This window comes from Pseudomonas putida W15Oct28 (assembly GCF_000708715.2).
GTDB lineage: Bacteria > Pseudomonadota > Gammaproteobacteria > Pseudomonadales > Pseudomonadaceae > Aquipseudomonas > Aquipseudomonas putida_R.
In genome coordinates, this window is record NZ_JENB01000047.1 from 1 (window position 1) to 41,054 (window position 41,054).

The 41,054-nt window shown below is 64.2% G+C and carries 37 protein-coding genes; 10 read left to right on the forward strand and 27 right to left on the reverse strand.

Annotated features, from left to right (window positions below):
* Positions 1-188: 188 nt before the first annotated feature.
* Positions 189-965 (reverse strand): type I methionyl aminopeptidase, encoded by a 777-nt coding sequence (gene map, locus AK81_RS23565; protein ID WP_043203036.1) that lies wholly within the window; start codon positions 963-965, stop codon positions 189-191.
* 339 nt (positions 966-1,304) lie between these two features.
* Between map and AK81_RS23570 the strand changes: the two genes are divergently transcribed.
* The 4 genes from AK81_RS23570 to pcaQ all read left to right on the forward strand — a co-directional run bounded on the left by AK81_RS23570 (position 1,305) and on the right by pcaQ (position 9,640).
* On the forward strand, positions 1,305-5,330 hold the full coding sequence (locus AK81_RS23570; RefSeq protein WP_043203038.1) for a bifunctional nitrate reductase/sulfite reductase flavoprotein subunit alpha: 4,026 nt from the start codon (positions 1,305-1,307) through the stop codon (positions 5,328-5,330).
* 304 nt (positions 5,331-5,634) lie between these two features.
* On the forward strand, positions 5,635-8,187 hold the full coding sequence (gene nirB / locus AK81_RS23575; protein WP_043203040.1) for a nitrite reductase large subunit NirB: 2,553 nt from the start codon (positions 5,635-5,637) through the stop codon (positions 8,185-8,187).
* Positions 8,187-8,549 carry a nitrite reductase small subunit NirD gene (gene nirD, locus AK81_RS23580; RefSeq protein WP_043203043.1) on the forward strand — a complete coding sequence of 121 codons (363 nt, stop codon included), beginning with the start codon at positions 8,187-8,189 and terminating at the stop codon, positions 8,547-8,549. Before nirB ends, nirD begins: the two co-directional genes overlap by 1 nt.
* Before the next feature lie 158 nt (positions 8,550-8,707).
* Positions 8,708-9,640: a pca operon transcription factor PcaQ gene (gene pcaQ, locus AK81_RS23585; protein WP_043203044.1), complete on the forward strand. Its 933-nt coding sequence runs from the start codon at positions 8,708-8,710 to the stop codon at positions 9,638-9,640.
* On the opposite strand, the gene AK81_RS23590 is transcribed toward pcaQ, so the two are convergent.
* From AK81_RS23590 to AK81_RS23640, 11 genes are all read right to left on the reverse strand, one after another.
* Positions 9,631-10,977 (reverse strand): TolC family outer membrane protein, encoded by a 1,347-nt coding sequence (locus tag AK81_RS23590; protein WP_043203047.1) that lies wholly within the window; start codon positions 10,975-10,977, stop codon positions 9,631-9,633. The two genes, pcaQ and AK81_RS23590, sit on opposite strands and share 10 nt — an antisense overlap.
* Entirely contained in the window at positions 10,947-12,518 is a 1,572-nt protein-coding gene (locus AK81_RS23595; protein ID WP_043203049.1) for a DHA2 family efflux MFS transporter permease subunit, read from the reverse strand. Before AK81_RS23595 ends, AK81_RS23590 begins: the two co-directional genes overlap by 31 nt.
* Positions 12,515-13,579: an HlyD family secretion protein gene (locus AK81_RS23600; protein WP_043203052.1), complete on the reverse strand. Its 1,065-nt coding sequence runs from the start codon at positions 13,577-13,579 to the stop codon at positions 12,515-12,517. The genes AK81_RS23595 and AK81_RS23600 overlap by 4 nt, the downstream gene beginning before the upstream one ends.
* 73 nt (positions 13,580-13,652) lie before the next feature.
* Positions 13,653-14,453, reverse strand: coding sequence for a DUF3050 domain-containing protein (locus AK81_RS23605; RefSeq protein ID WP_043203055.1), 801 nt, complete (start codon positions 14,451-14,453; stop codon positions 13,653-13,655).
* Between the two features lie 41 nt (positions 14,454-14,494).
* Positions 14,495-15,466, reverse strand: a complete 972-nt coding sequence (locus AK81_RS23610) for a fatty acid desaturase (RefSeq protein WP_043203058.1) — start codon at positions 15,464-15,466, stop codon at positions 14,495-14,497.
* Positions 15,467-15,476: 10 nt separating this feature from the next.
* Positions 15,477-16,304, reverse strand: coding sequence for an SDR family NAD(P)-dependent oxidoreductase (locus tag AK81_RS23615; protein ID WP_043203060.1), 828 nt, complete (start codon positions 16,302-16,304; stop codon positions 15,477-15,479).
* Entirely contained in the window at positions 16,301-17,446 is a 1,146-nt protein-coding gene (locus AK81_RS23620; protein ID WP_050491940.1) for an isobutylamine N-hydroxylase, read from the reverse strand. The genes AK81_RS23615 and AK81_RS23620 overlap by 4 nt, the downstream gene beginning before the upstream one ends.
* 4 nt (positions 17,447-17,450) lie before the next feature.
* Positions 17,451-17,894 (reverse strand): type II toxin-antitoxin system RatA family toxin, encoded by a 444-nt coding sequence (locus AK81_RS23625; RefSeq protein WP_043203062.1) that lies wholly within the window; start codon positions 17,892-17,894, stop codon positions 17,451-17,453.
* A gap of 9 nt (positions 17,895-17,903) precedes the next feature.
* Positions 17,904-19,163, reverse strand: coding sequence for an aspartate aminotransferase family protein (locus AK81_RS23630; protein WP_241496113.1), 1,260 nt, complete (start codon positions 19,161-19,163; stop codon positions 17,904-17,906).
* A 1-nt stretch (position 19,164) separates the two neighbouring features.
* Positions 19,165-20,238 carry an SDR family oxidoreductase gene (locus AK81_RS23635; RefSeq protein ID WP_043203063.1) on the reverse strand — a complete coding sequence of 358 codons (1,074 nt, stop codon included), beginning with the start codon at positions 20,236-20,238 and terminating at the stop codon, positions 19,165-19,167.
* A 201-nt stretch (positions 20,239-20,439) separates the two neighbouring features.
* Entirely contained in the window at positions 20,440-21,177 is a 738-nt protein-coding gene (locus AK81_RS23640; protein ID WP_043203065.1) for an AraC family transcriptional regulator, read from the reverse strand.
* Positions 21,178-21,446: 269 nt separating this feature from the next.
* Here AK81_RS23640 and AK81_RS23645 point away from each other — a divergent pair, with 269 nt between their 5' ends.
* The 4 genes from AK81_RS23645 to AK81_RS23660 all read left to right on the forward strand — a co-directional run bounded on the left by AK81_RS23645 (position 21,447) and on the right by AK81_RS23660 (position 23,754).
* The gene (locus tag AK81_RS23645) at positions 21,447-22,211 is read left to right on the forward strand and encodes an FKBP-type peptidyl-prolyl cis-trans isomerase (RefSeq protein ID WP_043203067.1); all 765 of its coding nucleotides are present in this window, start codon (positions 21,447-21,449) and stop codon (positions 22,209-22,211) included.
* 288 nt (positions 22,212-22,499) lie between these two features.
* Positions 22,500-22,940, forward strand: coding sequence for a YkvA family protein (locus AK81_RS23650; protein WP_043203068.1), 441 nt, complete (start codon positions 22,500-22,502; stop codon positions 22,938-22,940).
* Positions 22,941-23,050: 110 nt separating this feature from the next.
* Entirely contained in the window at positions 23,051-23,389 is a 339-nt protein-coding gene (locus AK81_RS23655) for a helix-turn-helix domain-containing protein (protein WP_016501065.1), read from the forward strand.
* The gene (locus AK81_RS23660) at positions 23,386-23,754 is read left to right on the forward strand and encodes a hypothetical protein (protein ID WP_016501064.1); all 369 of its coding nucleotides are present in this window, start codon (positions 23,386-23,388) and stop codon (positions 23,752-23,754) included. Before AK81_RS23655 ends, AK81_RS23660 begins: the two co-directional genes overlap by 4 nt.
* Before the next feature lie 135 nt (positions 23,755-23,889).
* On the opposite strand, the gene AK81_RS23665 is transcribed toward AK81_RS23660, so the two are convergent.
* Positions 23,890-24,828: an EAL domain-containing protein gene (locus tag AK81_RS23665; protein WP_043203069.1), complete on the reverse strand. Its 939-nt coding sequence runs from the start codon at positions 24,826-24,828 to the stop codon at positions 23,890-23,892.
* 118 nt (positions 24,829-24,946) lie between these two features.
* The gene (locus AK81_RS23670; protein ID WP_193393775.1) at positions 24,947-27,028 is read right to left on the reverse strand and encodes a carboxy terminal-processing peptidase; all 2,082 of its coding nucleotides are present in this window, start codon (positions 27,026-27,028) and stop codon (positions 24,947-24,949) included.
* A 140-nt stretch (positions 27,029-27,168) separates the two neighbouring features.
* Between AK81_RS23670 and AK81_RS23675 the strand changes: the two genes are divergently transcribed.
* Positions 27,169-28,131 carry an NAD(P)H-quinone oxidoreductase gene (locus AK81_RS23675; RefSeq protein WP_043203073.1) on the forward strand — a complete coding sequence of 321 codons (963 nt, stop codon included), beginning with the start codon at positions 27,169-27,171 and terminating at the stop codon, positions 28,129-28,131.
* Between the two features lie 113 nt (positions 28,132-28,244).
* Here the strand turns inward: AK81_RS23675 and AK81_RS23680 are convergent, their stop codons facing one another.
* From AK81_RS23680 to AK81_RS23705, 6 genes are all read right to left on the reverse strand, one after another.
* Positions 28,245-28,898, reverse strand: a complete 654-nt coding sequence (locus tag AK81_RS23680; RefSeq protein WP_043203075.1) for an HAD family hydrolase — start codon at positions 28,896-28,898, stop codon at positions 28,245-28,247.
* A gap of 14 nt (positions 28,899-28,912) precedes the next feature.
* Positions 28,913-29,902, reverse strand: a complete 990-nt coding sequence (locus AK81_RS23685; protein WP_043203077.1) for an ABC transporter ATP-binding protein — start codon at positions 29,900-29,902, stop codon at positions 28,913-28,915.
* 1 nt (position 29,903) lies between these two features.
* Positions 29,904-30,698, reverse strand: a complete 795-nt coding sequence (locus AK81_RS23690; protein ID WP_043203079.1) for an ABC transporter permease — start codon at positions 30,696-30,698, stop codon at positions 29,904-29,906.
* On the reverse strand, positions 30,688-31,539 hold the full coding sequence (locus tag AK81_RS23695; RefSeq protein WP_043203081.1) for an ABC transporter permease: 852 nt from the start codon (positions 31,537-31,539) through the stop codon (positions 30,688-30,690). The genes AK81_RS23690 and AK81_RS23695 overlap by 11 nt, the downstream gene beginning before the upstream one ends.
* A complete protein-coding gene (locus tag AK81_RS23700; RefSeq protein ID WP_043203083.1) occupies positions 31,536-32,342 on the reverse strand; it encodes an alkaline phosphatase family protein in 807 nt (268 codons plus the stop codon). The genes AK81_RS23695 and AK81_RS23700 overlap by 4 nt, the downstream gene beginning before the upstream one ends.
* Positions 32,343-32,471: 129 nt before the next feature.
* Positions 32,472-33,530, reverse strand: a complete 1,059-nt coding sequence (locus AK81_RS23705; protein WP_043203085.1) for an ABC transporter substrate-binding protein — start codon at positions 33,528-33,530, stop codon at positions 32,472-32,474.
* A 328-nt stretch (positions 33,531-33,858) separates the two neighbouring features.
* On the opposite strand from AK81_RS23705, the gene AK81_RS23710 reads away from it, so the two are divergent.
* Positions 33,859-34,572: a UTRA domain-containing protein gene (locus AK81_RS23710; protein ID WP_043203087.1), complete on the forward strand. Its 714-nt coding sequence runs from the start codon at positions 33,859-33,861 to the stop codon at positions 34,570-34,572.
* 146 nt (positions 34,573-34,718) lie between these two features.
* Here the strand turns inward: AK81_RS23710 and AK81_RS23715 are convergent, their stop codons facing one another.
* The 7 genes from AK81_RS23715 to minC form a co-directional block, all read right to left on the reverse strand.
* The gene (locus AK81_RS23715) at positions 34,719-36,872 is read right to left on the reverse strand and encodes a mechanosensitive ion channel family protein (RefSeq protein ID WP_043203100.1); all 2,154 of its coding nucleotides are present in this window, start codon (positions 36,870-36,872) and stop codon (positions 34,719-34,721) included.
* A gap of 44 nt (positions 36,873-36,916) precedes the next feature.
* Positions 36,917-37,084 carry a hypothetical protein gene (locus tag AK81_RS30290; RefSeq protein WP_016501052.1) on the reverse strand — a complete coding sequence of 56 codons (168 nt, stop codon included), beginning with the start codon at positions 37,082-37,084 and terminating at the stop codon, positions 36,917-36,919.
* Positions 37,085-37,272: 188 nt separating this feature from the next.
* Positions 37,273-38,562 (reverse strand): M18 family aminopeptidase, encoded by a 1,290-nt coding sequence (locus AK81_RS23720; protein WP_043203089.1) that lies wholly within the window; start codon positions 38,560-38,562, stop codon positions 37,273-37,275.
* A gap of 169 nt (positions 38,563-38,731) precedes the next feature.
* On the reverse strand, positions 38,732-39,367 hold the full coding sequence (locus AK81_RS23725; RefSeq protein WP_043203091.1) for an RluA family pseudouridine synthase: 636 nt from the start codon (positions 39,365-39,367) through the stop codon (positions 38,732-38,734).
* Between the two features lie 156 nt (positions 39,368-39,523).
* Positions 39,524-39,778 carry a cell division topological specificity factor MinE gene (minE, locus tag AK81_RS23730; protein WP_003252572.1) on the reverse strand — a complete coding sequence of 85 codons (255 nt, stop codon included), beginning with the start codon at positions 39,776-39,778 and terminating at the stop codon, positions 39,524-39,526.
* A gap of 3 nt (positions 39,779-39,781) precedes the next feature.
* A complete protein-coding gene (minD, locus tag AK81_RS23735) occupies positions 39,782-40,594 on the reverse strand; it encodes a septum site-determining protein MinD (RefSeq protein ID WP_043203092.1) in 813 nt (270 codons plus the stop codon).
* Between the two features lie 101 nt (positions 40,595-40,695).
* Positions 40,696-41,054 (reverse strand): septum site-determining protein MinC (gene minC / locus AK81_RS23740; RefSeq protein WP_043203103.1); only part of this gene is annotated, 359 nt, incomplete at its 5' end.

Here is a 41,054-nt window from a genome sequence, read left to right on the forward strand (position 1 = left end):
ATTGATAGTGCGGCTAAATGCGATGCTCAAGACCGGAACGCCCTGGAAGGAGCAAATAGCTCACTCGTAGGAGCAAGCCTTGCTGGCGTTGCCCGGCACAGCCGGGCCTAGGGCGCTACGCCCCCCATCGCCGGCGAGGCCAGCTTCCACAAGAAGACAGTTGCTCCCACACGGGATTTGCTGCAGCTTCAGCTTTGGCGCTCTTCTTCCCGCAACGTCAGCACCTCGAACCCGTCCTCGGTCACCGCCACGGTATGCTCCCATTGCGCCGACAGGCTGTGGTCGCGGGTAATCACCGTCCAGCCATCCTTCAACGTGCGCGTACCGCGCCCACCCTGGTTGATCATCGGCTCGATGGTAAACACCATTCCCGGTTTCAGCTTCATGCCCATGCCGCGCTGGCCGATGTGCAGTACTTCCGGCCCTTCATGCATCTGCTGGCCGATACCATGGCCGCAATACTCGCGCACCACGCTGTAGCCCGCCGCCTCGGCATGGGCCTGGACGGCATGGCCTATATCGCCCAGCGTGGCCCCGGGGCGCACCTGTTCGATGCCTTTCCACAGCGCGTCGTAGGTGGTGTCGACGAGGCGTCGGGCTTCATCGCTGATGTGCCCGATGCTGTACATCTTCGACGAGTCGGCAATGTAGCCGCCCTGTTCCAGGGTGATGTCGACGTTGATGATCGAGCCTTCCTTCAATACTTCATCGGCATTGGGCATGCCATGGCACACCACGTGGTCCACCGAGGTATTGAGCGAGTAGGGGAAGCCGTACTGGCCCTTGCTCGCTGGCCGCGCCTTGAGCGTATTGACGATGAACGCGTCGGCACGGTCGTTGATCTGCATCGTGGTCACGCCGGGGCGGATGAAACTATCAAGGTCGGCGAAAACCTGGGCCAGCAGTTGGCCGGCGCGGCGCATCAGGTCGAGTTGGGCGGGGGTCTTGAGGATCACCTGGGACATAAGGGGAGGGCAGTTGCTCGTGCTGAAATTTGCCCCAGCATAGCGCCAGGGGGCGGGAGGTTGCCACCGCATGGTGCGTCGCCTGTGCCGGCCTCTTCGCGGGCACGCCCGCTCCCACAGGTACGGCACCGGCCTCAGGCCTTGCGATAGCCCTGTGGGAGCGGGCATGCCCGCGAAAGGGTCGGTATAGCTGGCCCATAAATTGCTGTTCTACCCTCATCTCGGGCTATCAACGTCGACAGCCTACAAAACTTCACGACAAAGGCGCCGTGTTGCCCCGCTTGCTTCAGCAAGCCGGGGCAGCCGGCGCCTTTTTGCGTTTCCCACAGGAGCCCGCCCATGGCCAACAGCGAAGTACGCAGCGTCTGCCCCTACTGCGGCGTTGGCTGCGGCATCGTCATGAGCGTTGCCGATGGCAAGGTCGTCAAGGTCAGCGGCGACAAGCAGCACCCCAGCAACTTCGGCCGGCTGTGTACCAAAGGCCTCACCGCGCACGTGCCGCTGACGGCCGCCGGCCGCCTGGAAGACGCCTATGTGCGCCAGCAGCGCAACCAGCAACCGGCGCGCACCGGCATGGACCAGGCCATCGCCGACGCCGGCAAACGCCTGCGCGGCATCATCGACCAGCACGGCCCCGACGCCGTGGCGCTGTACGTATCGGGGCAGATGTCGCTGGAGGCCCAGTACCTGGCCAACAAGCTGGCCAAAGGCTTTATCCGCACCCGCCACATCGAGTCCAACTCGCGGCTGTGCATGGCCAGTGCCGGCAGCGGCTACAAGCTGTCGCTCGGTGCTGACGGCCCACCTGGCAGCTACCAGGACTTCGAGCACGCCGACGTGTTCCTGGTGATCGGCGCCAACATGGCCGACTGCCACCCGATCCTGTTCCTGCGCCTGCTCGACCGGGTCAAGGCCGGCGCCAGGCTGATCGTCGTCGACCCACGGCGCAGCGCCACCGCCGACAAGGCCGACCTGTTCCTGCAGGTGCGCCCCGGCAGTGACATGGCCCTGCTCAATGGCCTGTTGTATCTGCTACACCGCAATGGCCACACCAACCCCGATTTCATCGCCCGCCACACCGAAGGCTGGGACGAACTGCCAGCCTTCCTCGATGACTACACGCCCGAGCGCGTGGCCGCCATCACCGGGCTGGCCGAGGCCGACATCATCAAGGCCGCCGAATGGATCGGCAGCGCCAAAAACTGGATGAGCTGCTGGACCATGGGCCTGAACCAGAGCATTCACGGTACCTGGCACAGCAACGCCATCTGCAACTTGCACCTGGCCACGGGCGCCATCTGCCGCCCCGGCAGCGGGCCGTTTTCGCTGACCGGCCAGCCCAATGCCATGGGCGGCCGTGAGATGGGCTACATGGGCCCCGGCCTGCCAGGCCAGCGTTCGGCACTGGTGGAAGGCGACCGCGCGTTTGTCGAGCAGCAGTGGCAACTGCCACCCGGCAGCCTGCGCAGCGAAGGCGGCGAGGGTACGGTGGCGCTGTTCGAGCAGATGAAAGCGGGTGAAGTAAAAGCGTGCTGGATCATCTGCAGCAACCCGGTGGCCAGCGTCGCCAACCGCCAGCAAGTGATCGATGGCCTGCGCCAGGCCGAGTTGGTGATTAGCCAGGATGCCTTTCTCGACACCGAAACCAACCGCTACGCCGACATCCTGCTGCCGGCCGCGCTGTGGGCCGAAGGCGAGGGCGTGATGATCAACAGCGAACGCAACCTCACCCTGATGCCGCGCGCCGTCGAGCCGCCAGGGCAAAGCCTGCCCGACTGGCAGATCATCGCCCGGGTGGCCTGCGCCATGGGCTACGCCGAAGCCTTCGACTACCCCGATGCCGAAGCGGTGTACGAAGAAATCCGCCGCTTCCATAACCCCGCCACCGGCTACGACCTGCGCGGTATCGGTTACCCCGAGCTGCGCCAGCAACCGCACCAGTGGCCTTGTGCGCCAGGCCGTGACAGCGACCGCAGCCCATTGCGCTACCTGAACGACGGCAGCAGCCAGGCGCTGCTGCACGATGCCCAAGGCGATTGCCCGGCGCTGGCGTTCCCCACCTCCAGTGGCAAGGCCCGCTTCTTTGCCCGGCCCTGGCTGCCGGCGCCGGAGTTGCCGGATGACGACTACCCCATGGTGCTGAACACCGGCCGCGTGCAGCACCAGTGGCACACCCTGACCAAGACCGGCAAGGTGCCGGCGCTGAACAAGCTGGAGCCTGGCCCCTTTGTCGAAGTGCACCCAGACGACGCCGCACGCCTGGGCATCGCTGAAAAAGACCAGGTGGCCATCCGCTCACGGCGCGGTCAAGCCGTGCTGCCGGCGCGAATCAGCGACCGGGTGATGCCAGGCAATTGCTTTGCACCGTTCCACTGGAACGACCTGACCGGCGAGCAACTGGCAATCAATGCCGTCACCTGCGATGCCGTCGACCCGCTGTCGCTGCAACCCGCTTTCAAACACTGCGCCGTGGCCCTGCAACGGGTTGCAGGCGAGCGTATCGACGCCCTTGACCTGAACGCTGCCATTTCGGAGCCCGCCCGCATGCCCACTGCCACCCTGTCCCGTCTGCTTGGCCTGGACACCCTGCCAACCCCGGTGCTGGCAGAAGAAGAGCGCCATTACCTGCAAGGTTTCGTGCTGGGCCTGGACCAGGCCCGCGCCGAGGGCGTGCCTAGCCTGCCGGCCAGTGCGCCACTGGCGGCCAACCGCAGGCTGTTTATCGAAGGCTTGCTGGCCGGGCTGTTCGCCCAGCCTGAGGCACTGCCCGTTGCGGCGTTGGCAACGCCACGGCATCAGGTGCTGTGGGCCTCGCAGACCGGCAACGGCGAGCAGTTGGCCGAGCGCTGTGCCGCACGCCTGCGCGGTGCCGGCCTGGATGTGCAGCTCAGTTGCATGGAGGCGGTCAGCCCGGCGCAGCTGCAGGGCGCTGCCAGCGTGGTATTGATCGCCAGCACTTTCGGCGATGGCGACGCGCCCGACAGCGCGGCGAGGTTCTGGCAGGCCTTGCAGGGCGAGGAGGGCGCCTGTTGCGCCGAACTGCCCTATGCCGTGCTGGCCTTGGGCGACTCCAGTTACGACCAGTTCTGCGGCTTTGGCCGCAAGCTCGACCAGCGCCTGGCCGAGCTGGGCGGGCGGCGCCTGTTGCAACGGGTGGACTGCGAGCCAGACTTTGACGAAGCGTTCGCAGGCTGGCTCGACGCGTTGCTGCCCTCGCTGGGCAGGGCCGCTGCGCCACAACCGGCCAGCCAACCCGCCCCCATGCCGGCCTACAGCAAACAACAACCCTGGGCCGCCGCTTTGCTGGAAAACCACCTGCTTAACGGCCCCGGTGCCAGCAAGGAAACACGGCAACTGGTGTTCGACCTGAGCGGTAGCGGCTTCAGCTATGCCGCCGGTGATGCCCTGGGCGTGTGGCCGCGCAATTGCCCGGCCCTGGTCGACGAACTGCTGGCGCTGATGCAGCTCGATGGCCTGGCCATGGTCGAGCTGAAGGGCCAGCCTGCCATGCCGCTGGCCGAAGCCCTGCACGCGCACCTGGAAATCGCCAAGGTCACCACGCAGCAACTGCAGGCCTTCGCTGGCATTACCCCGGACCTGCAGCGTCTGCTGCAGCCTGAGTGCAAGGCCGAGCTGCAGGACTGGCTGTGGGGCCGGCAGCTGGTCGATGTGCTGCGCGCCTTTCCGCAGCAGCTACCACTGGCCGACTGGCTGGACCTGCTCAAACCCTTGCAGCCGCGCCTGTACTCGATCAGCTCCAGCCCGTTGGCGCATCCCGGCCAGGTCCACCTCACCGTTTCCACCGTGCGTTACGGCGAGCGCAAGGGCGTGTGCTCGGCCTTTCTCGCCGACCGTGCACAAGCGTTGAAGGTGGCAATTTTCCCGCAGATGTCGAAGCATTTCCGGCTGCCCGAGGACGACAGCGTGCCAGTGATCATGGTCGGGCCGGGTACCGGCATTGCGCCGTTCCGGGCGTTTCTCGAAGAGCGGGAGGCGCGGGGGGCGAAGGGGGGTAACTGGCTGTTCTTTGGTGAGCAGTACGCGGCGACCGATTTCTATTACCGGGAACAGTTGCAGGCCTGGGAGGCGTCAGGGCACTTACGGCTGGACACGGCGTTCTCGCGGGACCAGGCGCAGAAGATCTATGTGCAGCAGCGCATGCTAGAGCAGGGGGCGCAGCTGTGGCAGTGGCTGGAAGCGGGGGCTTACTTCTATGTGTGTGGGGATGCGCAGCGTATGGCCAAAGATGTGGATGCGGCGTTGCGCGCGATCGTGGCTGAGCATGGCGGGATGGATGCGGCGCAGGCGGCTGACTATGTCGAAGGGTTGAGCAAGGCCAAGCGTTATCGGCGGGATGTGTACTGAGTGCACCGGGATGGGAAGTGATGCACTTGGAATGTGCACTTGCTGTGCTGGCCCTATCGCCGGCAAGCCAGCTCCCACAGGTATTTCGCAAACCTCGAAACCTGTGGCGGCCCTTGTGGGAGCTGGCTTGCCGGCGATAGGGCCAGTACAGGAAAGAGGATTGGCACAGTCCCTGCTTTACCCCAGCTACAACAAAGCCCACTGATCAACGGCGATCAACCCGGGCCCCCTACCGTGATGAATACAGGCAAAGGCGCCTGGAGCTTCGGCTCCAGGCGCTTTTTTTTTGATCGAGGATCGGCTTATGAAGGCAACAGCGAGCAGCGGGCAACGAGAGCGACTGGTCATCGTCGGCAACGGCATGGTCGGGCACCATTGCGTCGAACAACTGGTCAGCCGCGGCGCCCTGCAGCGCTTCGAGGTTCGGGTGTTTGGCGAAGAGCGCCAACGCGCCTACGACCGCGTGCACCTGTCCGAATACTTCGGCGGCAGCTGTGCCGAGACGCTGGCCCTGTGCGAGCACGATTTCTACAACGCCAACGGTGTGCACCTGCACCTGGGCGAGGCCGTGCTGGAAATCGACCGTGAGCGCTGCGAGGTAGTCACCCCCGAGGGCCGCTACGGCTACGACCAATTGGTCCTGGCTACCGGGTCCTACCCTTTCGTGCCGCCTATCGAAGGCTCCAGCGGCAATGCCCGCCTGGTCTACCGCACCCTCGACGACCTCGATGGCATCCGCGCTGCCGCAACGGGTGCCCGCCGGGGCGTGGTGGTCGGTGGTGGCCTGCTCGGCCTGGAGGCGGCCAACGCCCTCAAGTCGCTGGGCCTGGAGGCCCACGTGGTGGAATTCGCCCCACGGCTGATGCCGGTTCAGCTGGACGGCGAGGGCGGTGCCGCGCTCAAGGCGCAGATCGAAGCGCTGGGCGTTGGCGTACACCTGTCCCGTGCCACTCAGTCGATCAGCACCGGTGAAGCCTACCGCTACCGCATGAACTTCGACGGTGGCGAGCACCTGGAAGCCGACCTGATCGTGTTCTCCGCCGGTATCCGCCCACAGGATGCCCTGGGCCGTGGCTGCGGCCTGGACATCGCCGCCCGTGGTGGCGTGGTGATCGACAACCACTGCCGCAGCAGTGACCCGCGCATCTTTGCCATCGGCGAGTGCGCGTCATGGAACGGTAGCGTGTTCGGCCTGGTCGCCCCGGGCTACAGCATGGCGCGCAACTTGGCGGCGTTGCTGATGGGGGAAGCGGCGGTGGCGTTCACCGGCGCCGATATGTCGACCAAGCTCAAACTGCTGGGTGTGGATGTCGGCTCGATTGGCGATGCCCATGGCGCCACCCCTGGTTCACGCAGCTACCGCTTCATCGACGAAGCCAACAGCGCTTACCGCCGGCTGGTGGTCGACGCCAGCGGCAAGCACGTGCTCGGCGCGGTGCTGGTCGGCGACAACAGCTATTACGACACCTTGTTGCAGTACGCCCAGAACGGCATCGCCCTGCCAGCCGACCCGGCAGCGCTGATCCTGCCGCAAGGCGGTGGCGCCCCGGCCTTGGGCGCCGATGCGCTGCCCGACAGCGCGACCATCTGCTCGTGCCACAACGTCAGCAAGGGCGCGGTGTGCGCAGCCATCGACAGTGGCTGCAGCGACCTTGCTGCGGTCAAGGGCTGCACCAAGGCCGCCAGCGGTTGCGGCGGTTGCGCGGCCTTGCTCAAGCAGGTGTTCGAGCACGAACTGACCGCCCGCGGCGTGGCGGTGGACAAGAGCCTGTGCGAGCACTTCGCCTACACCCGCCAGGAGCTCTACGGGCTGGTGCGGGTTGAGGGCATCCGCACCTACAGCGAGCTGCTTGAGCGCCACGGCAAGGGCCACGTTGGTTGTGACATCTGCAAGCCGGCGGTGGGCAACATCCTCGCCTCGTGCTGGAACCAGCCGATCATGGACCCGGCGCTGGTGCCGCTGCAGGACACCAACGACACCTTCATGGCCAACATGCAGAAGAACGGCACCTACTCGGTGGTGCCGCGTATCCCGGGTGGTGAAATTACCCCCGACAAACTCATCGTCATCGGCCAGGTGGCCAAGAAATACGACTTGTACACCAAGATCACCGGCGGCCAGCGCATCGACCTGTTCGGTGCCCAGTTGCACGAACTGCCGCTGATCTGGGGCGAACTGATCGAGGCCGGCTTCGAAACCGGCCACGCCTACGGCAAGTCGACCCGCACCGTGAAGTCGTGCGTGGGCAGCACCTGGTGCCGCTACGGTGTGCAGGACAGCGTCGGCATGGCGCTGCGCCTGGAAGACCGCTACAAGGGCCTGCGCAGCCCGCACAAACTCAAGTTTGCCGTATCGGGCTGTACCCGCGAATGCGCCGAGGCGCAGAGCAAGGACATCGGCGTGATCGCCACCGACAAAGGCTGGAACCTGTACGTGTGCGGCAACGGCGGCATGCGCCCGCGCCATGCCGAGCTGTTCGCCACCGACCTGGACGACGAAACCCTGGTACGCCTGATCGACCGCGTGCTGATGTTCTACATCCGCACGGCCGACAAGCTGCAGCGCACCTCGGTGTGGCGCGAAAACCTGGAAGGCGGGCTGGACTACCTGAAGCAGGTGATCCTCGATGACAGCCTGGGCCTGGCCAGCGAGCTGGAAGCGCAGATGCAGCATGTGGTCGACCAGTATGAATGCGAGTGGGCCAACGCCCTCAACGACCCGGAGAAGCTCAAGCGCTTCCGCACCTTCGTCAATGACCGGCGTGCCGACCCGGACGTGCACTTCGTGCGCGAACGCGAACAACGCCGGCCTGCTGCGCCACTGCATCTGATCCCAACTGTCGAGGAGGCTGTCTGATGAACCTGTCCAATGCTGCTGTGAAAACCTGTGAGAACTGGCAGGCGGTGTGCCAGGCGCACGACCTGGTGGCTGACTCTGGAGTAGTGGTGTGGCTCGACGGGGCCCAGGTGGCGCTCTTCTACCTGCCGGGGCAGGCGCAGCCGCTGTATGCGGTGGACAACCGCGACCCGCGCTCCGGTGCCAATATCATCGGCCGTGGGCTGGTGGGCAGTGTGCAGGGCGAACTGGTGGTTGCGGCGCCGTTGTACAAGCAGCACTTCAGCCTGCAGAGCGGGGCGTGCCTGGAAGATGCCGGGCAGCGCCTGCGGGTGTGGCCGGTGCGCCTGAACGGTGAGGCTGTGGAACTGGCAGTAGCCTGATATTCATATACCGCCCGTACCGGCCCTTTCGCGGGCGCGCCCGCTCCCACAGGTATTGCACAGGTCTTGAAGGCTGTGCCGATCCCTGTGGGAGCGGGCGTGCCCGCGAAAGGGCCGGCACAGGTTATCTGCATGCGGCAATGCGTTAAGCTTGCTGCATGAACCTCGATACCCGCATCAAATACCGCCACCTGCTGTGCTTCCTGGAGATTGCCCGGCAGGGCAGCCTGGCCAGGGCTGCCGATGTGCTCGCGATCAGCCAGCCGGCCATCTCCAAGACCCTCAAGGAACTCGAAGACCTGCTGGAAGCGCGCCTGTTCGTGCGCAGCCGCCAGGGCGTCGAGCTGACTCCGGCTGGCACGCGTTTCATGCGTTATGCCGGGCCCAGCGTGCAGGCCCTGCGCGATGGCGTCAGCAGCTTGCGCGGCGAAGCGCGGGCGCCTTCGCAGGTGCGTATTGGCGTGCTGTCGACGGTCGAGGGCCTGCTCATGCCCGAAGTGCTGTGCCGCCTGCACCAGCGCCATGAAGCGCTGGTCATCAGTGTGGCCACCGGGGTCAGTGCGCAGTTGCTCGGCCAACTGCGCCTGGGCGAACTGGAACTGGTGGTCGGGCGCATGACCGACAGCCCGCAGATCCAGGGCCTTTCGTTCGAGCACCTGTACAGCGAGTCGATGAGCCTGGTGGTACGCCCGGGCCACCCGCTGCTGGCCGCCATGCCGGTCGAGCGCGCCCAGGTAGGGCGTTACCCGTTGGTGTTGCCGCCGGCGGGCACCACTATCCGCCAGCATGCCGACAGCCTGTTTGTGCAATGCGGCATCCAGATGCCGGCGCAGCGCCTGGAAACCCTGTCGTTGGCCCTGAGCCGGCGCTACCTGCTGGGCAGCGATGGCCTGTGGGTGGCGCCGCGCGATGCTGTGTTGCTCGACCTGCGCCGTGGCGAACTGGTCGAGCTTGACCTGGGTGTGCGCGAGCCCGGCGGCTCGGTCGGCATCTGTCGCAATGCCGCCCTGCCGCAGAGCCTGCCGGGGCAGTGGGTGTGCGAGGTGCTGCGCGAGGTGGCAGGGCAATACCGCGAGGGCGCCTACCCTTGAACCCGCGCGGTCAGCAGGGCACTGAGGGCTTTGAGGTTGTCGTCGCTGAGGCTGCCGCTGGCCGCCATCAGGCGTAACTGAGCCTGCAGGATGGCGTAGCGCTGGCGGGCCAGTTGCAGGCGGGTGCGGGTCAGCTGCTGCTCGGCATCCAGCACGTCGTTGCTGATGCGTGCGCCCGCCTCGAAGGCATGCGTGGTGATACGCAAGTCACTCTGGCTAGAGCGCAAGGCCTGTTGCAAGGCCTGGTACTGGCTGATGCCGCCTGTCAGGTTGAGGTAGGCCTGGCGGGCCATGAAGTCGGCCTCGCGGCGGGCATCTTCCAGCTCATCCTCTGCGGCGCCCTGCAGGGCGCGGGCTTCGCGGGTGCGGCTCTGGGTGCCGCCGCCGGCATACAGGGGCACGCTGAGTTGTACGCCAACCACCGTCTGGGTGTACTTCTCCTCGGGCACGGTCACGTCGTACAGGCTGCCACCGACCGAGGCAAAACGGCCATGCGCGGCCACCAGATCAAGGGTGGGCAGGTGCCCGGCCTGTTGCTTGTCCACTTCCTGCTCGGCGATCAGTTGGCGTACTTCGGCGGCCTGCACCTTGAGGTTGTGCTGGCGGGCCTGGTCAGTCCAGGCATCCAGCCGGGCCGGCTGCGGACCGCTGAATGCCACCTGGTCATCAAGCCTGGCCAGCTCGCCGGCGGTGCTGCCGGTCAGCCGGGCCAATGCCTGCTGGTTGAGGCGCAAGGTATTGCCGGCGGCAATATGCTCGGCCTGCGCCAGGTCGTAGCGGGCCTGGATACGCTGCACCTCGTTTTCGGTACCCGAACCCTCGCGGCGGAAACGCTGCGCTTTGTCCAGTTGCTGACCAAGGGTGTTCACCTGCTGGCGGCTGGTGGCCAACTGGTCTTCGGCCAGCAACAGCTCGAAGTAGGCATCGGCCACGCGCAGCATCAGGTCCTGGCGGGCAGCGAGCAGGTCGATTTCGCCAGCCGTGGCCAGGGCCTTGCCCTGTTCGTGGCCGATGACGTTCTGCCAGCGCAGCAGCGGCTGGATCAACACCAGCGCGTAGGCATTGGAATTGTCACGGTTGCGGCTGGCAGCGCCGCTGTGCTCTCGGTCGACCCAGGCCGCGCCGCTTTCCAGGGACAGGTGTGGCAACAACGTGGCCAGGCCCTGCGGGGCCTTTTGCGCCGCTGCCAACTGGCGTTGCTGGGCAGCGGAGTAGGCCATGTCATGCCCCAGGGCCTGCTGGTAAGACTGGTACAGGTCGAGGGCCTGGACCGGGCTGGCGCAGAACAGTGTCAGCACCAGCAGCGCTAGGCGGATTCGTGTGCATTGTCCGAACACGTTACGGACTCCTTTGCAAGTGAGGGCTTGGGTTGGCGGGGGTTGCGCATCAGCAGCACCATGGGCACGCCAATCAGCATCACAGCACCGAGCAGGCCGAAGAGCATGCTGAAACCGAGCATCTGGGCCTGTTCTCGCGCCTGGATGAAGGCCAGCACGGCGTTGGCCTGGTCGGCGCCGAGCAGGTCGGTGGAGAGCCGGCGCGGGTCGAGGTTGGCCAGGTCCCAGCCGCTGATGAGCAGGCGGTTTTCGTCGACATGCTCGGCGAGCTGGCGGTAGCGTGCCCAGGAGAAACGCGTGAGCAAGGTGGCGGCGATGGCGATACCGACACTGCCACCCAGCTGGCGCATCAGGTTGAGCACGCCGGAGCCGACCGAGATCAGCTGGGCCGGCAGTTGGCGCATGGCCAGGTTGGTCAGTGGCACGAAGATCATGCCCAGGCCGAAGCCACGGATGATCAGCGGCCAGTACAGGGTGTCGGGGTTGCTTTGCAGGGTGAACTGGGTGTGCAGGTACATGGCGTAGCCGTAGACCAGGATGCCCACGCAAATGAAGTAGCGCTCATCGATGCGGTTGTCCTGCGAAAGCTTGCCGATCACCAGGGTACTGACCGCACTGGCCAGGGCCCCGGGGAAGATCACCAGGCCGCTCTGGTAGGCGCTTTGTTCCAGCAGCGTCTGCAGCAGCAGCGGTACCATGAACAGCGTGCTGTACAAGCCGAAACCAACGCAGAAGGCGCACACCGAACCGAGCAGGAACTCGCGGTTGTTGAACAGCGCCAGGTTGACGATGGGGTTGGCTACCCGCCGCTCCCAGTAGCAGAAACCCAGCAGGCCAAGCAGCGCCAGTGCCAGGCACAGCAGGCTCAGGTCCGACTCCAGCCAGTCCCAGTGCTCGCCACGTTCCAGCAGGATCTGCAAGCTGCCGACACCGACGGCGAGCAGCACGAAGCCCAGGTAATCGATGCTTTGCGGGCGCCGTTCGTTGGGCGAATCGTCCACGCATAGCCAGGCCAGCAGCAGGGCCAGCGCACCAATCGGCAGGTTGATCAGGAAGATCCAGTGCCAGGAAAACTCATCGATCAGGTAACCCCCCACCGACGGGCCAATGGTGGGCCCCATCATCACGCCGACGCCATACAAGGCCATGCCGGCACTGACCTTTTCCTTGGGGAACACGTCGTAGATGATCGCCTGCGAAATGCCCAGCAAACCACCCCCGGCCAGGCCTTGAATGACGCGCCAGAACACCATCTGCCACAGCTCCTGCGACAGCGCGCAACCAAGCGAGGCCAGCACGAACAGCGCCGACGACACCAGGTAGTAGCGGCGCCGGCCAAACCAGGCCGACAGCCAGCCACTGGCCGGCAGGATCACTACGTTGGCGACGATGTAGCCGGTGGAGACCCAGGAGATTTCGTCGACTGAAGCGCCAAAGCTGCCCATCAGGCTGGGGATGGCGACGTTGACGATGGTCACGTCCAGCAGTTCCATCATCGAGATCAGGGTGACCGTCACGGCCACCAGCCACGGCGACTTCATAGTGGCTGGCCGCTGTCGCGGGTATCAACCTCGACGAAAACGCTCATGCCCTGGCTAAGCGCCTGCTGCATGGCGGTGGGCAACTGGCGGAACTCGATGCGCGCCTGGACACGTTGCACCACCTTGGTGAAGTTGCCCGTGGCGTTTTCCTGCGGCAGCAGCGAAAACCGTGCGCCGGTGGCCGGCACCAGGCTGTGCACCACGCCGTCGAACTGCTTCCCGGGAAAGGCATCGACGCTGATGCGTGCCGGTTGGCCGACGCGCACACGGCCGATCTGGGTTTCCTTGAAGTTGGCCACCACCCACATGCGCTCGGTGGTGACCAGGCTCAGCAACTTTTGCCCGGCCACCACGAACTGCCCGGGTTGCACATCCTTGTGCACGATCACGCCGCCCTGGGGTGAACCCTGCCGGGTGTCCTGCAGTTCGAGGCGGGCCAGGGCCAAGGCCGATTCGGCTGCCTTGATCCGGTACTCCTCGACCTTCAGTGCCGCCTGGTTGGCCAAGGTGCCTTCACGGGCCGCCTTGGAGTTGTCGCGGGCCGCCTGCAACTGGTGGTTCAAGGCATTGAAGCGGGCACGCGCGGTTTCCAGGTCCTGGGTGCTGACTACCCCTTGTTCGGCCAGCCGCTGGGTGCGCTGGTAGTCGCTGCGGGCCTGCTCGACGTTGGCTACCAGCTGGCCGATGGTGGCCTGTGCCGCCTGGCTGCGCGCCGCAGCGCTGCGTACCTGGCTGTCCATCAGGCCGGGCATGCCGCCTTGCCCGGTGGCCACCAGCGCGCCCAGGTAATTGGCCCGGGCCTGTTCGACCCTTTGCTGGTATTCGTCCTCACGCACCTGGAACAGCAGGTCGCCCTTGTTCACCCGTGAGTTCTCGTTCACCGGCACTTGTACCACCACGCCGCTAAGCCGTGCCCGAATGGGAATGATCACGCCTTCCACTTCGGCGTTGTCGGTGCTGACGTACTGCCTCGCGTATTGCCAGCGTTGCAGCCCCAGCACTGCCAGGCCTGCAATGACCAGCGCCGATACTGCCAACTTGGCGTACTTGCCTTTCACCATGTCACACGCTCTCGTCCTTGTCGTTGTGGGCCATCAGCCCTTGCCTGCGGCGGGCGCAGGCAAGGGCTGATGCTCAGCTGGCTACCGCTTCGCAGGTGGCCTGCGCGGTCGCGGTAGCGCGCTGGTGCAACTGCTCCAGTACGCCATCCCACAGCACTGTGCGGGCTACCAGCGCGTCGCCGGCGCTTTTCGCCAGGGCCTGCTGTTGCGCCGGTTCGCTGACGATCTCGGCGATGATGCGTTTGGCCGCGGGGCCGTGATCGTCGCCGTCCATCTCGATGTGGCGCTTGAGGTAGTAGGTGAGCATCGGCACGCTGGCCTCGTCGATTGCCCAGCGCTGCAGCAGGCCGCCGAACATGTCCGGGATGATGTCTTCGCGGCCGAAGAAGAAGTACGCCAGCACCTGCTCGGTAGTGCCGTGCAAGGCAACGTCCAGGGTCTTGCTGACGAACACCTTGGCCGGCAACGGGATGTCGACATGGGTCAACGCCTGGGCCAGGGGCACGCCCGCTTGCAGCAGGCCCTGGAACTGGCGGAACGGACCGGTGTTGGCGCCAATCTCGTCCATGGCGCTGAGGTACAGGTCGAGGTGGCTGATGAAGCCGCCGCCAGGGTGTTCGTCGGTTTCTTCGCCGGTGACGATCTCGTTGATCAGCCGCGCGGCAATGATGTGCCGTGGCGGCAGCCAAGGCAGGCTGACGCAGGTCAGGTCGCGCTGGATGCGTTTGAGCAGGGTCATGAAATCCCACACGGCAAAGACGTGGTTCTCCATCAGCAGGCGCACGTCATCCAGGGTGCTGATACGGGCGAACAGCGGGTGTGCCAGCAGGGTGCGGCGCTCGTTTTCAATCAGTTCATCTACGTCAAAAGACATACTCGGTTCCTTGAGTGTGTAGGTTGCTCACCGGGCCTGAATCACTGCCCGGAGGGGCCGGGCGGTGGCATCGCTTGCCAGGCCCCGGCGTACGGGAAACGTGCCTTGCAGTAGCGCAAGGCGCCGAAGAAACGCGGTTCGAGCAGCGCCTGACGGCCTTCATACCAACCGCTGTCGAGCAGTTGGCGGTGCAGGCGCGGCAGGCGCCAGCACGGTACCCGCGGGTACAGGTGGTGCTCCAGGTGGTAGTTGGAGCCCAGGTGCAGCAGGGTGCTCATGCGGGCTGTGCGTGAGCGGGCCACCGGCAGCGCAACGCTGGCTTCGAAGGCATGCTCCTGATAAGCGTTGAGGGCAGAAATCAGCAACGCCAGCAGCAGGCAACCGGCCACGGCGGGCAGCAGCAGCGGCCACTTCGCCGCCAGCAGCAGCCACAGCGCCGGCCACAACAGCTGGCACACCAGGTTGGTTCTGGCCAGCAAGCGGATCTGCGGGTCCGGCAAAGGCAGCGCGCCGCTGACCTTGGCGCCGGGCAGTGCCAGGCGTACGGTTTGCAGCAGATACCAGGCGGTGGCATGCAGGCGCGATACCAGCAGCCGGCTCAGCGCCAGGCGGTAGCGCCGCAGCAGGCGCCAGTCCGGGTCCTTGGGGCCCCCGTTGTGGCGATGGTGCTGCCAGTGGTCGACAAAGTAGCCGGTGACGCAGAAGCCCGTGAGCATCGAGCTCAGCAGTACCGCCAGCAGGCAGCTGTACAGGCGGTTGTCGCTGAGGTTGAAGTGGAAACCTTCATGGCCGAGGATCCCCTGCAGGAACAGGCCATAGCCCGCCAGCAGTAGCAGCGGCAATACCAGCGGCCATGCCTGCGGTGCCTGTTCGAGGGTGGCCACCAGCAGCGCCAGCGGCGCGGCGAACAGCAGCAACGCATAGCCGACCACCAAGGTGGTTTCCAGCGCCGACGGCTTGAGCAGGCTGCGCTCCGGGCGTAGCGAAGGTTTGTCCAGTGCCAGTTGCGTCATCGGCCTGGCCTCAGTCGATCAGTTCGGGCTTGAGCGACAGCTGCCCGGCCTTGCTCAGGCTGCGCAGGCGCAAGCTGATAAAGGCATCGACCAGGCTCGGCAGCCAGCGTGCGGTGTACATTGCCACGCTGCCCAGGAAGGTCAGGCCGCGGTTGCGCAAGCCATGCTGGGTGCAGGCCCGTACCAGGCCATTGCTGGCGTCATCGAGTTTTTCCTCCAGCGACAGCAGCACGCGCTCGCCGCGCTTGAAGCTGACCAGGCGCTTGACCGACAGGCCGACCCGTTCAGCCGGGGCGTGAATGGCGGTGTCGATGAAGCCAGGGAACACCGTGACCACGTCCAGTTGCCCGGGATATTGCATGCGCAGCACATCCGAATAGGCGCTCATGGCCCGCTTGCTGGTGGCATAGGCGGCGACGTAGGGCGCGTTGACCAGGGCAAACAGCGAAGACACGTTGACCACCTTGCCGCGCTTGCGCAGCAGCGCCGGCAAGAACCGCGAAGTCAGCTGCCAGGGCGCCAGCAGGTTGACTTCCAGGGCGTGGCGCACGTCATCGTTGACCCCCGTTTCGCCCCGTTCAAGGGTCAGTACACCGGCATTGTTGACCAGGATATCGATGTCGCCGAAGCGTTCGAGAATAGAGGCGGCGGCTTCATCCAGGCGTTCCCGGTCGCACAGGTCGAGCAGGTAGTAGGCATCGAAGTTGAGTGCCGTGTCTGGTTCGAGCCGGTCGATGCCGATCACCGTTGCCCCTTGGCGCTTTAGCTTGCGCGCGGTTTCCAGGCCCAGGCCGCGTGCAGCGCCGGTAATGACGACGATCTTGTTGAGCAATTTCACAGGGTGACTCCATTGGCAATGCTGAAGGTGGCGCCTTGCAGGTAGCAGTCGAGGTTGGCCGTCATGCTGAAACGCCCGGGAGGGTGGAACTGCAGGCCACGGGTACTGGCCAGCCAGTCGCAGCCCAGGTTCGAGCGAATGAAGGCCAGGCCGCCGAGCATCTGGTGGGCCAGGTCGGAGGCGCTGGCCAAGTGCTGTTCGATGCCGTAGCGGGTCAGCAGCAGGCGCGCCAGCAAGTCATCGGCGTTGCCTTGCACCTGATCGACTTCGTGGGCCAGGCCCTCCAGCGCACTCAGGCACAGTTGCAGTTGGCAAGCCAGCTGCACGCGCTGCTGGTCGCTCCAGCGGCGCTCGTCGATCGCCCGTTCCACCAGGCCCATGCAGGCCCCCAGGTAGCTGGCGCTGATCAGTAGCTCGAACCAGATGAAACCGATGGTCTGCACGTCGCCCAGCTGCGATTTCAGCCCGGCGGAGAAGATCATCTTGTCGCTGACGTAGACATCGTCCAGGCGCAGTTCCAGGCTCTGTGTCGCGGCCAGGGCGCTGTTGCCCCAGAACGGGTGGTGGCTGATGCCGGGTGCCGTGGCGGGGATCAGCGCGATCATCAGTTCTTCACCGTGCTCGCTGGCGCGGCTGTAGCTGGCGGTCAGCAGGTCCATCGAACTGCTCAGGCTGCACGGTTGCTTGCTGCCGCTCAGGCGTACGCCGTCGGCCAGTTGCACAGCCTCCATGCCGGCATCAAGGATGCCGCCACCGGGCACGCCTTCGGCGAAGCCCGAGGCCAGCAGCAGGCGCTGCTGGGCGATGGCCGACAACAGCAGGCCTTCGGCGCCTGCGCCATTGCCGGCCACTGTTACCAGGCTGGCCACGGAAAACTGGTGCATGGTGCTGGCCACGGCCAGCGACGGCGACAAGGCACCGAGGGCGAGCTGCACGTGCAGCGCTTCGCGTGCGTTGGCGCCCAGGCCACCTCCGGCCTTGGGCACCAGCAGGGCTACCGGGCCGGTGTGCTTGAACCAGTCCACCACTGGGCTGCCTGCGGCTTCGCGCTCTTCGAATGGCAGTTCCGTCAGCAGCTTGGCAAAGTCCGGGGCGAAGCGTTGCAGGGTTTCCCTGGCGTTGTGCAGGAGTGACAAAGGCATGGCATCAATCCTTGATCTGGCTGTTCGGGAACAGGCCATGGATGATGGCGCTGATGTTGTCGCGGATCGCTTGACGGGCGACTGGGTCGAGCATGTCGGCCAGCATCGGCAGGCCCAGGTCGAAGCAGGAGCGGAAGGCAATGCTGGCGCCTTCGGCGGTGTCGCTGACTTGCCAGGAGCCTGAAAAGTGATCGATGTCGCCAGCGGTCTGGCGGAAATGGATCTGCAGGTTGGCCGGGTCGAACAGGTCTCGTTCCTGCCATTTGAGAATGCCGCTGTGGAAGTTCACCTCCCAGTTGCTCAGCACCTCGTGCTCATGGATCGATTCGATCTCGATGTTGCGCACCGACTCGCACAACTGCGGGTAAACGCTGAAGTTGCTGATGGCGGCGTAGACCTGTTCGGCACTCTGGCTGGGAACATGGGCGTTCAGGCTGACTTCTTTCATTTCGGTGTCCTATTCAAAGGTACGGGCAAGGGCGCGCGCGAAACCGCCGAGCAGCCATTCAACGTCGCTGTCGCTGTACAGGGCTGGCGGTGTCAGGCGGATTACCCGGTGATCGTTGAGCGAATGATTGATCACGATGCGTTGGTCGATCAGGTGCATGACCATGTTTGCCGCCAGCCCGGCATCGGCGAACTCCAGCCCCAGCAACAGGCCGGCGCTGCGTAGCTGTACCTCGGCACCACGCGGGTGTTGCCCTAGCACACTTTGCAGGCCCAGCTGCAGGCGTTGCCCCAGGTCGGCGGCACGCGTCACCAGCTGTTCGCGCTGCATCACCTGCAAGGTCGCCATCACTGCTGCCATGGCCAGCGGGTTGGCGCCGAAGGTGGAGGTGTGCATCAATGGATTGCGATTGAGCGGTGCCTGCAGGTCGGCCGTGCACACCATGGCGCTGACCGGCACGCAGCCACCGGACAGGCTTTTGCCGACCAGCAGGATGTCCGGTGCCACGCCCTCGTGGTCGCAGGCCCACCAGCGCCCGGTACGGCCCATGCCAGACTGGATTTCATCGGCAATCAGTACCGCGCCGTACTGGTCGCACAGTGTGCGCACCTGCTGCAGGTAGCCAGCCGCCGGCACGATTACTCCGGCTTCGGCCTGCACCGGCTCGAGGATCACGCAGGCCCGCTCGGGTTGCGCCTGCAACTGCCGGCGCAGCGCCTCGGCATCACCGAATGGCACGAAGTGGGTGTGCCCCAGGCGGTCGTCGAACGGCGAGCGATACAGTTCACGTCCGGTCACCGCCAGCGCACCAAGGGTCTTGCCGTGATAGCCACCCTGGGTCGAGATCACCTGCTGGCAGCCGTTCAGCCAGGCCAGCTTCAGTGCAGCCTCTGTGGCTTCGGTGCCCGAGTTGCAGAAGTACACGTACTGCAGCGGGGCGGGGCATAGCGCAGCCAGGGCTGCGGCGGCCCGGGCCTGGAACGGGTTCAGCATCAGCTTGCTGGCCATCGGGTGGCTGTGCAGCTGTCGGCTGACCTGTTCGACCACCTGCGGGTGCGAGTGACCGAGCAGAAATACGCCGTAACCACCGGCATCCAGATAGCGGTTGCCGTCCATGTCGAACAGGTAGACGCCTTCACCTGCCACCTCAATCGGCAGGTTCATCATCGAGGCCAGGCGTGCATAGCCGGCATTCACATGGTCACGGTATTGCGTCCGTACCCGCTCGGCGTCGAGTCCTTCGGGCAGGGGAGTGAAGCTGTTCATCATCTCAGGCCTCCATGGCCAGTTCGCCACGGCTTTCACCCGCTGCCGGAATCTTCAACATGCGTTGCATGGCCGAAAGCTTGGGTGACAGGCGCGCCAGGGTCAGGGCCAGTTCCTGGCGCGGGGAACGCATGGCCAGGTGCTGGGCCGGCAACAGTTGCTCCAGCGAACTGGGCAGCGGCTGCAGCAGACTGGCGTAGCGGCACAGTTGGGTGGCGCGGCCCAGGGCTGCGCGGATGTTCTCTTCAAGGGCCGGCAGGAACACCGGGCGCACCAGGCGTTCGTAGATGTCCGGGTTCATGCAGCGCGGACGCTGGAAAGGCTTGCCCTGATCGTGCATTTCGGCGCACATGAGGTCGAGCAGGGTACGGATATCCAGCGCCTGCGGGCCATTGCTGAGGAAGTAGTCGTCGCCGATCAGGCGCTGGTCCAGGGCGCTGGCAATGCCGGCCGCCGCCACGTCGCGAGCGATCACGTCGACCCGCCCGTCCTCCGGGCACGGGATGATCGGCAGGTAGCCCGACATCATCAGCCCCATGGTCAGGTGAAACCCTTGCAGCATGGGCATGTGGCCGCTGTGGCTGTCGCCGATGATGATCGACGGGCGGAAGATCGACACCGGTACGCCCGCATCACGCACCAGGCTTTCGGCCTGGCGCTTGACCACTTCGTACGGGGTAGAAGGCATCACCCCCGGGTGGTAGTCACACGGGTGGGTGAAGGCGGTACTGATGTGGTACAGCGGTACATCGGCGTCGCGGACAAACTCCAGCACCTGCTCGGTGCCTTGGTAATTGACCGAGAACACTGCTTCGGCATGGCCATCGAGGCGGGTGATGGCCGCGCAGTGGATGACCCAGTCGACCCGCTTGGTCAGCGCCAGGTAGTCCGCGCTGGACAGGCCCAGATGCGGTTGGCAGATATCACCGCGCACTGTCTCGACCCCAGGGTGGCGGATGCTGCTGCGACGGGTCAGGCAAACGAGGTGATAGCGGTCGGCCAGTTGGTCGATCAGGGTATCGCCCAGTACGCCGGCACCGCCGGTAAGGAAAACGGTCAGCCGCGAGGGTCCTGACATTGGCTAGCACTCCTTGCTCGCTAGGTTGATGAAGTGGCATCGGCCATGGCGCCCGTCTGCCTGGCAGCCGCAATGGGGCCAAGGACCGGAACGATTAAAAAAGCCGACCTGTGTGCCCTGGGTTCAGGGACGGCCGGCAAGCAGCCCTGCGCCTGGTGGTGGAGACCCCGGCTGGCGCGGGCTGGAGGGAATGATGGCGATTTAGAACTGTGGATTCTTGAACGAATCGCTTGTATTGCGCAGCACGATGGCGACGCGGCTGGGCGACATGCCGACCATGCGTCGCATCATGCGGGTGAGGTGGGCCTGGTCAGCGAAACCCCCGGCCATGGCGGCATCGCTGAGGCTGGCATCGTGGGCGAGGGCATGGCAGGCACGTTCGAGCTTGCGCCAGATGATCCACTGCGACAGTGGCACGCCCATCTGGTGCGTGGCGAAAAATCGCAGGCGCGGGCTGGACAGGCCCACTGCGTTGGCTGCGCGTGATACCGCGCCGATGCCGGCCCAGTCCTGGCGCAGCAGGTGCAGGGCGTTGGACAGGCGCGGGTCGAAGCTTTCGGGGGGCACCAGCTTGAGTTCCAGCGCCGCCACCACCTCGTGGAAGTCGGCGGCCTGGCGCACGCAATCGACAATATCCTGGCTGACTGCAGCCTTGCCGCTGTCGTCGAGCAAGGCCTTCAGCGCACGGCCCAGTGGCGCATCCGGATAGAAATAGAGAAAGGCAACGCGGTCAGGGTTGGGCAGCGAACGATGGTCGACGGAAGGCCCGATCAAAACCCCGGGCGCGGTGAGGACCTGCTTGCCGAACTCCACGGTAATGTCGTAGCGCAGGCCGATGCACAGTTGGATGGCGACGTGGGCATGGGCAGCAGTCTGGTCGGTATTGCCGGTGTAGCCCAGCCAGTAATCACCGAAGGTGACTGCTCCATCCCATCTCATCGTGCGTCCCTGAAGCCCGTTCTAGATAGCCTGGCCGCCCCGGCTCGGTATCCTGAAAGCGGCAGATGATAGCGTTATGGTATATCTTGGTCGATACAAAACGTAACGAATGATCTTTTGCACTTTTTAAGGCTTTCCCACCGCGGGCAAGGCTGTGGAACTAATCCCTGTTTGCTGGTTCTTATGCCGGTAGCCATGGGTTGGGGACGCCTGATAAGCTCGCGGCTTCTACCCTGATTGCCCTTATGGCGCATGAACAAGGAAAACACATGAAACAGCATCGTTTGGCGGCTGCGGTTGCCCTGGTAGGCCTGGTACTGGCTGGCTGTGATCAACAGGCCAGCAGCCCCGAGCTGAAGACTCCGGCGCAAAAAGCCTCCTACGGTATCGGCCTGAACATGGGCAAGAGCCTGGCTCAGGAAGGCATGGAAGACCTTGATTCGAAATCGGTCGCCCTCGGCATCGAAGACGCCGTTGGCAAGAAAGAACAACGCATCAAGGACGAAGAGCTGGTAGAGGCTTTCACCGCCCTGCAGAAACGCGCCGAGGAGCGCCTGGCCAAGGCCAGCGAAGAAGCCGCCTCCGCCGGCAAGAAGTTCCTCGAAGAAAACGCCAAGAAGCCAGGCGTGGTCACCACTGCCTCGGGCTTGCAGTACGAAGTGGTCAAGAAAGCTGATGGCCCGCAGCCCAAGCCGACCGACGTGGTCACTGTCCACTACGAAGGCAAGCTGACCGATGGCAAGGTGTTCGACAGCTCTGTCGAGCGTGGCAGCCCGATCGACCTGCCGGTAAGCGGTGTGATCCCGGGTTGGGTCGAAGGCTTGCAGCTGATGCACGTTGGCGAGAAGTACAAACTGTTCATCCCGGCTGAACTGGCCTACGGCGCACAAAGCCCAAGCCCGCTGATCCCGGCCAACTCGGTACTGGTGTTCGACCTGGAACTGATCGCCATCAAGGATCCGGCCCAGCTGCAAGGCGGCGAGCCGCAAGCCGAGGCTCCAGCTGAAGCGCCTGCTGAGGCACCTGCCAAGTAACACTGGCTGGTACTTGCAAAACGCCCCGTCCTGACGGGGCGTTTTCGTTTGTGGCGATTGGACGAACCTGCAACAACTGATACTGTCCGAGGAAATGCAGCTAGTAGATGTAGGATGTTTCTGGCGCAAATCGTTTGCGGCCAGGTACCCACGGCTTGAAACGGTTGTGTAAAAAACGCCCGATCTGACCGTGGCCCTTGCCTGGCAGGCACCTGGGCTCAGAAACGCGACCCTGTTCACAAGGTTATCCACAATAAATGTGGATAACCTGTTCCGTCTGGAGGCTCCATGAGCGCACCCTGGAATTTTGCCCGTTTCCTGCCCCTGGCTGAGCGCCTGCTCAGCCGTGGCCGGCTGCCGGCCCTGCTCTTTGCAGTGGCTCGCAAAGGCCCGCGCATCGGCCAGTTGCGTGAGGACGTGAAACTGCTTCAGTCGCTGTGCCTGGCGTGGTGGCGTGGCGAATACCGCGCCATCAGCCCCAAGGCCCTGGTCACCATCGTGGCCGGCCTGCTGTATTTCGTCAGCCCCATCGATGCCATCCCCGACTGGCTGCTGGGCGTGGGTTTTCTCGATGACATCGCCGTGCTGGGCTGGGTGCTGAAGACCGTGGCCGACGAACTGGCCCGCTTCAAGGCCTGGCGCGACAGCCAGGCACCCGAGCGGCTGCGGGTGGTCGAGCGCCTGCCGGCTACCCCACAAGCGCTGGGGCTGGAGCGCAATACGCCGTGAAAACAGCCTGAACTGCACTCAACCGGACAGACCCCGGAGTTGGTAATATAATTGGCATAAGGGTTATGCCTACGGATTACATGCTGTAATCCTTTTTTAAGGGGTTTGTAATGGGTATTCAGGTAATTAGCCGGGACGGTCAACCCGAGTACGCAGTCGTTCCCTGGGAGCAGTACCAGGCACTGCTCAAGGCGGCGGGGCAGGCGCCTGCCGAGGCAGTCGTCAGCGAAGAGCCCGGCTCAGCTGCCGTGGCGCCATTGCCGGCGTTCAGCGAAGTGGCGCAGATTCGCCAGGCCAAGGGCATTGCCCCTGAACAACTGGCGCGCAATGTCGGGGTGAGCCCGGCGTATCTGGCCATGATCGAATCGGGCGAACGCCAGCCGGATGCTGCCATCCGCCGCGCCTTGGCCTGGCACCTGGGGGTGGCTGGCTGGAGCGAGCCATCATGAGCCAGGTCAGGATCAGCCGTCAGCACTGGGATAACCTGCTGGGCGAGCTTGACCTGGCCCGTCGTCAACGTCACTTGCTGACCTACCGAGCGCTGATCGAGCGCTTGCAACTGCCCAGCCCTGCCATGCAAACGCTGACCGCTGCGCTGGAGTACCTGGCGGTGCTGGATGCCCGTGCCGAGCAGCCGTTGCGCAGCTCGCTGGTGATCAGCCAGGGCGCCAGCCGCTTGCCGCGCACCGGCTTCTTTGAATGTGTCGAACGGCTGGGGCGGTTTGCCGGGCCGGTCGATGGCATGGAGGCGGCATCGTGGCATGCCTCCGAGGTGGTCCGGGTGTTCGAGTACAGCTACCCCGAAACAGCCTGATTGTTAGCATCAACGCGGTCCTTTGTAGGAGCGGCCTTGTGTCGCGATAGGGCTGCGCAGCAGCCCCAGGGTTTCAGCGTCAACGCATGAATTGCCGGGGCCGCTGTGCGGCCCGATCGCGACACAAGGCCGCTCCTACAGGTACTGCACCGCCGTCAGGGGCAACGCATGCCGGTGGATCAGCCCACAACCCCTGCCATCAGCATCCACCACCTCCAATGCCTCCAGGTGCTGATGCCGCTCAAACAACTCCAGCAACTGCCCAAGCGTCGCATTGAGCCGCACCGTCGGCTGTTCAGCCAGCGGCAGGCTCATCAGCGCCGGTAACGGCCTGCTTTCCCGCACCCCAAGCTCCTGCGGCCGCCCCAACAGGTAACCCTGCACCAGGTCCACCCCCATCTCCCTCAGCACCGCCAGCTCCTCCGCCAGCTCGATGCCTTCGGCAATCACCTGTGCTTTCGACGCCCGGGCAATCTGCAAGATCGAGCCAACGAACTCGCGCTTGAGCGGGTCGCGGTGGATGCCGTCGATGAAGTGGCGGTCGATCTTCACGTATTCGGGGCGCAGCTCCGACCACAGGCGCAAACTCGAATAACCCGCCCCCAGGTCGTCGAGGGCAATCGAGAAACCCATGTCGCGGTAGTGGTGCAGGGCATTGGACAGCAGCTGGAAGTCGTCGGTGGGGGTGTGCTCGGTCAGCTCGATCACCACCCGGCTGGGCGGTAGGCCAACCTGCTCCAGCAGCTTCAGGGTAAGGCCGGACGGGTAGTGTGGCTCCAGCAACGATTCGGGCGAGATGTTGAGAAACAGCTTGCCCTGCAACTGCTGCTCGCTGAAGCGCCGACAGGCACTTTCGCGGCAGGCTGCTTCCAGCTCGGTCAGGCGGCCGGCCTGGCGGGCGATGCTGAACAGGTTCAGTGGTGCATGCAGCGGGCTGTTGGACGGCCCGCGGCTCAGCGCTTCATGGCCGAAAACCCGTTGTTCGCTCAGGCACATGATCGGCTGGAACAGACTGTGAATGCTGCGCTGAGCCAAAATGGCACTCAATGCACTGAGCTGTTCGGCGACGGTCATGACGTATTCCTGAAAATGAAAGGGCCGGGCATCTGCATGCCCGGCCCCCGTATTTCACGACAGCGCGATGACTGTTTGATGACAGCTCACATTATTCTGCCATCACTGCCGCTGCACCTTACTTCTTGGCCACCTTGGTGCTGGCGCTGAGGTAGTCGATCAGGATGCGACCGGTTTCGGACAGGTAGGCGTCGTCTTCCGGCTTGGTGTTTTCATCCTCGACCGGCAACGCGTCCTCGTCCTCTTTCTTCAGCTCTTTGAGCGGCTCTTCACCCTTGGCCTTGCGGCGGACGTTTTCCAGCGCCAGCTGCTTGGCCTCGATATCGTCGTGGCGTGCACGGCGATCCTGCTCGTTGAGGCTGACGGTTTTTTCGGTCATCAGCTTTTGCGTCAGGGCCAGGCGGTCGCGAATGTAGGTGAACTCGGCATCCTTGTCGCTGCGCGCTTCATGCTGTGCCTTGAGCTGGGCCAGGTACGGCTTGAACGGGTCGGCCGCCGGCTTGACCACCGGGCGGATGGTGTCCCACGGCATGGCCTCGGGCAGGGCGCTCTCGCCGATTTCCTTGGTGTCGATGATAGACGGGTAGTCGATATCCGGCAGCACGCCCTGGTGCTGGGTGCTCTGCCCGGAAACCCGGTAGAACTTGGCCAGGGTCAGCTTCAGCTCGCCATGGTTGAGCGGCTGGATGGTCTGTACGGTGCCTTTGCCGAAGGTCTGGCCACCGATGATCAGTGCGCGGTGGTAGTCCTGCATGGCGCCGGCGAAGATCTCCGATGCCGAGGCCGACAGGCGGTTGACCAGCAACGCCAGTGGGCCCTTGTAGAAGGCACCCGGGTTTTCGTCTTCCAGCACGTCGACGCGGCCGTCGCTGTTGCGCACCAGTACGGTCGGGCCTTTCTCGATGAACAGGCTGGTCAGCTCGGTGGCTTCCTGCAGCGAGCCGCCGCCGTTGTTACGCAGGTCGATGACCACGCCGTCGACTTTCTCTTTCTGCAGTTCGGTGAGCAGTTTCTTCACATCACGCGTGGTGCTCTTGTATTCCGGGTCACCAGCGCGGTAGGCCTTGAAGTCGAGGTAGAAGGCCGGGATCTCGATGATGCCCAGTTTGTAGTCACGCCCGTCCTGCTTGAGCTTGAGCACCGACTTTTTCGCCGCCTGCTCTTCAAGTTTCACCGCTTCACGGGTGATCGACACGATCTTGCTGGTCTGGTCGCTCGGTGCATTGCTGGCCGGGATGACTTCCAGGCGTACCACCGAGCCTTTCGGGCCACGGATCAGCTTGACCACTTCGTCCAGGCGCCAGCCGACCACGTCGACCATTTCCTTGTTGCCTTGCGCCACGCCGATGATCTTGTCGGCCGGGGCGACCTGCTTGGTCTTGGCCGCCGGGCCTGCCGGCACCAGGCGCACGATCTTGACCTGGTCGTTGTCGCTTTGCAGCACCGCGCCGATGCCTTCGAGCGACAGGCTCATGTTGATGTCGAAGTTCTCGGCGTTGTCCGGCGACAGGTAGTTGGTGTGCGGGTCGTAGGACTGGGCGAAGGTGTTGATGTAGGCCTGGAAGATGTCCTCGGCACGGGTCTGGTCCAGGCGCGCCAGCTGGTTCTTGTAGCGCTTGGTCAGGGTTTCCTGGATCTGCTTGGGTTCCTTGCCGGCGATCTTCTGGCGCAGCACTTCGTCCTTGACGCGTTTGCGCCACAAGTCGTCGAGCTCGGCCTGGTCCTTCATCCAGGGGGCGTCCTTGCGGTCGATCAGCAAGGTTTCCTTGGCGGTGAAGTCGATCTTGTCCACGCCTTTGTTCAGCTCGGCCAGGGCGAAGTCCAGGCGCTGCTTGACGCGGTCCAGGTAGCGTTTGTAGATGGTGAAGCCCGGGTCCAGGTTACCGCTCTTGAGGAAATCGTCGAATTGCGTTTTCCATTTGTCGAATTCGGCAATGTCGGCCGCGGTGAAGTAGCTGCGCGCCGGGTCCAGCAGCTTGATGTAGCTGTCGTAGATGATGACCGAACGGGCGTCGTCCAGCGGCGGCTTGCTGTAGTGGTGGCGCTTGAGCAATTCCACCACGTTGAGGCTGGCGACGATCTCGTCGCGGTCCGGCTGCAGGCCGTCCCACTTGTTGGCGGCCGCTGCATTGCCGCCGAGCGTGAGGCTGCCCAGGCCGATCATTACAGCGAGGGCGGTGCTTGGGAGGAAATGCTTCATGCTGATTCGACGTGGAGGCAATTGATCACGCATAGTAGGCCGTCTTTTCCGTTGCCGGTTCCATGGAACCGGGCAAATACTGCAAAAAGCCTGGGGTGTGCGTTCCCCAGGCCCAGTCATGATTCAACTATGGAGGCACTGTGAAGGCATTGCAAGGCGTTGACGGACATGTGGAGTGGGTCGAGGCCGAGCGCCCGGCCTGTGACGCGGGCCAAGTGCGCATTCGCGTGGCTGCTGCGGGCCTGAACCGCGCCGATCTGCTGCAAATGAAAGGTTTGTACCCGCCACCGCCAGGCGCCAGCCCGTACATGGGCCTTGAATGCGCCGGTGTGGTCGAGGAAGTGGGTGCCGGCGCCGACTGGCGGGTGGGCGACCGGGTGTGCGCACTGCTGGCCAGCGGCGCCATGGCCGAGGAAGTGGTGGTCGATGCCCGTCATGTACTGCCGGTGCCCGAAGGACTCAGCCTGCATGAAGCGGCAGCGTTGCCGGAGGTGTACGCCACCGCCTGGCTTAACATCTTCCAGCTCGGTGCTGTGAAGGCTGGCGAGAAGGTACTGGTGCACGCTGGCGCCAGTGGTGTTGGCTCAGCCGCCATCCAGTTGTGCAAGGCTTTCGGCAGCCCGGTGTGGGTCAGCGTCGGTTCGCCGGACCGCCTGGCCTATTGCGAAGCACTGGGCGCTGCGGGTGGCGTGGTACGCAACGAGAACCTGGATGCCCTGGAAGGTTTCGGGCCGTTCGACGTGATTCTCGACCCGGTGGGTGCCAGCTACGGCGAGCTCAACCTCAAGCTGCTGGCCCGTGACGGCCGTTGGGTGATCATCGGCCTGATGGGCGGGCGCAAGTTCGAGCTGGACCTGGCCCAGGTGCTGGCCAAGCGCCTGGAGATTACCGGCTCTACGCTGCGCAACCGGGATGACGGCTTCAAGGCCGAGTTGCTGCGCGAGCTGCAACAGCAGGTGTGGCCGCTGTTCGCAGAAGGGCGTTTGTCGCCGCAGCTGGTCGATACCTACCCGGTGGCATTTGCCCAGGCGGCGTATGCCGCGCTTGAGAGCAACCAGGTCTCGGGTAAGTTGGTGATGGTGATCGACCCTAGCCTTTCATAAGCAGGCCCGGCCCTTTCGCGGGCGCGCCCGCTCCCACAGGGATCCCGAAGTGTTCGAACTTGTGGTGATCCCTGTGGGAGCGGGCGTGCCCGCGAAAGGGCCCACCCAAATCTTCAGGACCAGCTCAGGATCGGCCAGCCATTGGTCTGGGCATGCTCGCGCAACACCGCATCCGGGTTCACCACATGCGGGTGATCCACCTTCAGCAACAGCGGCAGGTCATTGCGTGAATCGGAATAGAAACTCGCGCCCTCCAGGTTCTCCTGCTCCTGATCCAGCCACTCCAGCAGCCGGGTGATCTTGCCCTCGCGGTAGGTCAGCACCCCGTGGGTCTTGCCCGTATACACCCCGTTCACCGCCTCCAGCTCGATCGCCAGGTATTCATCTACCCCCAGGCGCGCCGCAATCGGCCCGACCAGGTGCGTCCCCGAAGCGGAAATGATCACAATGCGGTCCCCGCGCTTGCGGTGCTCGGCAATGCAGCGGCAGGCGTCGCCGTAGATGATCGGCTCGATCACCTCTTCGACCCACGGCTCAACCAGATGCTCGACCTCCTCCAGGGTACGCCCGGCCATCGGCTCCAGGCTGAAGGCCATGTAGTCCTCCATCTGCAGGTGGCCCTTGCCGTAGGCCTCCATCAGCTCACGATCGCGGCGCAGGAAGTCCTTGCCGTCGACCCAGCCCAGCCGGGCCATCTGCTCGCTCCACAGCGACGCACAGTCCCCGTGGATCAGGGTTTCGTCCAGATCGAAAATTGCCAGTGCCATTGTGTTGAATCTCCTTAAGCCACTTCCCGCAGCGCTGTCGGGTCGATCGACAAGCTAACCCGTTTTCCGTCCGCGTGCAGGTCGGCCGGCGAGCGGTTGAGCACATCGACCACCAACTCCACCTCGCGCACGTTTACGCGGTAGCGAATCACATTGCCCAGCAGGCTGTGGCTGCGTACTTCTGCGTCCAGTTCGCCATTCACGCTCAGGGTGATCGACTCCGGGCGGATCGCCAGCCGGCTGGCCACCGGGCGTTGCAGCAGGCGGCTGGCGCTGTCGGCGTCGAGCAGGTTGTAGTTGCCGATAAAGCCGGCGGCAAACAGGTCCACAGGCGCTGTGTAGAGGGTTTCGGCATCGCCGCTCTGGACGATACGCCCCTGGTTCATCAGGAAGATACGGTCGGAGAGGGTCAGCGCTTCTTCCTGATCGTGGGTGACAAAGATGGTGGTCAGCCCCAGCTCGCGCTGGATGGCACGAATCTGCTCGCGCAGGTGTTTGCGAATACGCGCATCCAGTGCCGACAGCGGCTCGTCGAGCAGCAGCAGGCGTGGGCGGGTAACCAGCGAGCGGGCCAGGGCCACGCGCTGGCACTGGCCGCCAGACAACTGGTGCGGGTAGCGCCCGGCAAAGTTGCCCAGCTCCACCAGCGCCAGTACCTCGCGTACCCGGGCCTGGCTTTCGTCGGCCTTGACCTTCTGCATGCGCAGGCCAAAGGCCACGTTCTGTTCCACGGTCATGTTGGGGAACAGCGCGTAGCTCTGGAACACCATGCCGATGCCACGCTTTTGCGGGCTCAGCGGCACGATGTCGTGGCCGTCGAGGAGGATCTGCCCGCTGTCCACCGGGGTAAGCCCGGCGATGCAGCGCAGCAGGGTGGACTTGCCGCAGCCGGACGGGCCTAGCAGGGTAACGAACTCGCCGCGTTCGATGTGGCAGTCGATGTTTTCGAACACCGGGCTGCCGGCGTAGCTTTTCTGCAGTTTCTGTACGCTGACGAAGCTCATGTCAGGTCTTGTCCTTGTTCAGGCGGTTGGCGACCCAGGTCAGTACCAGCACAAAGGCGAAGTACGAGATCACCAGTGCGCTGTTGAAGTGGCCGCTGCTGTTGCGCATGTTGTTCAGGTACACCTGCAGGGTCTCGTAGCGGGTGCCGACCAGCAGGTTGGCGAACACGAACTCGCCGAACAGGAACGAGAACGACAGCAGCAGCGCTACCATCAGGCCCTTGCGCAGGTTGGGCAGCACCACCAGCAGCGCGGCCTGCCAGGTGCTGGCCCCGAGCAGCTGGGCGGCGTCCATCAGGTCGCGCAGGTTGATTGCCTGCAGGTTGTTGGTAATGGCCCGGTACATGAACGGCAGGGCGATGGTGAAATAGCAGCCGATCAGGATCCACGGCGTGCCGACCATGGCCATCGGCCCGCTGCCATACAGCTGCAGCAGCCCCACCGACGACACCACCGGCGGTACCGCGAATGGCAGCAGGATGAGGATGTTCATCAGCGCGTCGAGCCGCGGGAAGTGGTAGTGCACCACGAACAGCAGCGGCAAAATGAGCACCACCGACAGCAGCAGCGCGCCCATGCACACCAGCAGCGACTGGCCGAACGCAGCCAGGAAGCGCGGCTCGCTCCACAGTGCCACGTACCATTTCAGGGTCAGGCCGCTGGGCAGCAGGCTGGCCGACCAGCTGGTGGCCAGCGAGTAGAGCAGGGTGCCGGCCAGTGGCAGCAGCAGGATCAGGAGCAGCAGGTAGACCACGATGCGGTGGTACCAGCCGCCGGAACGGGTGTCAGCGCGCATGGTAGCTCCGTTTCAGTAGCCATTGATGCACCACCGTGACCAGCGTCATCAGCCCCACCAGCACCATCGCCAGGGCGCTGGCCAGGTTGGGGTCGAGGCTGATGTCGCCGGCCACCAGGCCTGCGATGCGGATCGGCAGTACGTTGAAATTGCCGGTGGTCAACGCGTACACGGTGGCGTAGGCGCCCAGGGCGTTGGCCAGCAGGATGACGAAGGTGCCCAGCAGTGCCGGCGTGAGTACGGGAAGGCCGATGTGCCGCCAGTATTGCCAGTGGTTGGCACCGAGCAGCGCGGCCGACTCGCGCCAGTCTTCACGCAGGGCGTCGAAAGCGGGGTAGAGCAGCAACACGCCCAGCGGGATCTGGAAGTAGGTGTACACCAGGATCAGCCCGCTTTTGGAGTAGATGCTGAAGTCTTCCAGCAGGCCGATCTGCTTCAGCAGCAGCGTCAGCGCGCCATTGAAACCGAGCAGGATGATGAAGGCGAAGGCCAGCGGCACCCCGGTAAAGTTGCTGGTCATGTTGGCGAAGGCGCTGACGAAGTCGCGCAGTTTCGAGTCCACCTGGCGCAGCGAATAGGCGCCAAGGGTGGCGATGATGATGCCGAACAGGCTCGACCAGAAACTGATCTCCAGGCTGCGTTGCAGGGCCTGCAGGTAGAACTTCGAGCTGAATACCTTGCTGAAATTCTCGACGCCCCAGCCGGCTTCCGATTGCACGCTGTTGATCGCCACCCAGGCCAGCGGGGCAATCTGGAAAACGACAAAGAACACGGCAAACGGCAGCAGGCAGAGCAGGGCCAGGTAGCGGCCACGGGCGCCGCTGCGCTTGGGTGCAGTCACTTCAGCAGCTCCCGGCACACGGTCTTGTCGTGGGCAGCGCCAAGCAGCTCGCACATGGTGCCGCACAGCTCGGTCTGCAACGGCTTGGCCGCCGGGTCCAGGCTGAAGGCGTCGCCAAAGACGAACAGCGGCACTTCGCGCTCCTCGGCGAGCAGGCCGTTGTGCGAGCGGTCGTTGTTCATGCCGTGGTCGGCGGTGACCAGCACCTGATAGCCCTCTTCGAGCCAGCCGGGCAGGTAGTCGGCCAGCAGGATGTCGACACTGCGGGCGGCGTTGCGGTACTGGCTGCTGTCCAGTCCGTGGCGGTGGCCGACATCGTCGACGCTCATCGGGTGCACCAGCAGGAAGTTGGGGGCATGGCGGCGGCGCAGGTATTCGCCATCGGCCAGCAGGTGCGAATCGGGGTAGCGGTCGTCCCAGTAGAACAGCCCGTGCTGGATAGGCAGCTTCGGCGCGTGGGTGTGGCGGTCGCGCTGCGGGTCGAAGGGCGAGCGGTTGTACAGTTCGCTCATCCAGTGATAAGCCGCCGCTGCGGTGCCCAGGTTGGCTTCGCGTGCGTAGTGGAACACGCTGCGCTGGTTGGACAGGCGGTTGACGTTGTTGTGCACGATGCCGCTGTTGATGGGCGGCACGCCGGTGAGGATGCACTCGTACAGCGGCCGTGACAGCGACGGCAGCTCGCATTCCACGCGGTACAGCGCGGCGCGGTCGGCCTCGACATAGGCATGCAGGTGGCCCATGGCGTGGTGGGCGACCTGGTAGTTGAGGCCGTCGAGCAGGACCAGGATGACGTTGTGTTGCATGGTGGCTCCAGTCATAAACCGCGTTGGCTTCTTCGCGGGCACGCCCGCTCCCACAGGGTTTTGCACGGTCCCTGTGGGAGCGGGCGTGCCCGCGAAAGGGCCGGGTCAGGCACTAGATAAGCTAGCCCCTTACTCCATCTCGATGATCACTTGCTCCTGCCACATCTGCGGCAGTTTCTTCGAGGTGGCTTCCCAGGCTTCGGCATTCTTGATCGGCTGGGCTGCACCGTACTGCTCGTTGGGCAGCAGCTTGGCCTGCACGTCCGCCGGCAGCTTCAGGTGCTCGGCACGGATTGGCCGGGCGTGCCCCTTGGCCAGGTTGGTCTGCCCGGCATCGCTGAAGATGTATTCACGGGTCAGTTTGGCCGCGTTCGGGTGCTTGGCGTACTTGTTGATGATGGTGGTATAGCCCGAGGTGATCGAACCGTCCGACGGGATCAGCACTTCAAAGCGTTTGGGGTCGATCTGCTCGCGGTAGCTCAGGCCGTTGAAGTCCCACACCACGCCCACTTCCACCTCGCCCTTCTCCAGGGTCTGGATGGTCGGGTTGGCCAGCGACAGGCGCTTCTGCTGGGCCAGTTTGGTGAACAGTTGCAGGCCCGGCGCCACGTTGCTTTCGTCGCCTTTGTAGGCGATGGCGGCGGCAAGCACGCCGTTGGCGGCCTGGGCGGCAGTGCCGACGTCGCCGATGGCGACTTTGTACTTGCCTTTTTCCAGGTCATGCCAGGTTTTCGGCCGTTCCTCTTCCTTGACCAGGTCCTTGTTGATGATGAAGGCGATGGTACCGGTATAGGCCAGCGCCCAGTGGCCGTCCTTGTCCTTGGCCCACTCCGGCACCTGGTCCCAGGTGCTTGGCTTGTACGGCTGGCTCACGCCCTTGGTCACGGCGATTGGGCCGAAGGCGGCGCCCACGTCACCGATGTCGGCGCTGGCGTTGTCCTTCTCGGCGTCGAATTTGGCAATTTCCTGGGCCGAGCTCATGTCGGTGTCGCTGTGCTTGAGGCCGTACTTGCTGGCCAGGTCTTCCCAGGTGCCTTTCCAGTTGGCCCAGGCATCGGGCATGCCCACGCTATTGACGGTGCCTTCCTTGCGGGCGGCATCTTCCAGGGCCTTGAGGTCCTCGGCCATGGCCGAGGTACAGAACGCGATGGCCGAACCGAGCAGTGACGCCATGAACAACTTTTTCATCCGTAGCTCCTTGGGTGGGTGCCTTTAACCGATCATTGTTATGAGTGAAACCGTTGCCTGGAACCTTTGGTCTAGGTCAGCAAACCTTGAGCCAAGGTAGGCCGCTTGCGTGACAATTTGATGTAGGGAAGGGCCCCTGCAGGTGGCTGCGGGCTCCTGGCAATACAGCGTAGACCATGGTGAACCCCCGGTTTTGCGGGGCTGGCCCGATTCTGGCAGTACCTCGTGCGCAGCCGTGTCACAGGATGTTCATCAGCCCTGCCTAGGCTTGCACTATTCTCCAAGTGCCCTGTTCTGGGGCTGGACTAGTCCAGATAGGTAACCATTGATGCAGCCGATGCCACCGCGTGCGGTAACAGCCATCTGCCATGCCCTGCAGGAGCAGATCGAGCACGGCCTGCTGGCGCCGGGCGGCAAGCTGCCGGCCGAGCGTAAGCTTAGCGAGGTGTTCGACACCACGCGCATCACCCTGCGCGAGGCGCTGGCGCAGCTGGAGGCCGAGGGCCTGATCTACCGCGAAGAGCGGCGCGGCTGGTTCGTCGCGCCCGAGCGGCTGACCTACGACCTGATCGAGCGCAGTCATTTCCATGCCATGGTGCGCGACCAGGGCCGTGTGGCCAGTACCGAACTGCTGTCCGCACGGCTGCAGCCGGCTTCGGCGGCCATCTGTGCGCGCTTGCAGCTACCGGCCTTGTCCAGTGTGGTGCGTATCTGCCGGTTACGGCGGATTGACGGGCGGGCAGTGCTGTATGCCGAGCATTACCTCAACCCCCGGTACTTTCCGGACATTCTCGAGCAGGACCTGGCGCAGTCGCTGACCGAGATTTATGGGCGGGTGTACGGCATCCGGTATGGGCAGGTGTGTTTCGAGATCCTGCCGACGGCGTTGCCGGTGGAGGCAGCGGCGGCATTGAAGGTGTCGGTGGGCAGCCCGGGCTTGCACATCACCCGGGTCAACAGCGACCAGCATGGGCACCTGATCGACTGTGACCTGGAGTATTGGCGGCACGATGCGATCCGCATCCGCGCTCAGGCTGGATGAGGTGTTGGCTTGTTCGCGGGCTCGCCCGCTCCCACAGGTCCATCACAAGCCTTGAGCCCTGTGCAGCATCTGTGCTCCCACAGGTCCATCACAGGCCTTGAGCCTTGTGCAGCACCTGTGGGAGCGGGCAAGCCCGCGAAGAGGCCCTAACTGGAGGAACCGGCCTCTGTCATCCCACCGCCCCCGGCAGTCACCACCTGCACTGACAACCGTGGTGTTGCCAAATCCAGCCCCGCCTCATCGAGTTGCCGCTTCAGCGCCAGGTTGAACGCCCGCGACACCTCCCACTGTTTGATCGGCGCGGTCTTGAACCGGGCCCGCAAGATCGCCGACCCCGACTCGAAACTTTCCACCCCCTGCAGCTCCAGCGGCGACCAGATGTTGCGGCGCATCAGCGGGTCGTTGCGCAGCTTTTGCCCTACCTCGCGAACCAGCGTGATCGCCCGGTCAATGCTCATGTTGTGCGGGATGGCCACACGGAAGATGGCGTAGCCGAACTCCCGCGAGTAGTTCTTGATGCTCTTGATCTCGCTGAACGGGATGGTGTGCACGATGCCGTCGATGTCCCGCAGGCGTACGGTACGGATGGTCAGCCCCTCCACCGTACCCAGGTGCCCGCCCACGTCCACGTAGTCGTCGATGGCCAGCGAGTCTTCGATGATGATGAACAACCCGGTGATCAGGTCGGCCACCAGCGATTGCGCGCCAAAGCCGATGGCCAGGCCGATCACGCCTGCACCGGCCAGCAGCGGGGTCACGTTCATGCCCATGTTGGCCAGGGCTACGATCACCGCAATGATGAAGATGACCACGAACAGCACGTTGCGGATCAGCGGCATCATGGTTTGCGCGCGGGCGTTGGCCAGGCCCCGGCGCGAGCGCACCAGGGCGTGGTGCACGGCCGTGTCGGCAAGGATCCACACCAGCCAGGCGACGATCAGCGTGCCGGCCAGGCCCAGCAGGCGCAGGCTGACTTCGTGGCCGTCGCCCTCGGCGAAGCTGATCATCGACAGGCCCCACACCCGCAGGCCCAGTTCGATGAACACCAGCCAGATGAACAGGTGCACCAGCAGGTAGCCGAAGTTGCGCAGGCGTTCGGCATACACCGCCTGGCGTTTGTTGGCGCGTTTGGGGTTGGCGGCGTGGCGGCGCACCAGGCCGTTGAGCACCATGCACACCACCACCAGCACGGTGCACATCAGCGACTGGCGCAGGGCGGTGCTGGTGTCGCCGGCCGAGACGAAGGTGGCGAACAGCGAGATGGCCACCAGGATCAGCGCCGGGATGAACCAGAAGCTGCCGAGAATCTCGATGGTGTCGCTGAGGGTGCGGCGGGTCAGGCGCCGCGCCAGCGGCTGGTTGCGGATCAGGTGGGCGATCGGGCGGCGGAAGCGCAGGATGAACAGCCCGGTGCACAGCGCGGCGATGACGTTGGCCAGGGTCGCCAGGGCATGGGCCAGGTGGGTCCCCAGTGCCACCAGCATGCGCGGGTCGCTCATGGCCTCGCCAAACGCAGCAAAGCTGCCGATCAGCCACAGCGGGCGGAATGCCTGGTGCCGCAGAATGTGCAGGGCGCGGTGGCGGTGCGGGCCATCGAGCAGCGAGAAGGCGATCACGCAGATGGCCGAGAAGCAGGTTCCGACCACCAGCGCGTAGGCCAGCACCATGGCCAGCGACTTACCCAGCGACGGCGGCAGCACAAAGCTCAGGTACACGGTGAACACCAGCGCCACCAGCCACGGGCCAAGCTTGCGCAGGGCAAAGCGCACCAGGTCCCAGGTGCGGGGGTGCTGGGGCAGTTCTTCGCTCAGGCCAAAGCGCAGGCGTATCCGGTGGCCGACCCAGTTGAAGGCGTAGGCCAGCACGCTCCACACGGCAATGACGGCGGCAAAGCCGAACAGGATCGCCGGCCACTGGTGCACCGGCACCATCAGCTCGGTCAGTTCGGCCTGGGCTTGTTCGATTTCCGTAGACCAGCGGTGGAACGGGCTGGCATCGCCGCTGAACTGTTTTTCGAAATCATGCAGGGCGCCGCCGATCAGGCCGAGCACGCCCTGTTCCACGCTGGGTTGTGATTGCTTGGTGGCGTCGCGCAGCTTTTTCAGGTCGGCCAGCAGCTTGGCCCGCTGCTGGTCGTTTTCAAGGTTCTTGATCACTTCGTCCAGCGACTTGCCCAGCGGCTCGGTGGCCTCCGGTTGCGCGGGCGCACTGCCGCCCAGCAGGCCGGGCAGGCCCGCCGCCTGTACCGGTGTGATGAACAAAAACAGCAGCAGGAACAGGTAACGCAGGAGGGCAGGCACTGGCAAATCTACCTCAGGTCAAACGATTGACCGAGTGTAGAGGTTTATGTCGGCAGTTTCTCGAGGATCTTCCAGCAGGTGAGGCCGAAGATGCCCAAGGTGCCGATCCACATCATCAGCACACCGATATTGCGCTCGCGCATGCTGAAGCCGATGGTCAGCAGCATCAGGAACAGGAACACCGGCACGAACAGGGACAGAAACGGGGACATGGACAGCAATCCTTTTGCAGTGGGGCCATGTAACAAGCATAGCGCTTGGCAAGCGAGGCGGGATTGACCTTGAGCAGGCCCGGCCTCTTCGCGGGCTTGCCCGCTCCCACAGGGTCAGAGCAGTTCCCTAAGGTTGTGCGGTCCCTGTGGGAGCGGGCGAGCCCGCGAAGAGGCCGGGCCTGCTTACATCAAGGCAGCTCGCGGCTACGGTAGAAGGCAGTCAGCACCTTCACCAAGTGCGCCAGGTCATGGCTGCCGCACAGCTCGCGAATGGAATGCATGGCAAAGGTCGGCAAGCCGATATCCACCGTGCGCACGCCCAAGTGGCTGGCAGTAATCGGCCCAATGGTTGAGCCACAGCCCATGTCGCTGCGCACCACAAAGCTTTGCACCGGCACTTCCTCGGCCATGCACAGGTGGCGGAAGAAACCGGCAGTTTCGCTGTTGGTGGCGTAGCGCTGGTTGTTGTTCACCTTGATCACCGGCCCGGCATTAAGCTTGGGCCCGTGGTTGCCGTCGTGCTTGTCGGCGTAGTTGGGGTGCACGCCGTGGGCGTTGTCTGCCGACACCATCAGCGAGCGCTGGAGGGTCCGTACGTAGGCGTCGCCATCGGGCAGCAGGCGCTGCAGGGTCTGCTCCAGCATCGGGCCGTCGGCGCCGCAGGCCGAGCTGCTGCCGACTTCTTCGTGGTCGTTGCACACCAGCACGCTGGTTTCGTCGCTGTCAGCGGCCAGCAGGGCTTGCAGGCCGGCGTAGCACGACAGCAGGTTGTCCAGGCGGGCCCCGGCGATGAAGTCGCCGTTCAAGCCGACCAGCGCAGCGTCCTGGGTGTCGTAGAAGCTCAGTTCGTAATCCAGCACCACGTCGGCGATCAACTCGTGCTCGCGGGCCAGTTGCTCGGTAAGCAGGGCGCGGAAGTCGATGCGTTCGTCACCCGCGACCTGGGCCAGGATGGGCGGCAGCTCGTTCTGCGGGTTGATCGCCCAACCTTCATTGGCGGTGCGGTTCAGGTGGATGGCCAGGTTGGGGATGATCGCGATCGGCAGCTTGAAGTCGATCAGCTGGCTTTCAACCTTGCCGTCACGGCGGTAGGTGACCCGGCCTGCCAAGGACAGGTCGCGGTCGAACCAAGGCGCCAGCAGGGCGCCGCCATACACTTCCACACCCAGTTGCAGGAAGCCGTGGCGCTGCAGCTCGGGCTGCGGCTTGACCCGTAGGCACGGGCTGTCGGTGTGGGCACCGACCATGCGGATACCGTTCAGCAACGGTGCCTGCTTGCCCAGTTTGATGGCGATGATCGACGAGTCGTTGCGGGTGACGTAGTAGCGGCCGCCAGGCACAGTGGCCCAGCTGTCACGCTCGTCCAGGCGCTGATAGCCGGCAGCTTCAAGGCGCTGGGCCAGGCTGGCGGTGGCATGGAAGGGCGTGGGGGAGGCCTTGAGGAAATCGATAAGGCCAGAATTCAGTTCGTCGCGCATAGCTCACTCCAGACAGCAGTGGCGCGAGTTTAACGCACAATGTCGACAATTTGTGTCTGCCTCTTCGCGGGCTTGCCCGCTCCCACAGGTACCGCACACATTTCCAGTGCAGTGTCATCCCTGTGGGAGCGGGCGAGCCCGCGAAGAGGCCGGGGCGGCCAGCCGAAAATCAGAAGGGCGCAGGGCACTCGAACTTCAACCGCTCCCCGGACACCGGGTGGGTGAAGCTCAACATGGAGGCATGCAGGCACAGCCGCTCATGGGCTGCCAGCGCCTCGGGGTTGGCATACAGCCGGTCACCCAGCAGCGGGTGGCCGATCGACAGCATGTGCACGCGCAACTGGTGCGAGCGCCCGGTGATCGGCGTCAGTTCTACCCGGCAGTAGTCGCCGCAGCGCTCGACGATGCGCCAGAACGTCAGCGCATGCTTGCCCTGCTCGTGGTCCACCACATGCCGTGGCTTGGTTGGCGGGTCGTAGCGCAGCGGCAGGTCGATGCTGCCGCTGTCCAGTGCCGGTTGGCTCCAGCACAGTGCGGTGTAGGCCTTTTCGGTTTCGCGGTCGTGGAACTGGCGCGACAGCTCGCGGTGGCTGTCGGCATCACGGGCCAGCAGGATGATGCCGGAGGTTTCCCAGTCCAGACGGTGCACGATCAGCGCGTCGGGGTAGCCGTTTTCCTGCAGTCGGGTGATCAGGCAGTCCTTGTTGTCCTCGGCACGGCCAGGCACCGACAGCAGCAGGGTCGGTTTGTTGATCACCAGGATGGCGGCGTCTTCGTGCAGGATCTGGATATTGGACAGCGGCATTGCGTGGTCTCTGTTAAATCGCGGGAAAGCTATTGGGGCCGCTTTGCGGCCCATCGCGACACGAGGCCGCTCCTACAGGGAAATGCGTAACCCCTGTAGGAGCGGCCTCGTGTCGCGATGGGCTGCAAAGCAGCCCCAAATTGCCGGTAGCGCGGATCAGCGATCCGGCAGGGTAATGTTCAGCTCCAGAATCGAGCAGCTGCCCTGGTTTTCCAGCTCGATATGCACGTCATCGTTGCCGATGTTCACATACTTGCGGATCACTTCCAGCAGTTCTTTCTGCAGCGCCGGCAGGTAGTCCGGCTCGCTGCGTTGGCCGCGCTCGTGCGCCACGATGATCTGTAGACGCTCTTTCGCTACCGACGCGCTGGTCTGTTTCTGTCTGCCACGAAAGAAGTCAAAAAGGTTCATGGTTTACTTGCCTCCAAACAGGCGCGCGAAGAATCCTTGCTTCGGCACTTCAACAAAACGCAGGGGTTTGTCTTTCCCCAGCAGGCGGTCGACGGTGTCGCTATACGCCAGGCCAGCATCGCTCTGGTCGTCGAGGATGACCGGGATACCTTGGTTGGAGGCCTTGAGCACAGCCTGGGACTCAGGGATCACACCCTTGAGCTTGATCGCCAGGATGTCGGTGACGTCGTCGATGCTCAGCATTTCGCCGTTGACGACGCGCTCTGGGTTGTAGCGAGTGATCAGCAGGTGTTCCTTGATCGGCTCCTCGCCCTTTTCGGAGCGGCGCGATTTGCTCGACAGGATACCCAGCATGCGGTCCGAGTCACGTACCGAAGACACCTCAGGGTTGGTCACCACGATGGCTTCGTCGGCGAAGTACATCGCCAGGTGTGCACCTTTCTCGATACCCGCCGGGGAGTCGCAGATGACGTATTCGAAGTCTTCTTTCAACGCCATCAGCACCTTCTCGACGCCTTCCAGGGTCAGCGCGTCTTTATCGCGGGTCTGGCTGGCGGCAAGTACATACAGGTTCTCGAGGCGCTTGTCCTTGATCAGGGCCTGCTGCAGGTTGGCTTCTTCGTTGACCACGTTGACGAAGTCGTACACCACGCGGCGTTCGCAGCCCATGATCAGGTCGAGGTTACGCAGGCCCACGTCGAAGTCGACGATGACGGTCTTGTGGCCACGCAGTGCGAGGCCGGTACCAATGGCGGCGCTGGTGGTGGTCTTGCCCACACCCCCTTTGCCGGAAGTAACCACGAGAATCTTGGCCAAGGTGTTTCACCCCTAAAATAAGTCGGGACATGTGTCCCGGCAAAAAGCAAAAAAACGGCAACAGTTAAAAAAGTTGCTCTGAAAATGACGGCAAGTATCCGTTAAAGACGGGTGATGTTCAACACATCACCGGACAGGCTGACTTGCACACCGGTACCCCACAGCGGGTCGCGGCGCAGGTCTTCGCAAACCTTGTACTGGCCGGCGATGGAGACCATTTCGGCAGTCATGTGCTGGCAGAAGATGCGCGCCTTGGTATTGCCTTTGATGCCCGCCAGGGCCCGGCCGCGCATGGCGCCGTACACATGGATATTGCCATCGGCCAGAAGTTCCGCGCCCGGGCTGACCGAGGCGGTAACGATCAGGTCGCCACCTTGAGCATAGATCTGCTGGCCACCGCGCACCGGCGAAGTGATGATGCGGGTGGGGCGCACCTCGGGCTCGGGGGCGGGTGCTGGCG

Coding starts and splice junctions, on each gene's coding strand:
- AK81_RS23705 (WP_043203085.1), bottom strand. CDS start 33,530: ATGAAAAAGTTGTTCATGGCGTCACTGCTCGGTTCGGCCATCGCGTTC.
- AK81_RS23725 (WP_043203091.1), bottom strand. CDS start 39,367: ATGCCGCTGTCCAATATCCAGATCCTGCACGAAGACGCCGCCATCCTG.
- AK81_RS23650 (WP_043203068.1), top strand. CDS start 22,500: ATGAGCGCACCCTGGAATTTTGCCCGTTTCCTGCCCCTGGCTGAGCGC.
- AK81_RS23630 (WP_241496113.1), bottom strand. CDS start 19,163: ATGATGAACAGCTTCACTCCCCTGCCCGAAGGACTCGACGCCGAGCGG.
- pcaQ (WP_043203044.1), top strand. CDS start 8,708: ATGAACCTCGATACCCGCATCAAATACCGCCACCTGCTGTGCTTCCTG.
- AK81_RS23605 (WP_043203055.1), bottom strand. CDS start 14,453: ATGTCTTTTGACGTAGATGAACTGATTGAAAACGAGCGCCGCACCCTG.
- AK81_RS23635 (WP_043203063.1), bottom strand. CDS start 20,238: ATGTCAGGACCCTCGCGGCTGACCGTTTTCCTTACCGGCGGTGCCGGC.
- AK81_RS23625 (WP_043203062.1), bottom strand. CDS start 17,894: ATGAAAGAAGTCAGCCTGAACGCCCATGTTCCCAGCCAGAGTGCCGAA.
- nirB (WP_043203040.1), top strand. CDS start 5,635: ATGAAGGCAACAGCGAGCAGCGGGCAACGAGAGCGACTGGTCATCGTC.
- AK81_RS23595 (WP_043203049.1), bottom strand. CDS start 12,518: ATGAAGTCGCCGTGGCTGGTGGCCGTGACGGTCACCCTGATCTCGATG.
- AK81_RS23700 (WP_043203083.1), bottom strand. CDS start 32,342: ATGCAACACAACGTCATCCTGGTCCTGCTCGACGGCCTCAACTACCAG.
- AK81_RS23570 (WP_043203038.1), top strand. CDS start 1,305: ATGGCCAACAGCGAAGTACGCAGCGTCTGCCCCTACTGCGGCGTTGGC.
- map (WP_043203036.1), bottom strand. CDS start 965: ATGTCCCAGGTGATCCTCAAGACCCCCGCCCAACTCGACCTGATGCGC.
- AK81_RS23640 (WP_043203065.1), bottom strand. CDS start 21,177: ATGAGATGGGATGGAGCAGTCACCTTCGGTGATTACTGGCTGGGCTAC.
- AK81_RS23655 (WP_016501065.1), top strand. CDS start 23,051: ATGGGTATTCAGGTAATTAGCCGGGACGGTCAACCCGAGTACGCAGTC.
- AK81_RS23670 (WP_193393775.1), bottom strand. CDS start 27,028: ATGAAGCATTTCCTCCCAAGCACCGCCCTCGCTGTAATGATCGGCCTG.
- AK81_RS30290 (WP_016501052.1), bottom strand. CDS start 37,084: ATGTCCCCGTTTCTGTCCCTGTTCGTGCCGGTGTTCCTGTTCCTGATG.
- AK81_RS23665 (WP_043203069.1), bottom strand. CDS start 24,828: ATGACCGTCGCCGAACAGCTCAGTGCATTGAGTGCCATTTTGGCTCAG.
- minE (WP_003252572.1), bottom strand. CDS start 39,778: ATGAACCTTTTTGACTTCTTTCGTGGCAGACAGAAACAGACCAGCGCG.
- nirD (WP_043203043.1), top strand. CDS start 8,187: ATGAACCTGTCCAATGCTGCTGTGAAAACCTGTGAGAACTGGCAGGCG.
- AK81_RS23610 (WP_043203058.1), bottom strand. CDS start 15,466: ATGACGCAACTGGCACTGGACAAACCTTCGCTACGCCCGGAGCGCAGC.
- AK81_RS23600 (WP_043203052.1), bottom strand. CDS start 13,579: ATGGTGAAAGGCAAGTACGCCAAGTTGGCAGTATCGGCGCTGGTCATT.
- AK81_RS23645 (WP_043203067.1), top strand. CDS start 21,447: ATGAAACAGCATCGTTTGGCGGCTGCGGTTGCCCTGGTAGGCCTGGTA.
- AK81_RS23685 (WP_043203077.1), bottom strand. CDS start 29,902: ATGAGCTTCGTCAGCGTACAGAAACTGCAGAAAAGCTACGCCGGCAGC.
- AK81_RS23690 (WP_043203079.1), bottom strand. CDS start 30,698: ATGCGCGCTGACACCCGTTCCGGCGGCTGGTACCACCGCATCGTGGTC.
- AK81_RS23680 (WP_043203075.1), bottom strand. CDS start 28,898: ATGGCACTGGCAATTTTCGATCTGGACGAAACCCTGATCCACGGGGAC.
- AK81_RS23720 (WP_043203089.1), bottom strand. CDS start 38,562: ATGCGCGACGAACTGAATTCTGGCCTTATCGATTTCCTCAAGGCCTCC.
- AK81_RS23660 (WP_016501064.1), top strand. CDS start 23,386: ATGAGCCAGGTCAGGATCAGCCGTCAGCACTGGGATAACCTGCTGGGC.
- AK81_RS23710 (WP_043203087.1), top strand. CDS start 33,859: ATGCAGCCGATGCCACCGCGTGCGGTAACAGCCATCTGCCATGCCCTG.
- AK81_RS23620 (WP_050491940.1), bottom strand. CDS start 17,446: ATGCCTTTGTCACTCCTGCACAACGCCAGGGAAACCCTGCAACGCTTC.